55 protein-coding genes, 1 tRNA gene and 1 pseudogene (2 of these 57 running past the window's edge) are annotated in these 55,154 nt (G+C 62.5%); 24 read left to right on the top strand and 33 right to left on the bottom strand.

The annotated features are described in order from the left end of the window. On the top strand, window positions 1–183 hold the 3' portion of the coding sequence (locus NKJ93_RS23210) for a MarR family winged helix-turn-helix transcriptional regulator (RefSeq protein ID WP_352591278.1). Its footprint begins 318 nt before the window's first position; only the last 183 of its 501 coding nucleotides appear in the window; the start codon falls outside the window, past its left edge; it ends in the stop codon at window positions 181–183. On the opposite strand, the gene phhA is transcribed toward NKJ93_RS23210, so the two are convergent. Further along, window positions 178–1,011 (bottom strand): phenylalanine 4-monooxygenase, encoded by an 834-nt coding sequence (gene phhA / locus NKJ93_RS23205; protein ID WP_352591275.1) that lies wholly within the window; start codon window positions 1,009–1,011, stop codon window positions 178–180. The two genes, NKJ93_RS23210 and phhA, sit on opposite strands and share 6 nt — an antisense overlap. A 140-nt stretch (window positions 1,012–1,151) precedes the next feature. Between phhA and NKJ93_RS23200 the strand changes: the two genes are divergently transcribed. From NKJ93_RS23200 to NKJ93_RS23190, 3 genes are all read left to right on the top strand, one after another. Beyond that, a complete protein-coding gene (locus NKJ93_RS23200) occupies window positions 1,152–1,628 on the top strand; it encodes an Lrp/AsnC family transcriptional regulator (protein WP_023718203.1) in 477 nt (158 codons plus the stop codon). A 102-nt stretch (window positions 1,629–1,730) separates the two neighbouring features. Further along, window positions 1,731–3,278 (top strand): magnesium-protoporphyrin IX monomethyl ester anaerobic oxidative cyclase, encoded by a 1,548-nt coding sequence (gene bchE, locus NKJ93_RS23195; protein ID WP_352591273.1) that lies wholly within the window; start codon window positions 1,731–1,733, stop codon window positions 3,276–3,278. A 221-nt stretch (window positions 3,279–3,499) separates the two neighbouring features. After that, entirely contained in the window at window positions 3,500–3,898 is a 399-nt protein-coding gene (locus NKJ93_RS23190; protein WP_352495032.1) for a RidA family protein, read from the top strand. A gap of 132 nt (window positions 3,899–4,030) precedes the next feature. Here NKJ93_RS23190 and argB read toward each other — a convergent pair whose 3' ends face one another. Both argB and NKJ93_RS23180 read right to left on the bottom strand, forming a co-directional pair. Beyond that, entirely contained in the window at window positions 4,031–4,924 is an 894-nt protein-coding gene (gene argB / locus NKJ93_RS23185) for an acetylglutamate kinase (RefSeq protein ID WP_023677482.1), read from the bottom strand. A 96-nt stretch (window positions 4,925–5,020) separates the two neighbouring features. Then, window positions 5,021–6,517: an amidase gene (locus tag NKJ93_RS23180; protein WP_023718206.1), complete on the bottom strand. Its 1,497-nt coding sequence runs from the start codon at window positions 6,515–6,517 to the stop codon at window positions 5,021–5,023. Between the two features lie 126 nt (window positions 6,518–6,643). Here NKJ93_RS23180 and NKJ93_RS23175 point away from each other — a divergent pair, with 126 nt between their 5' ends. The 4 genes from NKJ93_RS23175 to msrB all read left to right on the top strand — a co-directional run bounded on the left by NKJ93_RS23175 (window position 6,644) and on the right by msrB (window position 9,316). Beyond that, window positions 6,644–7,183, top strand: coding sequence for a sigma-70 family RNA polymerase sigma factor (locus NKJ93_RS23175; protein WP_023718207.1), 540 nt, complete (start codon window positions 6,644–6,646; stop codon window positions 7,181–7,183). Continuing rightward, complete coding sequence (locus NKJ93_RS23170) at window positions 7,180–7,884, top strand: anti-sigma factor (RefSeq protein ID WP_352591304.1); 705 nt, start codon at window positions 7,180–7,182, stop codon at window positions 7,882–7,884. Before NKJ93_RS23175 ends, NKJ93_RS23170 begins: the two co-directional genes overlap by 4 nt. 202 nt (window positions 7,885–8,086) lie before the next feature. Further along, window positions 8,087–8,644, top strand: coding sequence for a fasciclin domain-containing protein (locus NKJ93_RS23165; RefSeq protein WP_352515757.1), 558 nt, complete (start codon window positions 8,087–8,089; stop codon window positions 8,642–8,644). Window positions 8,645–8,815: 171 nt separating this feature from the next. Next, window positions 8,816–9,316: a peptide-methionine (R)-S-oxide reductase MsrB gene (msrB, locus tag NKJ93_RS23160; RefSeq protein WP_292655897.1), complete on the top strand. Its 501-nt coding sequence runs from the start codon at window positions 8,816–8,818 to the stop codon at window positions 9,314–9,316. Window positions 9,317–9,528: 212 nt separating this feature from the next. Here the strand turns inward: msrB and NKJ93_RS23155 are convergent, their stop codons facing one another. Then, a complete protein-coding gene (locus tag NKJ93_RS23155) occupies window positions 9,529–11,082 on the bottom strand; it encodes a DHA2 family efflux MFS transporter permease subunit (protein WP_352591302.1) in 1,554 nt (517 codons plus the stop codon). Between the two features lie 67 nt (window positions 11,083–11,149). Beyond that, window positions 11,150–12,328 carry an HlyD family secretion protein gene (locus NKJ93_RS23150; RefSeq protein WP_352591270.1) on the bottom strand — a complete coding sequence of 393 codons (1,179 nt, stop codon included), beginning with the start codon at window positions 12,326–12,328 and terminating at the stop codon, window positions 11,150–11,152. Between the two features lie 142 nt (window positions 12,329–12,470). Here NKJ93_RS23150 and NKJ93_RS23145 point away from each other — a divergent pair, with 142 nt between their 5' ends. Then, a complete protein-coding gene (locus NKJ93_RS23145; protein ID WP_352484315.1) occupies window positions 12,471–13,220 on the top strand; it encodes a TetR/AcrR family transcriptional regulator in 750 nt (249 codons plus the stop codon). A 21-nt stretch (window positions 13,221–13,241) separates the two neighbouring features. On the opposite strand, the gene yihA is transcribed toward NKJ93_RS23145, so the two are convergent. The 5 genes from yihA to rpmH all read right to left on the bottom strand — a co-directional run bounded on the left by yihA (window position 13,242) and on the right by rpmH (window position 17,017). Next, the gene (gene yihA, locus NKJ93_RS23140; protein WP_031193748.1) at window positions 13,242–13,901 is read right to left on the bottom strand and encodes a ribosome biogenesis GTP-binding protein YihA/YsxC; all 660 of its coding nucleotides are present in this window, start codon (window positions 13,899–13,901) and stop codon (window positions 13,242–13,244) included. After that, window positions 13,898–14,536 (bottom strand): CatB-related O-acetyltransferase, encoded by a 639-nt coding sequence (locus NKJ93_RS23135; RefSeq protein WP_352591267.1) that lies wholly within the window; start codon window positions 14,534–14,536, stop codon window positions 13,898–13,900. The genes yihA and NKJ93_RS23135 overlap by 4 nt, the downstream gene beginning before the upstream one ends. A 144-nt stretch (window positions 14,537–14,680) precedes the next feature. Beyond that, window positions 14,681–16,492, bottom strand: coding sequence for a membrane protein insertase YidC (yidC, locus tag NKJ93_RS23130; protein ID WP_352591264.1), 1,812 nt, complete (start codon window positions 16,490–16,492; stop codon window positions 14,681–14,683). A gap of 13 nt (window positions 16,493–16,505) precedes the next feature. Next, window positions 16,506–16,859: a ribonuclease P protein component gene (rnpA, locus tag NKJ93_RS23125; protein WP_352591262.1), complete on the bottom strand. Its 354-nt coding sequence runs from the start codon at window positions 16,857–16,859 to the stop codon at window positions 16,506–16,508. A gap of 23 nt (window positions 16,860–16,882) precedes the next feature. Beyond that, complete coding sequence (gene rpmH / locus NKJ93_RS23120; protein ID WP_008833937.1) at window positions 16,883–17,017, bottom strand: 50S ribosomal protein L34; 135 nt, start codon at window positions 17,015–17,017, stop codon at window positions 16,883–16,885. A gap of 335 nt (window positions 17,018–17,352) precedes the next feature. On the opposite strand from rpmH, the gene NKJ93_RS23115 reads away from it, so the two are divergent. The 5 genes from NKJ93_RS23115 (at window position 17,353) to NKJ93_RS23095 (ending at window position 21,704) form a co-directional block, all read left to right on the top strand. After that, window positions 17,353–18,840, top strand: a complete 1,488-nt coding sequence (locus NKJ93_RS23115) for an ATP-binding protein (protein WP_352591259.1) — start codon at window positions 17,353–17,355, stop codon at window positions 18,838–18,840. 325 nt (window positions 18,841–19,165) lie between these two features. Next, a tRNA-Arg gene (locus tag NKJ93_RS23110) sits at window positions 19,166–19,242 on the top strand. A 320-nt stretch (window positions 19,243–19,562) separates the two neighbouring features. Next, window positions 19,563–19,994 carry an ankyrin repeat domain-containing protein gene (locus NKJ93_RS23105; RefSeq protein ID WP_352591256.1) on the top strand — a complete coding sequence of 144 codons (432 nt, stop codon included), beginning with the start codon at window positions 19,563–19,565 and terminating at the stop codon, window positions 19,992–19,994. After that, window positions 19,991–20,458: a c-type cytochrome gene (locus NKJ93_RS23100; RefSeq protein ID WP_352591253.1), complete on the top strand. Its 468-nt coding sequence runs from the start codon at window positions 19,991–19,993 to the stop codon at window positions 20,456–20,458. Before NKJ93_RS23105 ends, NKJ93_RS23100 begins: the two co-directional genes overlap by 4 nt. 931 nt (window positions 20,459–21,389) lie before the next feature. After that, window positions 21,390–21,704 carry an antibiotic biosynthesis monooxygenase family protein gene (locus NKJ93_RS23095; protein ID WP_352484312.1) on the top strand — a complete coding sequence of 105 codons (315 nt, stop codon included), beginning with the start codon at window positions 21,390–21,392 and terminating at the stop codon, window positions 21,702–21,704. A gap of 46 nt (window positions 21,705–21,750) precedes the next feature. Here NKJ93_RS23095 and NKJ93_RS23090 read toward each other — a convergent pair. Both NKJ93_RS23090 and NKJ93_RS23085 read right to left on the bottom strand, forming a co-directional pair. Beyond that, window positions 21,751–22,878: pseudogene (locus NKJ93_RS23090) on the bottom strand (alpha-hydroxy acid oxidase). Window positions 22,879–22,956: 78 nt separating this feature from the next. After that, window positions 22,957–24,063, bottom strand: a complete 1,107-nt coding sequence (locus tag NKJ93_RS23085; protein WP_031193752.1) for a LacI family DNA-binding transcriptional regulator — start codon at window positions 24,061–24,063, stop codon at window positions 22,957–22,959. A 453-nt stretch (window positions 24,064–24,516) separates the two neighbouring features. Between NKJ93_RS23085 and NKJ93_RS23080 the strand changes: the two genes are divergently transcribed. The 4 genes from NKJ93_RS23080 (at window position 24,517) to NKJ93_RS23065 (ending at window position 28,838) form a co-directional block, all read left to right on the top strand. Beyond that, window positions 24,517–25,479 carry a sugar-binding protein gene (locus NKJ93_RS23080; protein ID WP_352591250.1) on the top strand — a complete coding sequence of 321 codons (963 nt, stop codon included), beginning with the start codon at window positions 24,517–24,519 and terminating at the stop codon, window positions 25,477–25,479. Between the two features lie 113 nt (window positions 25,480–25,592). Further along, on the top strand, window positions 25,593–27,137 hold the full coding sequence (locus NKJ93_RS23075) for a sugar ABC transporter ATP-binding protein (RefSeq protein WP_023718225.1): 1,545 nt from the start codon (window positions 25,593–25,595) through the stop codon (window positions 27,135–27,137). Window positions 27,138–27,160: 23 nt separating this feature from the next. Continuing rightward, entirely contained in the window at window positions 27,161–28,156 is a 996-nt protein-coding gene (locus NKJ93_RS23070; protein WP_023718226.1) for an ABC transporter permease, read from the top strand. A gap of 151 nt (window positions 28,157–28,307) precedes the next feature. Continuing rightward, on the top strand, window positions 28,308–28,838 hold the full coding sequence (locus NKJ93_RS23065; protein WP_023718227.1) for a DUF2231 domain-containing protein: 531 nt from the start codon (window positions 28,308–28,310) through the stop codon (window positions 28,836–28,838). A 90-nt stretch (window positions 28,839–28,928) separates the two neighbouring features. Here the strand turns inward: NKJ93_RS23065 and phnN are convergent, their stop codons facing one another. The 9 genes from phnN to NKJ93_RS23020 form a co-directional block, all read right to left on the bottom strand. Next, entirely contained in the window at window positions 28,929–29,558 is a 630-nt protein-coding gene (gene phnN, locus NKJ93_RS23060) for a phosphonate metabolism protein/1,5-bisphosphokinase (PRPP-forming) PhnN (RefSeq protein ID WP_023718228.1), read from the bottom strand. Further along, the gene (locus NKJ93_RS23055) at window positions 29,555–30,694 is read right to left on the bottom strand and encodes an alpha-D-ribose 1-methylphosphonate 5-triphosphate diphosphatase (protein WP_023718229.1); all 1,140 of its coding nucleotides are present in this window, start codon (window positions 30,692–30,694) and stop codon (window positions 29,555–29,557) included. Before NKJ93_RS23055 ends, phnN begins: the two co-directional genes overlap by 4 nt. Before the next feature lie 80 nt (window positions 30,695–30,774). After that, the gene (locus tag NKJ93_RS23050) at window positions 30,775–31,482 is read right to left on the bottom strand and encodes a DUF1045 domain-containing protein (RefSeq protein WP_023718230.1); all 708 of its coding nucleotides are present in this window, start codon (window positions 31,480–31,482) and stop codon (window positions 30,775–30,777) included. A gap of 152 nt (window positions 31,483–31,634) precedes the next feature. Continuing rightward, window positions 31,635–32,444: a 5-deoxy-glucuronate isomerase gene (gene iolB / locus NKJ93_RS23045; RefSeq protein WP_352484309.1), complete on the bottom strand. Its 810-nt coding sequence runs from the start codon at window positions 32,442–32,444 to the stop codon at window positions 31,635–31,637. A 2-nt stretch (window positions 32,445–32,446) separates the two neighbouring features. Next, window positions 32,447–32,665 (bottom strand): DUF3329 domain-containing protein, encoded by a 219-nt coding sequence (locus NKJ93_RS23040; protein ID WP_023718232.1) that lies wholly within the window; start codon window positions 32,663–32,665, stop codon window positions 32,447–32,449. Window positions 32,666–32,707: 42 nt separating this feature from the next. After that, window positions 32,708–33,625: a myo-inosose-2 dehydratase gene (iolE, locus tag NKJ93_RS23035; RefSeq protein ID WP_023718233.1), complete on the bottom strand. Its 918-nt coding sequence runs from the start codon at window positions 33,623–33,625 to the stop codon at window positions 32,708–32,710. Between the two features lie 46 nt (window positions 33,626–33,671). Next, the gene (gene iolD, locus NKJ93_RS23030) at window positions 33,672–35,516 is read right to left on the bottom strand and encodes a 3D-(3,5/4)-trihydroxycyclohexane-1,2-dione acylhydrolase (decyclizing) (protein WP_352591247.1); all 1,845 of its coding nucleotides are present in this window, start codon (window positions 35,514–35,516) and stop codon (window positions 33,672–33,674) included. Window positions 35,517–35,551: 35 nt separating this feature from the next. Next, window positions 35,552–37,486, bottom strand: coding sequence for a bifunctional 5-dehydro-2-deoxygluconokinase/5-dehydro-2-deoxyphosphogluconate aldolase (locus NKJ93_RS23025; RefSeq protein WP_352591244.1), 1,935 nt, complete (start codon window positions 37,484–37,486; stop codon window positions 35,552–35,554). A gap of 201 nt (window positions 37,487–37,687) precedes the next feature. Then, a complete protein-coding gene (locus tag NKJ93_RS23020) occupies window positions 37,688–38,416 on the bottom strand; it encodes an SDR family NAD(P)-dependent oxidoreductase (protein ID WP_023718236.1) in 729 nt (242 codons plus the stop codon). Window positions 38,417–38,553: 137 nt separating this feature from the next. On the opposite strand from NKJ93_RS23020, the gene NKJ93_RS23015 reads away from it, so the two are divergent. Beyond that, window positions 38,554–39,447 (top strand): AraC family transcriptional regulator, encoded by an 894-nt coding sequence (locus NKJ93_RS23015; RefSeq protein ID WP_023718237.1) that lies wholly within the window; start codon window positions 38,554–38,556, stop codon window positions 39,445–39,447. Here the strand turns inward: NKJ93_RS23015 and NKJ93_RS23010 are convergent. Beyond that, a complete protein-coding gene (locus NKJ93_RS23010; protein ID WP_352484502.1) occupies window positions 39,444–40,289 on the bottom strand; it encodes a MurR/RpiR family transcriptional regulator in 846 nt (281 codons plus the stop codon). The two genes, NKJ93_RS23015 and NKJ93_RS23010, sit on opposite strands and share 4 nt — an antisense overlap. A 153-nt stretch (window positions 40,290–40,442) precedes the next feature. On the opposite strand from NKJ93_RS23010, the gene NKJ93_RS23005 reads away from it, so the two are divergent. Then, entirely contained in the window at window positions 40,443–41,552 is a 1,110-nt protein-coding gene (locus NKJ93_RS23005) for a Gfo/Idh/MocA family protein (RefSeq protein WP_023718239.1), read from the top strand. Window positions 41,553–41,761: 209 nt separating this feature from the next. Here NKJ93_RS23005 and NKJ93_RS23000 read toward each other — a convergent pair whose 3' ends face one another. From NKJ93_RS23000 to NKJ93_RS22960, 9 genes are all read right to left on the bottom strand, one after another. Continuing rightward, window positions 41,762–42,853, bottom strand: a complete 1,092-nt coding sequence (locus tag NKJ93_RS23000) for a 3-deoxy-7-phosphoheptulonate synthase (protein ID WP_352591241.1) — start codon at window positions 42,851–42,853, stop codon at window positions 41,762–41,764. A 247-nt stretch (window positions 42,854–43,100) separates the two neighbouring features. Next, complete coding sequence (locus NKJ93_RS22995) at window positions 43,101–43,523, bottom strand: type II toxin-antitoxin system VapC family toxin (RefSeq protein WP_352591239.1); 423 nt, start codon at window positions 43,521–43,523, stop codon at window positions 43,101–43,103. Next, entirely contained in the window at window positions 43,520–43,786 is a 267-nt protein-coding gene (locus NKJ93_RS22990) for a type II toxin-antitoxin system Phd/YefM family antitoxin (protein WP_023718242.1), read from the bottom strand. The genes NKJ93_RS22995 and NKJ93_RS22990 overlap by 4 nt, the downstream gene beginning before the upstream one ends. A gap of 203 nt (window positions 43,787–43,989) precedes the next feature. Further along, entirely contained in the window at window positions 43,990–44,784 is a 795-nt protein-coding gene (locus NKJ93_RS22985) for an SDR family oxidoreductase (RefSeq protein WP_023718243.1), read from the bottom strand. A gap of 23 nt (window positions 44,785–44,807) precedes the next feature. Then, complete coding sequence (gene iolG, locus NKJ93_RS22980; protein WP_023718244.1) at window positions 44,808–45,806, bottom strand: inositol 2-dehydrogenase; 999 nt, start codon at window positions 45,804–45,806, stop codon at window positions 44,808–44,810. A 66-nt stretch (window positions 45,807–45,872) separates the two neighbouring features. Beyond that, window positions 45,873–46,640: an ATP-binding cassette domain-containing protein gene (locus NKJ93_RS22975; protein WP_254815918.1), complete on the bottom strand. Its 768-nt coding sequence runs from the start codon at window positions 46,638–46,640 to the stop codon at window positions 45,873–45,875. A gap of 2 nt (window positions 46,641–46,642) precedes the next feature. Continuing rightward, window positions 46,643–47,719, bottom strand: coding sequence for an ABC transporter permease (locus tag NKJ93_RS22970; RefSeq protein ID WP_352495260.1), 1,077 nt, complete (start codon window positions 47,717–47,719; stop codon window positions 46,643–46,645). 114 nt (window positions 47,720–47,833) lie between these two features. Then, window positions 47,834–48,775 (bottom strand): sugar ABC transporter substrate-binding protein, encoded by a 942-nt coding sequence (locus NKJ93_RS22965; RefSeq protein WP_352591236.1) that lies wholly within the window; start codon window positions 48,773–48,775, stop codon window positions 47,834–47,836. A 309-nt stretch (window positions 48,776–49,084) separates the two neighbouring features. After that, a complete protein-coding gene (locus tag NKJ93_RS22960; RefSeq protein WP_023718248.1) occupies window positions 49,085–50,116 on the bottom strand; it encodes a LacI family DNA-binding transcriptional regulator in 1,032 nt (343 codons plus the stop codon). 135 nt (window positions 50,117–50,251) lie between these two features. On the opposite strand from NKJ93_RS22960, the gene NKJ93_RS22955 reads away from it, so the two are divergent. The 4 genes from NKJ93_RS22955 to NKJ93_RS22940 all read left to right on the top strand — a co-directional run bounded on the left by NKJ93_RS22955 (window position 50,252) and on the right by NKJ93_RS22940 (window position 53,567). Then, entirely contained in the window at window positions 50,252–51,382 is a 1,131-nt protein-coding gene (locus tag NKJ93_RS22955) for a fatty acid desaturase family protein (RefSeq protein WP_051409640.1), read from the top strand. Between the two features lie 40 nt (window positions 51,383–51,422). Further along, entirely contained in the window at window positions 51,423–51,737 is a 315-nt protein-coding gene (locus tag NKJ93_RS22950) for a MocE family 2Fe-2S type ferredoxin (RefSeq protein ID WP_023718250.1), read from the top strand. 2 nt (window positions 51,738–51,739) lie between these two features. Continuing rightward, complete coding sequence (locus NKJ93_RS22945; RefSeq protein WP_352591299.1) at window positions 51,740–52,969, top strand: NAD(P)/FAD-dependent oxidoreductase; 1,230 nt, start codon at window positions 51,740–51,742, stop codon at window positions 52,967–52,969. 388 nt (window positions 52,970–53,357) lie between these two features. Beyond that, the gene (locus NKJ93_RS22940) at window positions 53,358–53,567 is read left to right on the top strand and encodes a YjiS-like domain-containing protein (RefSeq protein WP_352495259.1); all 210 of its coding nucleotides are present in this window, start codon (window positions 53,358–53,360) and stop codon (window positions 53,565–53,567) included. A gap of 313 nt (window positions 53,568–53,880) precedes the next feature. Here the strand turns inward: NKJ93_RS22940 and NKJ93_RS22935 are convergent, their stop codons facing one another. Further along, complete coding sequence (locus NKJ93_RS22935; protein ID WP_352495258.1) at window positions 53,881–54,528, bottom strand: DUF1579 family protein; 648 nt, start codon at window positions 54,526–54,528, stop codon at window positions 53,881–53,883. A 112-nt stretch (window positions 54,529–54,640) separates the two neighbouring features. After that, window positions 54,641–55,154, bottom strand: partial view of an SDR family oxidoreductase gene (locus NKJ93_RS22930; RefSeq protein ID WP_352495257.1) — the 3' portion only. The gene runs 230 nt beyond the window's last position; the window shows 514 of its 744 coding nt (coding positions 231–744); its start codon lies beyond the right edge, outside the window; the stop codon is at window positions 54,641–54,643.

Here is a 55,154-nt window from a genome sequence, read left to right as displayed (position 1 = left end):
ACGCGAGAACTATCGGCGCGCTATTACGGTGCGATCGCGCAGGAGGGAGAAAAGGTGATCGCCACATTTAGCGACACCGAGCTGGCCACGATCCTGCGCTTCGTCACCGCGTCGCTCGACCTTCAGCGCGACCAGCTTGCCCGGCTGAAATCCGAGGCCCTGGAAACAGCCGACAGCCTATAGGCTCGCCGGGTCGAGCGCCGGCTCGCCTTTGCGGCGCGCCACGATCGCCGCAAGATCGGCGGTCTCGAAAGCATCACGCAGCACGTCGAACGACGGCAGCACGAAATAGGCACGCTGGAACTTGTCGATCTCGTAGCCGGTGCGCATTACGGTTTCCAGGTCGAAGGCGACATGGTGCGCCTCGCCGCCTTCGACCGCGAACTGAAGCTCGGTGAAGGATGACATCAGCCCGGCGCCGAAAGCCTTCAGCGGCTGGCCCGGCTCGCGTATCAGCCCGTATTCGACGGTGTACCAGTAAAGCCTGGTGATCATCTCGTCGCCGCCGACCGCAATCACGCTGTCGGCCTTCTTGCCATACATCTGCATGAAGTCGGCAAAGACCGGCTGCGTCAGGATCGGCACGTGACCGAAGAAATCGTGGAACATGTCGGGCTCGACAATGTAGTCGAGCTCCTTTTGGGTTCGCAGCCAGTTGGTGACCGGGAAGCGACGGTTGGCGAGGTGGTCGAAGAACGGCTGGGCGGGAATGAGCCCCGGCACGGCGACGATCTCCCAGCCGGTGAGCTTGCGCAGCTTCTCGCTGACCTCACCGAAATCCGGGATCTTGTCGAGAAGGCCGAGCGCCGCAACGCCATCGAGATAGGAATGGTGGGCGAGCTTCCTGGTCAGCTTCGTCTGGCGGTCGCACAGCGTGCGCCACACCGCCTGTTCTTCGTCGCTATAATTGTAGCCCTGCGCCACGGTGAAATCGGCACGGCAGACCGAATAATCGCCGCGAAGGCCTCGCGCCGCGCATTCGCGGGCGTAGTCGGCAACGTTCATCGTCATGGCTTGCTCTCCCTGGAAATCATGATCAGCGGATCGTCGGAAATTCTAGCCGGATGGCGCGAGGCAAATCAGCTTTGATGGTGGCTCAAATGCGGGGTTGGAGGTAAAAGACTCCACGATCGAGCTTTGGGAGAGTGAAAATGCCTCAGTTTGACGAATTCGAGATCAAGATGCTCGACAGCCTGCAGCGCGACGGGCGCAAGCCGGTATCCGAACTGGCGCAGGAGATCGGCCTGTCGACGACACCTTGCGCGCGGCGCTTCGAGGCGCTTCAGCAGGCGGGCATCATCAAGGGCTTCGCCGCGGTGCTCAGCCGTCGCGCCGTCGGGCTGATGGTCGAGGTGTTCATCCAGGTGCGCCTGACCAGCCACAGCGACGGCTCGCCCGAAAGCTTCATCGCCGCCGTCCAGCGGATGGACGAGGTGTCCTCATGCTGGACCATGACCGGCGATCATGATTTCCTGTTGCATGTGATGGTGCCGTCGGTCGACGAGCTCAATGCCTTCGTCATGCACCGGCTGATGCGGCTCGAAGGCGTGCGCGACGTCCACACCCAGCTTGTGCTGCAGAACATCAAGGGGCCGGGCCATGTCCCGCTTGCACATCTCAGACGGTAGGCATTTCTGCGGAAAAGCTGCACACAAACTGCTGAAGCGAGCCAATCTCCAGCGCTAGATCGCCGACTACGACATGCGGACCGCCATTGCATAAGGTCCGCCATGAAAATCGTCCTGATCAACCCGCCACATACGGCCATCGGCAGCCGTGTGCCGGACGACCATCTGCCGCCGCTCGGTTTGCTGGCACTGGGCGGTCCGCTGATCGACGCGGGACATCAAGTGCGACTTGTGGACGCCGAATTCGGGCCGATGCCGCTTGCCACGCTGGTCCGGGACGCCTTGAGCGATCATCCCGACTGTATTCTGATCGGCCATTCCGGCTCGACCTCTGCGCATCCGACAGCCCTACTGATCGCCGGCATGGTCAAACACATCGACCCGGCGACAATCCTGATTTATGGCGGCGTGTTTCCGACCTATCACTGGCGCGACATACTGGCCGAAACGGAGGCCTTCGACTTCATCGTTCGTGGCGAGGGGGAGGCGACCATCGTCGCGCTGGTCGAAGCGCTTGAAAAACGCAAGCCGCTGTCGGATGTGGCGGGCATCGCCTTTCGCGACGATTTGCGCCGGCCTTTTGCCACCAAGCCGGCAAGGACGATCGCCAATCTCGACGACTACCGCATCGGCTGGGAACTGATCGATATCACTCGCTATAGCTATTGGGGAGGCAAGCGTGCGGTGGTCATGCAGTTCTCGCGAGGCTGTCCGCATCTGTGCAACTATTGCGGCCAGCGGGGGTTCTGGACGCGCTGGCGGCACCGCGACCCCGTGAAGTTCGCGCGGGAGATTGCCTGGCTATACCGCGAGCACCGCGTCGAGCTGATCAACCTTGCCGACGAGAACCCGACCTCGTCCAAAAAAGCCTGGCGCGCCTTTCTCGATGCGATGATCGCCGAGAATGTGCCGGTGCTGATCGTCGGCTCCACCCGCGCCGACGACATCGTCCGCGACGCCGACAGCCTGCATCTCTATCGCAAGGCCGGCGTCATCCGCTGGCTGCTTGGCATGGAAAATACCGACGAGCAGACGCTCCAGTTGATCCGCAAGGGCGGCAGCACCTCATCCGACCGCGAGGCGATACGGCTGCTGCGCCTCAACGGCATCTTGTCGATGGCGACCTGGGTGGCCGGTTTCGAGGACGAAAGTTTCCGCGACCTCTGGCGCGGCTTCCGCCAGCTGATCGCTTATGACCCCGACCAGATCCAGGCGCTCTATGTGACGCCGCACCGCTGGACGCCGTTCTTCAGGATTGCCAGGGATCGCAAGGTGATCCAGCTGGACGCCCGCCTGTGGGACTACAAGCACCAGGTGCTGCAGATGACCCGCCTCAAGCCGTGGATGTTGTTCTTCGCCGTCAAGCTGATCGAACTGGCCGTGCAGTCGCGGCCCAAGGCCTTGGCGCGCATCCTGTTCCACAAGGATCCGGAGCAACGGCATTCGATGCGCTGGTACACCAAAATGGGCCGCCGCGTCTGGTTCCGCGAAGTCTGGGGCTTTCTGGTTCGCGACCGCCGCCTGAAGAATGGCCCGACGCTGGCCGAATTCTGGGGCGCGCCGCAGGACGAGGAAGAGGAATCGATGGTGGTCGCGCACCCGGCGCGCAGGCTGACACCGCCTGCGACCACGATTTCGTCGCGCGCCTGACCGGCTCGGGCAATCTTTTAACAAGCATACGCAACGTATGTATATTGACATACGGAATGTATGTACCCACTTCGGGATACGGGACGGATATCAGCGACCGCCCCGGAAAATGGAACGCAGCGATCCAAAACCCCGAAGTCTTGCGGGCGGCTCTCACCTTCTCGGAGAAGCCACATCGCGATGGTCGGGACCGGCCTGCCTTGTCTGATTGGAGTGAAACAATGACCAAACGCGATGCGATCTTCCCTGCCGGTCGGCAGGCCCTCTACGAAGTCAATCGCTATTCGGCGGCGATCCGCTCAGGCGGCTTTCTGTTCGTCTCGGGCCAAGTCGGCAGCCGCGAGGACGGATCGCCGGAGCCAGCCTTCGAAAAGCAGGTCCAGCTTGCCTTTGACAATCTCGCGGCGGTGCTGAAGGCCGCCGGTTGCACGTTTGACGACATTGTTGACGTGACCACGTTCCACACCGACCCGGCCAAACAGTGGGAGGCGATTGACGCCGTTCGACTTAGGGCGATCGGTGAACCGCCCTACCCGAACTGGACCGCGGTGGGGGTGAATTGGCTGGCGGGCTTCGATTTTGAGATAAAGGTCATCGCGCGCCTTCCTCAGCCCGGATGATCGATTGGCGGCGAGCGACGAAGGCGGAGACTACCTAGTCGACCGTTCGCCCGCCCGCCTGTCTCGACAAGCGCTGCGATGGTGATCGGATGGTCTTCCGGTCTGTCGCGGCGTTGAACAGACTGAGGCCACTCACGGCACGATCAGCGTGCCGGCGCCGTGTTCGGTGAACAGCTCGAGCAGCACCGCATGCGGCGTCTTGCCGTTGAGGATGACGACGCCAGCGACGCCGCGCTCGATTGCCTCGATGCAGGTTTCAACCTTGGGGATCATGCCGCCCGAGACCGTTCCGTCCTTGATCAGGGCCTTGGCCTCGGCCACGGTCAACTCGTCGATCAGCTTCTTATCCTTGTCGAGCACGCCGGGCACGTCGGTGAGAAACAGCAGGCGCGTCGCCTGGCAGGCGCCGGCGATGGCGCCGGCAAAAGTGTCGGCGTTGATGTTGTAGGTATGGCCGTCGCGGCCGGGCGCCACCGGCGCCAGCACCGGGATCATTTCGGACCGCGCCAGGAGGTCGAGCAATGTGCGGTCGACCTCGACCGGTTCACCGACGAAGCCCAGGTCGAGCACCCGCTCGATGTTGGAATCAGGATCGATCATGGTCTTGCGCGCCTTTTCGGCAAACACCATGTTGCCGTCCTTGCCGCACAGGCCGATCGCCCACTCGCCCTCGGCATTGATCAGCGCGACGATTTCCTTGTTGATCGACCCGGCCAGCACCATCTCGACAATCTCGACGGTCTTCTGGTCGGTGACACGCAAGCCGCCCTCGAATTTGGATTCGATGCCCATCTTGCTGAGCATGGCGCCGATCTGCGGCCCACCGCCATGCACGACGATCGGGTTGACGCCGGATTGCTTGAGCAGTGCGATGTCGCGGGCGAAGGCTTTGCCGAGCGCGATGTCGCCCATCGCGTGGCCGCCATATTTCACCACGACTGTCTTGTTCTCGTAGCGCTGCATATAGGGCAGCGCCCTTGAAAGCAGCGCGGCCTGCATTTCGGCGGTGGCGGCGACATCCGTCATCGGCGTGGTTCCCAGCTTGGCATGAACGGCGGCGTCTTAGCGGGAATTGGACGAGGGGGCAAACGGCTTTGCTGTCACGATCGATCAAATCACCGCCTATGCCGGCACCTGCAGCGGCGCCCGCCGGCCCAGCCATCCCGAGATCTTTTCCATCTGCGCGGCGAACGACAAAAGCGTCTCCTCGTCACCGGGGCGGCCGGCGGCCTGGACGCCTAGCGGCAGGCCGGCATCGGTCACGTAAACCGGAAGCGTGATCGACGGTTGCCCGCTGACGTTCTGGATCGCCGGCCAGTGGGTGAACCAAAGGCTCTTGTCCATCAGCTGGCCGAATAGCGGCTTGAACTTCAGCAGGCCGGCGAGGCGCAGTCTGTCCAGGACATTCTCGATGAATTCGTCGGCGCCTTTCGGGTCCATGGTGCCGCAGGCGAGCGGCGGGTGCGCGATGACAGGCATCAGCACTGCATCATAGTGCGCGGTTTCGGTGATAAGGCGGCGCGAGGTTGCGTGCAGCCGCTGCAGGCCGGCATAGATTTCGCCGGCCGAGAGGATTTCACCGAACCGGCTCATCACGCGCGTGGCGCGTTCGATATCGCCTGAGATGGAGCGGCCGACGCGCAAGGCCTCGCCACGCATCGTGCCGGCCACCGCCGCGGCGACGGTTCTGGCGAAATCGGCGATGAAATCGCGGTCGATATAGGGCAGGTCGATCTCCTCGACGCTGTGCCCGCCTTCGCGCGCCAGCCCAATTGCCGCATCCAGAGCTTTCAAGGTTTCTTCCGAAATCGGCAGGCCGAGCGGCGATTTTCGGTAGAAGGCGAGCTTGAGCTTGCCCGGATCGCGCCCGGCGGCCGCAGTGAAACTGCCGTTCGGCGAGGGTGCCGCGTAGGGCGACAGCGGTTCGGGCCCGTGGGTCAGGTCGAGCAGCAGGGCCGTATCGCGCACCGAGCGGGCCAACGCATGGTCGACGACAAAGCCGTACCAGCTTTCAGTGACGAGCGGCGTCAAGGGCACGCGGCCGCGCGAGGTTTTCAACCCGACCAGCCCGGTACAGGCCGCAGGCACCCTGATCGAGCCGCCGCCATCCGAGGCGTGCGCCACCGGCACGACGCCGGCCGCGACCAGCGCAGCCGCGCCGCCCGAGGAACCGCCGGTCGTGTGAGCGGTGTCCCATGGATTGCGGGTGACGCCGTAAGCCACCGACTCGGTCACCAGCCTCAGCCCGTGTTCGGGTGCGGTGCTGGTGGCGATCGGGACCAGGCCGGCGGCCAGATAGCGTTCCGTCATGACCGAGTTAAAATCGGGGGTGTAGGCTGGGATGCGGCTGCCGCCATGCGTCGGCACGCCCTTCATGGCAATGCCGAGGTCCTTCAGCGCAAAGGGCACTCCGGCAAGCGGCAGCTTGTGGTCGACGGTTTTCGCTCGCGCCCGCGCCGCCTCAAAAAGCGGTTCGGCGATGGCGTTGATCTCCGGCTGGGTGGCCTCGGCCCGGGCGATCGCCGCATCGACGAGATCTTGCGGTGTGATCTCTCCCTTGTGCACGAGTGCGGCCTGGCCGGTTGCGTCATGCTCCCACAGAACCCGCTCGATCGACATGGTCGCCCTCCCGCTCATGGCAAGCTAGCGGGCGGCGATTTCCTTGGCAATCGACGCTGGCGCTGCCAGTGCGCAAGACCATTTCAGTCGTTGCAAATACATTGCAATCGCCTAATTTGGCGGCCGATGACGCCGCAGGACATCAGCAACCTGATTGTCCGGACCTCGATGAAGGACCGGGCTGCGTTCGATCTGCTGTACCGGCAGACCAGCGCGAAACTTTTCGGCGTCTGCCTTCGTGTATTGAAGGATCGGGGAGATGCAGAAGAGGCGCTTCAAGAGGTCTTCGTCAAGATATGGACGAAGGCGGACCGTTTCGCCGTTTCGGATCTGAGCCCGATCTCCTGGCTGGTGGCCATTGCGCGCAATCATGCGATCGATCGGATCAGGGCGCGGCGAGAGCCTGCCGCCTATATCGATGCCGCGCTCGACGTGGCCGATCCGGCGCCGGGGCCGGAGGCCATGGCCGTGGCGGGCGGTGAGTCCGGACGCATCTACCATTGTCTCGAGGAATTGGAGAAGGACCGGGCGGCGGCCGTCCGGGGCGCCTATCTGGATGGCAAAAGCTATGCGGAGCTGGCGGAGCGCTATGGCGTACCGCTGAACACGATGCGGACCTGGCTGCGGCGCAGCCTGTTGAAACTGAGAGAATGCCTGGAAAGATGACGCTGGCTGACGACAATGGAGCGGAACGTGGGGGCGACGACCTGTTCGCCGCCGAATACGTTCTTGGCGTTCTGGCCGCCGATGAACGCGAGATCGCGTCGCGCCGCATCGATGCGGACGCCGCCTTCGCGCGCCTTGTGGATGCCTGGGAGGCGCATCTTTCGCCGATGGCCGCCGCCTATCCGGAGACAGAGCCTCCGATCAGGGTCAAGGAAGCATTGGACCGCTGGCTGTTCGCTGCAGAGCCGCGCGCCGGCCTCTGGTCGAGCCTTGGCTTCTGGCGCGGTCTTGCCGCCGCCGCCATTGCGGCGCTGGCAATCTATATTGCCTTGCCTTACGTCAATCCACCGGTCGTCGAGCCGCAAACCCGGCTTGTCGCCTCGTTGGCAGCCGAAGGCAGCGATGTCAAATATCTCGTCGTCTACGACGCCGTCCGTCACGATGTCGGCCTTTCCCACGTCTCCGGCGAGCGGACCGCCGGCAAGGACTTCGAGCTGTGGATGATCGAAGGCAAGAACGCGCCGGTGTCGATGGGCGTCATCCCGGCCGGTGCGACCGCGCATCTGGCCATCCCGCCCGCCGTCCGGGAGAAATTGGCGCAAGGCGCCGTGCTTGCGGTCAGCGTCGAGCCTGCCGGCGGTTCGCCGACCGGCCAGCCGACTGGACCGGTGGTCGCAGCGGGCGATCTGAAGAGCATCTGACCGATTCTTGCTTCGGAAGAAGACCTGAAATCTATCTCTCACGAACCAAAATCATGCAAAGCTTGTCGGCGGTGACCGATTAGCACATGGAAAATTGAAGCGACACAATATTTCTTACGTGAGGACGAAACTCCGGCATTTCTGTTGCGTATCTTCTTGCGTTCCCGAACGAGGGGAACGATAACCCAAGGAGATTGAAATCATGCCTAAATTCGCCACCCTTTTGCTTGCCGGCAAGGTTGCGATTTCTGCGATCGCCACCATTGCCTATGCCCAAAATCCGATGGTCGGCGGCGCCGCCATGTATGCCCAGAAAAACATCGTCGAAAATGCTGTCAACTCGAAGGACCACACGACGCTGGTCGCTGCCGTCAAGGCAGGCGGCCTGGTCGATACGCTGCAAAGCGCTGGCCCCTTCACCGTGTTCGCGCCGACCAACGAGGCCTTTGCGGCACTTCCAGCCGGCACGGTGGAGACGCTGCTCAAGCCTGAAAACAAGGACAAGCTCGTCAAGATCCTGACTTGCCATGTCATCGGCGCCAAGGCGATGGCCGCCGACGTCGCCAAGATGGTCAAGGATGACGGTGGCACCCACAAGGTCAAGACGGTCGGTGGTTGCGAACTGTCGCTCAAGACCGACGGCGGCAAGGTCACCGTGACCGACGAGAACGGCAATGTCGCTAATGTGACGATCGCCGATGTCGAGCAGTCCAACGGCGTCATCCACGTCGTCGACAAGGTTCTCCTGCCGAAGATGTAACAAACGCACGCTGCCGGCGAAGATATCGCTAAGGGCCTCCCTGCGCACACTCCGCGCCGTTCACGCAAGTGGATAGGCGCGGAGTCCCGCTTTGAGGACAGCGATTGTCACCGGCTTTTGATTTCCGTCTGGCGGTCGAATTTGGCACAAGCAGTAACAGGAGGAATGGGCATGAACCGTCGCGAGCTTCTTTTGAGTGGTGCGGCAGCCATTGGCGTTGTCGCAGGCGCCACCGCGCTGCGCATGGGCGGAGCCCAGGATGCACGCGCGGCCGAGACTTTCGAGGTTACCAAGACCGAGGCCGAGTGGCGCGCCATCCTGTCCGACGCGGCCTTCAATGTGCTGCGCAAGGAGGGCACGGAATACCCGGGCACCAGTCCGCTGCTCAACGAGCACCGCAAAGGCATCTTCGCTTGCGCCGGCTGCGACCTGCCGGTCTATTCGTCAGAGACCAAGTTCGATTCCGGCACCGGCTGGCCGAGCTTCTGGCAGGAAATCCCCAACGCGATCGGCAAGACCGTGGACAGGTCGTTGGGCATGACCCGCACCGAGGTCCATTGTCGCCGCTGCGGTGGCCATCTCGGCCACGTCTTCGACGACGGTCCGCCGCCGACCGGGTTGCGGCATTGCATCAACGGTGTCGCCTTGACCTTCAAGCCGGCGACGGCCTGAGGATGGCTGCGCCCCTGACTTTGTCGGAGAGCGCTAGAGCATCGGACCCAAAAGTGCGAAGCGGTTTTGGGAAAATCCGATGCTCAAACAAAAAGTTGGAGCGGTGGAGTGTCCGCCGCTCCAAGACTTCGTAATGGTTGATTTTGCGCATGACCCCGAAATCGCTTTTCGGGGTCATGCGCGAGGGCGCCAGGCGGGGGATCCAGCGCGCCTCAATGGCCTCCGCCACCGCCGCCCTGAGCGGCTGGCTTGCGGATCACCAGGGTGAAGAGCCCAAGCGTCGCGAACAAAACCGTCAGCATGAAGAATACGTCCATGAACGACAGCAGCGACGCCTGCTGCTGGACCATGCCTGACAGTTTGGAGATGGCCGCCTTGGAGGCGTCGAGCCCGGCGGTCTGCTCGAAGTTGAGCGTCATGTTCTGCAGCTTCTGCTGCGCAGCGGCACTTCCCCATTGCACGTGCTCGGAGAGCCTGGCGTAATGGAAGGCATTGCGGTCGATCAGCACGGTGTTGATGACTGCCAGGCCGACGGCGCCGCCGAGATTGCGGGTCAGGTTGAACAGGCCAGACGCATTCTTCAGCCGCTCCGGCGGCAAGGTTCCGAGCGCAATGTTGTTGATCGGCACCATGCAAAGCATCATCGAGCAGCCGCGCAGGATCTGCGGGATCAGCAGTTCATAGAAATCCCAGTCGGCGGTGAGATGCGTCATCCACCAGGTCCCCGTGGCGAAGCCGAAGAAGCCGATCATCATCATGATGCGCGGGTCCATCTTGTTCGACAGGATGCCGGAGATCGGCGCAGTGAAGAACATGGCCAGGCCGCTGACGAACAGCGCCTCGCCGATCATCATCGAATCGTAGCCGCGGATCCGCCCCAGGAACACCGGATAAAGATAGGTCAGACCGTAGAGGCCGATGCCGACGACGAAGGAGAACAGCGAGCCGAAGGCAAAATTGATATTGCTGAAAGCCCTCAGATCGACAATCGGCTCCTCGGCGGTCAACACGCGCCAGAAGAACAGCACCGCGCCGAAGGTCATGATGACGGCGCAGATGAACACCGCCTGATCCTGCAGCCAGTCGTTGTTGGGACCTTCCTCCAGCACATATTCCATGCAGCCCAGGAAGGCGGCCATGCCGGCAAGCCCCCACCAGTCGAACTTGCTGAACAGCTTGAGATTGGGTTTGTCGAAGTCGATCAGCGACCAGGCGGCCGTCGTCACCAGAATGCCGGGCACGACGTTGACCAGGAACAGCCAGTGCCAGGACATGGCATGGCTGATATAGCCGCCGACGGTCGGGCCGATGGTTGGCGCCAGCGTCGCCACCAGGCCGATCATCGGCGAGACGATGGCGCGACGCGACGGTGGGAAGATGGTGAAGGCGGCTGCAAAGACGCTCGGGATCATGCCGCCGCCGATGAAGCCCTGCACGGCGCGGTAGACGATCATCTGGTCGATATTGGTTGCGGTCGCCGCCAGCGCGCTGGCCGCGGTGAAACCTGCCGCCGAGATTGTGAACAGCACCCGCGTCGACAGCATCCGGCTGAGGAAGCCCGACAGCGGGATCATCACCACCTCGGCAATCAGATACGCCGTCTGCACCCACGGAATCTCGTCCGAACTGGCGCTCAGGCCCGCCTGGATCTCGGCCAGCGAGGCCGAGACGATCTGGATGTCCAGGATGGCCATGAACATGCCGAACACCATTGCCAGGAAGGCGATGACGCGGCGTGTCGAGATGTGGTCAACCGGCGCCGGCATGGCTGGCGTCGGCGCCGATCCTGCAGTTAGGGTTGCGGTCGCCATGACCTTTGCTCCCGGTTCCGCTTTACTTCGATGCCGAAGGCGCCGTGCGGCTGTCGACGGCGACGACGACGCTCAGGCCGGCGCGCAGCTTGCCCGTCTTCAGCACATCCGCGGGCACGTCGATGCGAACCGGAACGCGCTGCACCACCTTGGTGAAATTGCCTGTGGCGTTTTCCGGCGGCAGCAGCGAGAACACTGCTCCCGAAGCCGGGGCCAGCGACGACACGGTACCCTCGATGTCCTGACCGTCGATCGCGTCGACCGACACTCTGACCTTTTCACCAGGCACCAGCCGGGCAAGCTGGGTCTCCTTGAAGTTGGCGACGATGTAGAGCTTGTCCATTGGCACGATGACGGCGAGCTTCTGTCCGGGGCTGATCAGGTCGCCCTGCTCGACCGAGCGGTTGCCGACCACGCCGTCATAGGGTGCGCGCAGCACGGTGAAGGACAGATCCCGCACCGCCTTGTCGTGGGCAAGCTGCAGCGAGCCCAGCGTACTTGCCGATTCCGCCCGCTGCGCCTGGAGCACGCCGATATTCGCCTGAGCCGCCGCGATCTGCGCGTCGGCGCCGGCTAGTGCGGCATTGGCTTGCTCGACCGCCGTCTGGGCATCGTCCAACTGGGCCTGGGTACCGACGCGGGTCTTGAGCAACTGGGCGGCACGAACCTGAGCTCGCTTGGCATTATCGGCCGCGGCCTGGTCGGCGGTCTTCTGCGCCTGCGCCTGCTTGAGCGAGGCGCGCGCCGCCTCGGTCTGGGCATCGATGCGGTCGAGCGTCTTGCTCAACGTGGCGATCTGCGCCTCGGCCTGGGCAACGGCTATCTTGTAGTCACCGTCATCGACGATCAGCAGCGGGTCGCCGGCCTTCACCTGCTGGTTCTCGGTCACTTTGACCTGATCGACATAACCCGAGATTTTTGGCGAGATGAACGCGGTGTCGGCCTGGACATAGGCGTCGTCGGTCGTGATCATAAAGCGCCCGTCGGTCCAGTAATCATAGCCATACCAGGCGCCGGCGCCCAGCAGGGCCAGGCCGATGATGGGCAACAACATCGAGCGCATCGAGCGCTTCTTTTTGGCGGGAGCCAGCGGGGTGACGTCGGCGGGTTTGACAGGGGCTTCCGGCGCTTCGATCGCAGGCTGGACCTTGGCACTGGGGAAAGGGCGGACTTGGGCACTGGTGGGCGCGTTCGAGGACATGATATCTCTCTAAATTAACTGGCGCTGAATTTGTCAGACTGAACCGTTCGGTTCGATCTCGACATTGACTTAGCGCTTAAAGAGGCCCATATCAAGAGCAATCGAACCGGATGGTTCGAATTATTTTACGAGGTGTGACATTATGGCCGAAGCCCCCAAGGCCGCTCCTTTGCCTGAGTCAGGCCCATTGCCCGGCGCTGGCAAGGACCAGTGCGATCTGCTGGACAGTCTGCCGCGCGGCCGCCCGGCCGCGGGGCAAGACCCAGTCAAGCGCAGCCAGATCATCGACGGTGCGCGCCGTGTCTTCATCGACAAGGGCTTCGAAGCCGCGTCGATGAACGACATCACCCGCGAGGCCGGCGTGTCCAAGGGCACCATCTATGTCTACTTCGCCAACAAGGAAGAGCTGTTCGAAGCGCTGATCGAGGAAGAACGCGGCACGATCTTCAAGAACATGTACGAAGTGCTGGACCAGATCGGCGACCTTCGCCAGACGCTGGTGAAGTTCGGCATCGTGCTGTCCATGAAGATCACCTCGGCGAGGGTCATCCTAGCGCAGCGGACGGTGATCGGCGCGTCGGAACGCATTCCGGAGCTTGGCGCGCGATTTTACGAACGCGGCCCGAAGCGCGGCCATGACAGGGTTGTCGTTTTCCTCAACATGGCTATCGAACGCGGCCTGCTGAAGATCGACGATGTCGAGCTTGCCGCCTATCAGTTCACCGAGCTGTGCCTGGCCGGTCTTTTCCGCCAGTGCATATTCGCCTATCGCACCAAAGCGCCAAGTGCGGCCGAGATCGAACATATCGTCAGGTCGGGCGTCGATGTGTTCCTGAAGGCCTACGGCACCGAACAGCTTGCAGAGCAGGAACGGACCTCCAGCCCCGCCTGACCAGCCGTCGGATTCCGTTGCCTATCCGCCGTTGGCGGCGAGCACGATCGCCGCACGCAATTCTTCGAGGCCTTCGCTCTTTTCCGACGACGTGGCGAGCACGAAGGGAAAGGCCGCCGGGCGTTTCTTGATCTTCTGCAGCGTTTCCTCGATCAGCCGTGGTACCCCCGCCGCCTTGATCTTGTCGGTCTTGGTCAGTACGATCTGATACGACACCGCCGCCTTGTCGAGCAGCGACAGCACCTCGTCGTCCTTGGCCTTGATGCCATGGCGGGCGTCGATCAGCACGTAGACGCGCTTCAGCGTCACCCGGCCCTTCAGGTAGTCGAACACGAGCTTCGTCCACTCGTCGACCTTTTCCTTCGGCGCCGTGGCGTAGCCATAGCCCGGCATATCGACCAATGCCATCGGCGGCAGATCGGCGCCTTCTCCCGAAAATCCGCCCGGCACGAAATAGTTGAGCTCTTGCGTCCGGCCCGGCGTGTTGGAGGTGCGCGCCAGCCCCTTCTGGTTGACCAGCGCGTTGATCAGCGACGATTTGCCGACATTGGAGCGGCCGGCAAAGGCGATCTCGGGTGGACCCTCCGGCGGCAGGAATTTCATCGCCGGCACGCCGCGGATGAAGATCCAGGCTCGCGTGAACAATTCGATGCCGATCGTGGTCTTGTTCAACGCGTTCAAACCGCTGCCTCCAGAAGAAAAATGTTGCTGCCACGAATGGCATCGAGATTGCGGCTGATCTTTTCCACCGGCCAGTGCCACCACGCCAGCGCCAGCAGCCGCCGGATGGTCCTGTCGTCGAAGCGCATCTTCACCACCTTGGCCGGATTGCCGGCGACGATCGCATAGGCCGGCACATCGTGCGTCACCACCGACTTTGCCGCCACAATGGCGCCGTCGCCGATCTTGACGCCCGGCAGCATCACCGCTTCCATGCCGATCCAGACGTCGTTGCCGACGATTGTGTCGCCACGCACCTCCTTCGACCATGTCGCCGGGTCGAAGCCTTCTTCCCAGCCGTGGCCAAAGATATTGAACGGATAGGTCGAAAAGCCGGACATGGCGTGATTGGCGCCGTTCATGATGAAACGCGCGCCCTCGGCGAGGGCGCAGAACTTGCCGATGACCAGCCTGTCGCCGATGAACGGATAATGATGCAGCACGCATTTTTCGGCGAATTTGTCAGGTCCGTCAGGGTCGTCATAATAGGTGAAGTCGCCGATCTCGATATTAGGCGCCGTCACCAGCGGTTTCAGAAAGCCGACGCGTGTGTGCAACGGGATCGGATGCTTGATCGATGGATTGGGTCCGGTCATATCGAGCTCCGTCGAGCACCTGCCAGGCAGGTCAAAATAGCGCGATCCGTCCCGCAGTACCAATCGCTTAATCCAGGCCGGCAGCTTGTGCAAAAAGCCCCGGACGAACCGGGGCTTTCTGGTTTCGCATTATCGGAGCGCCGGCTATTCCGCCGGCGACGGTTTCTTGCGGAACAGCGCGACCAGATTGTCCCACAATTCGATCTTGGCGCCCTGCCGCTTCATGATCACGCCCTGCTGCAGGATCGACAACGTGTTGTTCCAGGCCCAGTAGATGACGAGGCCGGCCGGAAAACCCGCCATCATGAAGGTGAAGATCACGGGCATCCAGGTGAAGATCGCCGCCTGCGTCGGGTCCGGCGGCGTCGGGTTCATGCGCATCTGCAGGAACATCGTCACGCCCATGATCAGCGGCCAGACGCCGATCATCAGCATGTGCGGCAAGGTGATCGGGATCAGCCCGAACAGGTTGAAAATCGATGTCGGGTCCGGCGCCGCCAGATCCTGGATCCAGCCGAAGAACGGTGCGTGTCGCATCTCGATGGTGATGTAGAGCACCTTGTAGAGCGCGAAGAAGACCGGGATCTGCAGCGCCACCGGCCAGCAGCCGGCGATCGGGTTGATCTTCTCGGTCTTGTAGAGCTCCATCATCGCCTGCTGCTGCTTCATCTTGTCGTCCGCGTATTTCTCGCGGATTTCGAGCATCTTGGGCTGCACCTTCTTCATGTTCGCCATCGACGCGTAGGACTTGTTGGCGAGCGGGAAGAAGAGGGCCTTGACGATGACGGTGGTGGCGAGGATCGCCAGGCCGAAATTGCCGAAGAATTTGTAGAGCGTGTCGATCAGCCAGAACATCGGCTTGGTGATGAAATGGAACCAGCCCCAGTCGATCAACAGGTCGAACCGCTTGATGTGGCGATCCTCGGCATAGGCATTGATCTTGCCGACCTCCTTGGCGCCGGCGAAGACCTCGGTCTCAACCGTCGCCGATTGGCCGGCGTCGACATTGATGTGGTCGGTCAGGAAGTCGGACTGATAGCGGTGCCGGCCATCCTCGAAATAGGCATAGCGCGGCTGGAACGGCTGCTTCTCTGTCGGCGCCAGCGTCACCGCCCAATATTTGTCGGTGATGCCCAGCCAGCCGTCGGTCGACTTGCCTGGCTTGAATTCCCTGTCCTTTTCGATGGACGCGTATTTGTGTTCCTGCAGGCCTTCCTCGCCGGTGAAGCCGATCAGGCCTTCGAACAGCACATAGATGCTGGCAACGGCCGGCTTGTCGAAACGGGTGACGCGGCCATAGTTGAACAATGAGACGGCGGCGGCACCCGAATTCTGCACCGTATCGGAAACCGTGAACATATAGTCCCTGTCGACCGAGAATGTGCGCTTGAAGGTCAGGCCCTTGTCGTTACTGAAGGCGAGCGTCACTGGTGTGTCCGGCGTCAGCGTCGGATTGCCGTCGACGTTCCAAACGGTCTTCGGTCCCGGCAGTGTTCCCGCCTTGTCGTCCCCAACAAAGCCGATCTCGGCGAAATAACCGTTGGGCAGCGACTCAGGATTGAGCAGCGCAATCTCGGGCGAGGTCTTGTCGACCGTCTCCCTGTAATGCTTGAGCCGGAGATCATCGAGGCGCGCGCCGGTGAGGTTGATCGAGCCTTCGAGGCTCGGCGTGTCGATCTTGACGCGCTTGGTCGAGGCAATCGCCTGCTCGCGGCCGGCCGGCGTCACCGCGTCGCCGCCAGGCGCGTTCGGAATGGCGCCCGGCTGCACCGGTGTTTCGCTGGCGCCCGGACTGGTGCCTTGGGCGGCCTTCTTCTGCTCCGCCACGCGCTGTTCTTCGATGCGGGCGGCCTCACGCTGCATCTCGCTGCGCGGCATCACATAGAAATATTGCCAAAGCGCCAGGATCAGCACCGACAGTGCGATGGTGATAAAGAAGTTGCGGTTGTTTTCCATCGAAGCCCTTGGCCTATCGTGTTCCACGCAATCTGCGGGAGAGTTCGGCCTTCAACTGGCCGAACGGAGTCGTAAGCACGTCTTCGCGCCCGACGATGACATAATCATTGCCGGGCGCCATGTCATCCGCGGCATGCGTGCGCACGGCCTCTCTCAGCCGCCGCCGGATGCGGTTGCGAACGACGGCGTTGCCGACCTTCTTGGTGACGGTATAGCCGACGCGCGGCGCTTCGCAGTCGCCGCGGCCCAGAACCTCGACGAGGAAAAGCCGTCCGCGGCGCTTTTCGCCGCGGCGGACAGCCAGGAATTCCGCGCGCTTCAGAAGCCGCTTGGGATGGGGACCCGTTGGCTTGCCGGTTGCGGGCAACGATCTTGTCTCTCGCTTGGTGCTCAGGCGCTGAGACGCTTGCGGCCGCGGTTGCGGCGGGCTGCGACGACGCCGCGGCCACCCTTGGTGGCCATGCGGGCGCGGAAACCGTGCCTGCGTTTGCGGACGAGTTTGGACGGCTGGTAAGTACGCTTCATTTGTTTAAATACCGCGGGGTGCGGCCCTTCTTGATTCTGTCACTTTGTAACAGGAGCTTTGCCGGGCCGGTTTTGGCGCGATCGAAACCGCGCCGGGACGAATGGCCCGAGCGTGAGCGGGCTTATAGAAAGAAGGGTTTTGGAAGTCAATCCAGCCTGTCGGGCCGGCGTTGTCGGACTGGCAGGGAAGTCCTTGCGGCCCTTTGTCCGGCTTCGATCAAGGATGAATTTGGCAAAAAAGCCGCAATCGCCTAATCTTGCCCGATCAAGCGATCGTGAAGACGAGCAGTCCTTAAGACAAGCAGCCGTGATGACAGGCAGCCGTGACGACGAGCATGAGTGAAGTCCCAGCAACCGACGAAAGCATCGCCCGGGCGAAGGCGGCCACCCGCAGGGTGCCGCTAGCGCGCGGCCTGTCGACGAAGCTGCTGCTGCTCACCATCGTCTTCGTGCTCTTGGCCGAAATCCTCATCTTCGTGCCCTGGATCGCCAGCTACAGGCTGAGTTGGCTGAAGGAGAGGCTGAGTACTGCCGCTGCTGTTTCCATCGTCCTGGTGCAGGGCGAACCTGCCTCGCTGTCGCGTGCCGCCCAGAACGACGTGCTGATGGCGATCGGCGCCAAGGCGATCGCCGTGCGCGACGGCGGCGTCTCGCGGCTGCTGGTCGTGGCCGAAATGCCGCCGCAGGTGGACGAGCATATCGATATCGCCAATGTCGGCATGATCAAGGGCATGACCGGCGCGCTGGACACGCTGTTTTTCGGCGGCAAGAGGATGCTGCGCGTTTTCGGACCGGTCGGCGACAGCGACAAGGAGTTCGAGCTGATCATGCCCGACCACCGCCTGCGCAATGCCATGCTGATCTATTCGCGCAACGTCGCCTTCGTCTCGCTGCTGATTTCGCTGTTCACCGCCATGCTGGTCTACGCCGCGATAGACCTGATCATGATCGGCCCGATCAGGACGATGACGCGCTCGATGCTGTCCTTTTCCGAGGCGCCCGACGATCCCGGTCGCATCATTCACCCCGCCGCCCGGGCCGACGAGATCGGCGTCGCCGAACGCGAGCTGTCGCAGATGCAGGAGCGGCTGCAAAAGATGCTGACCGAGCAGAAGCACCTGGCCGATCTCGGCCTGGCCGTGTCGAAGATCAACCACGACATGCGCAACATCCTTGCCTCGGCGCAGCTGATGTCGGACCGCCTGCGCCAGGTAAAGGACCCGACTGTTCAGGCCTTCGCGCCAAAACTGCTGCGCGCGCTCGATCGCGCCGTGTCCTATTCGGAAGGCGTGCTGTCCTATGGCCGCACCCAGGAGCCGCCGCCGTCGCGTCGCAGGCTGCGGCTGCGCCAGTTGGTCGAGGACGTCCAGGGCCTGCTCGACATCGAATGCGGCATCGAATTCGTCAACGCCGTCGATCCGGTGCTCGAGGTCGACGCCGATTCCGATCAGCTGTTCCGCGTGCTCACCAATCTTAGCCGCAACGCCGTGCAGGCGATGGCGGCGGACACCGAGAGCGCCGTAGTGCGCCGCCTGACCATATCGGCCGAGCGCATCGGCAGCGTCAGCCGCATCGTCGTCACCGACACCGGCCCCGGCCTGCCGCCGAAGGCGCGCGAAAACCTGTTCGCGGCGTTTCGCGGCTCGGCCCGCAGCGGCGGCACCGGCCTTGGCCTGGCGATCGCCCATGAATTGATCCGCGCCCATGGCGGCACGGTGGAGCTGGTCGAAAGCATCGGCGGCCGCACCACATTCGCCGTCACCATTCCCGACCAGCCGGTCCGGCTCGACCAAGCCCGCAACGGCCTGCGCCGCCCGGCGTAACGAACCGTTTCGTTACGGACCGTTTCAATTCGCAAATGGTTGGTCCGGGACTAAGAGTCATCGGCTCGGCCGCCGTGCAACGGCTTGTTTCGTTACGGACCGTTCCGATTGGCAAATGACCGATCCAAGACGACGACCTATCGGCTCGGCCGCCGCGTGACGCGATCTTACCTTCGCCGGCCGGCGCATGACGGCAAAACGTGACGGCAAAACTTTTGGCCAGGATCGGCTTGCTTTTCGCAAATTCAGTCGCTAGGGAACAGCTCACATTCGCGGCCGGTCGCCAGGATCGGATCGCGGGGCTATGCAAAGCATGGCCTGTTGCGCGCCCGTAGCTCAGCTGGATAGAGCACCAGACTACGAATCTGGGGGTCAGGAGTTCGAATCTCTTCGGGCGCGCCATTTGTAATGTACATCCCAATCCACCGGCATCGATGGACCGCTTAGCCGCTCATCATTGCCATCGTGGTGGCGCTTTAGCAGTTACCGGCAAATCTGCGGGATTCCCGGCGCTGAGAAACGACTTCTCCTTGGGGGATGAGCCACGGCTGGTCGGCTGATGTTTAGGACCGCCTTGCATGCAGGCGACTGCATGCGCTGCCGCCGCCCGCCACGGCGGCGGCGAACTCGATCACACGTGCGTTGCCGCTATCGAGCATTCGTACTAACCTCGCCCTTCTTGAAATCGTGCCGGGTCCTCAGGCTTGCCTTGGGAGATGCTAATGCGCGGGTTCTTGCCTTTCATTCTGTTGGTGCTTCTACACATTCCGATTGTATCGCATGCCGCCTCCATCCACGACGCCGCCATGAAGGGCGATGTCGCCGGGATCACGGCAGCGCTCGACGCTGGTGCCGGCGTCGATGAGAGCGACGGGGGCGCGACACCACTCTATCTTGCGGTTAGGGGCGGGCATTTTGCGGCGGCAAAACTGCTCATGGAACGCGGTGCCGACGTTAACGCCGCCCCGACGCCGCTTTTGGGGCCTGCGCTCATGCCGGCTTTGGCAAAACGCAGGATCGACCTGATCAATCTGTTGCTGGATGGGGGCGCAAATCCAAATTCGAAGCGCAGCCGCGAAAACGCTATCCACATCGCGGTGAATCTCGGTTGTTTCGACTGCGTGAAGCACTCGTCGAGGCCGGCGCGGACGTGAATGCGAAGACAAAGGACGGCAAGACGCCGCTCCATCTGGCAAAATTCAAGAGGCAACGCGAAGTCGCTGACTATCTCATGTCGCACGGCGTCGTCTTGCCAACACCAGCTCCGATCTCGATGAAGTTGGCTACTGCCGATGTCGAGAAAGGCCGAACCTACTTCACCCGCCTGTGTGCCGGTTGCCACAATGCCGAGCCACAGGGAGCGACCAAGACGGGACCCAACTTGTGGAGCGTCGTCGGCCGCGACAAGGCGTCTGTGGCAAAAATGCGTTACTCCGACGCTTTGCTCGACTGGGAGGGTGTATGGACGTACGAGGATCTGAACAGATATCTCTTCGGACCCATGCTCACCACGCCGGGCGTTTACATGGAGACGCCTGGTGTTCCGGACGAGACCGAACGGGTCGACCTGATCGCCTACTTGCGCACACTCAGCGACAAGCCGATCCCGCTGCCCTGAACGTTAGCCCCAGGAGGGCCGCGGCCGGATTGCGCCCAACGCCGATGAGCGCTCGAATTCTGCATGGAGGTCACTTCGCTTCCCCTTGACGAATGACCGGTTGGATCCGATTTTGGCTGTTCAGGGGTGGCAAGGGACAGTTTATGGCGCGCAAGGCGGACCTTCGGCTCCGAGCGGTGATCTGAGAAATCGATAGGCGCAGCAATAACATACGAGTTCCCAGTTTCATCCTCTTCGGGCGCGCCATCAATCCAATGCACGGCCCGCCTCATGGGGCCTCTCGGGCGCGGTGAGCTCATAGCCGCCCGACTATGACCGTGACCGGCGCCGGTGGTCGGAGGGTCGCGAGGGCTGAGCGCCATCCCTGCCAAAAGAGGGGATGGTCTGCTGATGCCGACTCAGTCGGCCTGCTTGATCTCCGGACCCGGTTCAGTCGGCGGCGCTGGCGTGCAATCCTGGCCGGTGCATTCCTGCACGGGATCTTTCGCCGGCGGGAGACAGTTTTGGCCTTCACAATGAACGGGCGGCTGCACTGTTGCGGCTTTGTTGTTCGGCGGCACAGGCCGATCCTCAGCGCGAACGGTAGGCATTCCAAGGTCGATCATGGCCGTGCACAAGAGCGCAATCCGAAGCACGTTCATTTTCGCCTCCGCAACTGACAGCGAGACGCAGATTATACCTTCGAACTGCGGCCAACATCCTGTCACCCGCGAACGGCGTTAACAGCGCGTTTCATTGCCGGTCGGAAGGGCGTACCGATTGAGATCGAGCGTCGTCCTCTACCTGGCAAAATAGCGCCAGAAACGGGGCATTCGGCAGGAGGTGACTGAAGCCAACCTTCCGATTTTCCTGTACACGTGTTCGAAGGGTTTGAGTGCCTTAGGGCTTTCGCATATTCGAGCTTCTTCAGGTCTTTCACGGGGGAACGTACATGACGGCGTTCAACAGCGTCCGCTTCCAGGTCAAGCCGGGTAGTGAAGACGAATTCGTCGAACTGTTCAGCAGCGCTCCGCGCAACTTCGAGGGATTGCGAAAAATGGCTCTCATCAAATCGGGAGATGGCGCCTTCTTCTCGATTGGAGAGTGGGACACTTTCCAGCACATGGTCGATGCCAGGCCCACAATGCTCGGCAATCTTGATCGGTTCCGGCATACGTTGCAGCAGCTTGAAGGCGGATATACGGATGCTGTTTCCGGCGAGGCCGTCTTCGACACGGACGGCAGGAGCGGCGGCCGGTCGGTATAGTGTTCGCACTTCGAAAAGCTTATGCCGTGCGCCACTTCCGGCTGCCTCACCTAAACCGCACATTCCCCCTGGAAAGCTCTGCCACCGACCTGCATCCCATCAGCCGCATGTCGCGTTCGATCTCGGTTCGCATCAGGCCGAGCGCCCGTTCGACGCCGGCCTGTCCGGCCGCTGCGAGCGGGAAGAGGTAGTAGCGCCCGAGGCCGACGGCCTTGGCGCCCAGCGACAGAGCTTTCAGGACATGCGTGCCGCGCTGGACGCCGCTGTCGATGATCACGTCGATCCTGTCGCCCACCGCGTCGACGATCTCTGACAGCTGGTCGAAGGGACTGCGCGAGCCGTCCAACTGCCTGCCGCCATGATTTGACAGAACGATGCCGGTGCAGCCGATGTCGACGGCCTTTCTGGCATCGGCAACGCTCATGATTCCCTTCAGGCAAAACTGGCCGTTCCAGAAGCGGACCATGTCTTCGACGTCCTTCCAATCCAGCGACGGGTCGAGGATCTCCGTGAAATAGCGGCTGATGGAAAGCGCTCCGCCACCGAGATCGATATGGCCGTCCAACTGCGGCAGGCTGAACTTTTCGTGCGTCAAATAGTCGATGGCCCATCTCGGCTTGTCGCAAACTGCATCATGCCGCCGAGCGTAAGCCGAAAGGGGATGGAAAAGCCGGTCCGCAGGTCACGCTCGCGGTTTGTCGACCGTCAGCATCATCACCTCGACGCCGGACGCCTTGGCGCGCTCCATCATGGCGCGGTTCAGGCCGCGATCCCTGTGGAAATAGAACTGATAGACCTGCGGCGTCCTGTGCTTGCGGACTTCCTCCAGGCTGACCGTGCCGAGCGACGAGACGCCGAACATCGTCCCGAACTTCTCCGCCGCCGCGGCGACGGCGCGCTCGCCGCTATGGTGAAACAGCCGCTGGAGAGCCGTCGGCGAACAATAGACCGGCATCGCCAGTTTCTGGCCCATGACGGTGACCGACATGTCGATCTGCCCGACACCGGCAAGCACGTTTGGGACGAGGTCGCAGTCCTCGAACGCAGCCGTGTTGCGCCGCAGCGTCGTCTCGTCGTCCGCGCCGCCATCGATATAGTCGAAGATCGGTCCTGGCAGGCGCTGTCTGGCCAGCCTGCGAAAGTCCTGAAAATTATAGCAGCTTTGCAACCTCATAGGGCTCAATCGGATCTATGCGGGGCGCGATGTCAAGCCTATGCAATTGTCGATCGCCGACTATTCCGCCGCCTCGCGTCAGCCCGCCACCGCGCCAACCGACTCCCGCTCCACCAGCGGGCATTCGAGCTTGGTGATGGGATGGCGGCCACGACCGGGAGGGGCGGGGACTTCCAGCTGCTCGATCGCCCATTGCCCCATCGCCATATGCGGCAGGATCGACGTCGTCAGCGGCGGGAACAGATGGCGCGCGATCTCCTCGTCGTCATAGCCGACCACCGAAATATCCTGGGGGATGTGCAGGCTGGCCTCCTTCAGCGCCTCGTAGCAGCCGATCGCGGTGCGGTCGTTCTGGCAGAAGATGGCGGTCGGCCGGTCTTTCAGCGCCAGTAGCTTGATGGTCGCGGCATAGCCGGCGCTCGCCGACCAATCGCCTTCGACGACCAAGGCCGGGTCGAACGGGATGTCGGCTGTCGCCAGCGCCCGGCGGTAGCCCTTCAGCCGGTCCTGCGCCGCCTGCATCCATGGCTCGCCGGTGATGGTGGCGATACGGCGATGGCCATGGCTGATCAGGTGCCGGGTCGAGCTCTGGCCGCCGGCGATCTCGCTCGGCACCACGGCGGGGAAGGCATAGTCGGCGGTGTAGCAGTTGAGCAGGATGACCGGAATGTCGAGGCCGTATAGATACTCCGGCGCGACGATCTCGCGGGTGAAGATGGTCATGTAGATCAGCGCCGAAATGCCCTGCTTGGTCAGCGCCGCGATGGCCCGGGGCTCCATCACCTCGTCGCCCATGGTCTGCGCCACCAAAAGTACATTGCCAGCGTTCCACGAGGCTTGCCGCGCCCCTTCAATGGCGACGACCGCCTCCGGGCTGGTCGCCAATTGGTCGACGGCGAAGCCGATCACGCCATCCAGCCCGTCAAAAGCGGCAACCGGGGCTCGCAGGGCGGAAAACACCGGCGGCGCATAACTGAGGGCCCGCGCCGCCTCTATCACCCGCTCACGAGTTTGCTGCGATAGCCTGATGCCCGGCGTGTTGTTGAGGACGAACGAAACCGTCGCCTGCGAACAACCGGCGGCCCTGGCGATGTCGGTCATGGTAACGCGGCCTCTGGGGTTTTTCCCGGACGGCTTGCGCCGCCTTGTACCCTCAAGGACGGGATCGCGCAGTGGTTCGTTCATGTCATTCGTCCCTCAAATCTCGCATTTGTAAGGTAAAGCGATGCTAATAGATATAAGTGCCGTCTTAAGTGATTTAGTCGCGAATCCGACGTGACAGCGCATTGGGAGGCTCCTTTCTTGTGAGAATCCCGATTAAACTAATACTCTTTACTAATATCCGGCGGCCCTATAACGTCAATCCATCATGCTCGGACGAACATCGGACCCGCGCATGTTCGGAACGTAAGCCAGCCTAGTGGCGGACAGTTCCCGTCAACCGAAGCTCGCCTGCCGTTTCGAGGAAATGTCAGACAAATCGGACTATTTACGAACGACGAATGAGTCTCTAAAGTCGACGATCGCGGCTGGAATGGCGTCGTTCTTCGCTGCCGGAACCCTGAGGAGGAGGGCGTCCAAGCCGCGCCGGCACGTTCATCATCAGCGAAAATTACTGAGTCAAATGGGAGGTTGAATATGAAATCTGCGATACGAAATGCGTCCGTCGCCGCTGCGGCCCTGCTGCTCGGCCTGTCCGTCAGCGCAATTGCGCGGGCCGACGACAAGCCGACACTGGCCTTCGTCGTCAACGGCGCTTCCGATTTCTGGAAGGCTGCCGAAGCCGGGGTCAAGAAGGCTCAAGGCGAATTGCCCAATTACAATCTAGAACTCAAATATCCGGAGCAGTCCTCGGTCGCCATCCAGCAGCGCCTGATGGACGATCTGGTGACGGCCGGTGTTAAGGCGATCATGGTCTCGGCCGTCGATCCCAAGACGTCGACCGACGGGCTGAACAAGATCGCCTCGGAAACGGCGTTGTTCACCACCGACAGCGATGCACCGCAGACCAAGCGTGTCGCCTATATCGGCTCGTCCAATGTCGATGCCGGCAAGCAGGCGGCAGAGATTGCCAAGAAGGCGATGCCAGATGGCGGCAAATGCCTCGGCTTCGTCGGCCTGCTCGGCGCCGACAATGCCAAGGAACGCATCCAGGGCATGAAGGACGGCCTCGCCGGCAGCAAGATCGAACTGGTCGACGTGCGTGGCGACGATATCGACCAGGCCCGCGCTAAGAAGAACGTCGAGGACGCGCTGGTCGCCAGCCCCGACGTCACCTGCATGGTCGGCTTCTATTCCTACAACACGCCGCGTATCTATGAGGCGCTGCGCGATGCCGGCAAGCTCGGCCAGATCACCGTCGTTGGCTTCGACGACGATCCGATCACGCTGGGCGGCGTCAAGGAAGGCACCGTCGCCGCCACCGTCGTGCAGCAGCCCTTCGAATGGGCCTATCAGGGCATGAAGCTGATGGCCGCCTATCTCGAAGGCAACAAGTCGGGCGTTCCCGCCGATGGACTGATCATCATCCCGACCAAGATCATCGGCAAGGACGATGTCGACGCCTACGCCGCCAGCCTCAAGGCGATGTCTGGAAACTGAGCAAACTAGGTTGCGCCGGCTCAAGGTTCGCCTTGAGCCGGCGTTCTATTGACGGGCCTCGCGAGGCCCGTCAGTCTGAGTCCAAAACGGCTCACCGGCTGCTGTCAGGCGTGATGAATTATTCCGACCCATCCATCGTTGCATCCACGGACGCTCCGTTCCTGAGCCTCAACGGTGTGCGCAAGACCTATCCCGGCGTTGTCGCGCTGGACGGGTTCTCGATCGAGGTCAGGCCCGGCGAGGTCATCGGCCTGGTCGGCGAAAACGGCGCCGGCAAATCGACGCTGATGAAGATCCTCGGCGGCGTCACCAGGCCGGACACCGGCACCATCATTGTCGATGGCGCCGCCCATGACGGGCTGACTGTCGAGGCCAGCATCGGTTCGGGCATCGCCTTCGTCCACCAGGAACTCAACCTGTTCGAAAACCTCGACGTTGCCGCCAATATCTTCTTCGGCCGCGAACCGCTGCGCGCCGGCCCGCTCAAGCTGGTCGACCGCGCCAGGCTGCGAGCGCTGGCGGCGCCGCTGCTCAAACGCGTGGGCGCCAATTTCTCGGCCGATACGCCGGTATCGGCGCTGTCGCTGGCCCAGCAGCAAATGGTCGAGATCGCCAAGGCGCTGTCGATCAAGGCAAGGCTGGTTATCCTCGACGAGCCGACCTCGAGCCTGCCGATCGCCGAAACCGACAAGCTGCTTGGTGTCATCAAGGCGCTGAAGGCAGACGGCATCAGCGTCATTTTCATCTCACACCGCCTGCACGAGGTCGAGCGCGTCGCCGACCGCGTCGTCGTGCTCAGGGACGGCATGCTCGCCGGAACTTTGCCGAAGAGCGCCATCAATCACGACCAGATGGTCAAGCTGATGATCGGCCGCATGCTCAAGGAGAGGGAGAAGGCCGCAGAATCGGCGCGCCCGCCGGGCTCTGTCGCGCTGTCGGTCAAGGCCATTCGCACCGCCGCCTATCCCGACCGGCCCGTCGACCTCGACGTCAGGCATGGCGAGATCCTCGGCCTTGCCGGTCTCGTCGGCTCCGGTCGGACGGAGCTGGCGCGCGTGCTGTTCGGCATCGACAAGAGCTTTGGCGGCTCGTTCCAACTTGACGGAAAAGATCTGGTTCTTGGTTCGGCCGCGGACGCAGTGGCCAACGGTATTTTCCTCGTCCCGGAAGACCGCAAGCTGACCGGCATCCTGCTCGATCTGTCGATTGCCCAGAACATCTCGCTGCCCAATCTGCCGGCGCATTCGCGGCGCTCGCTGGTCTCGGCCAGCGCCGAGGCCGCCACCGCCGAGAAACAGAAGACCGATCTGGGCATCAGGGCGCCCTCCGTGCAGACGCGTACCGGCACGCTGTCGGGCGGCAACCAGCAAAAGGTCGTGCTGGCCAAATGGCTGGCGATGAAGCCGAAGGTGATGATCCTCGACGAGCCGACACGCGGCATCGACATTGGCGCCAAGGCCGAGATCTACGGGCTGATGCGGGCGCTGGCCGATGCCGGCGTCGCCGTGCTGATGATCTCCAGCGACATGGAGGAGGTGATCGGTGTTTCCGACCGCATCGCCGTCATGCATGAAGGCCAGATCTCCGGCATTCTCGACAAGGAACGGTTCAGCCAGGAAAACGTGCTGCTGCTGGCGGTCGGCAAGCAGCCGAAATAGTTCGCCGGCATTGGGAGACGACGATGAGCAAGAAAGATCTCGGCCTGCTGATCCTGATCCTGGCGGTCGGCGCGGTGGTAGCGATCATCAACCCGCGCTTCCTGCTGCCGATCAATCTCGCCAACACCTCGAACCTGATCGGGTTGTTCGGCATCCTGTCGATCGGCCAGGCTTTCGTCATCATCACCGGCGGCATCGAATTGTCGGTCGGCTCGGTGGTTGCGCTGCTCGGCGTGCTGTTCATCGACTTCATCGCCACGCGCGGCATGGCCTGGCCGGTCGCCCTGCCGCTGATCCTGGTGCTCGGCGGCATCATCGGGCTGGCGCATGGCTGGCTGATCACCCGGCTCAAATTGCAGCCTTTCGTGGTGACCTTGTGCGGCCTGCTGATCTATCGCGGCGTGGCGCGCTTCTATACCGCCGACGGCACCGCCGGCTTTGCCTTCGGACAGAACTTCCCGGAACTCGAGTTCCTGACGGCGGGGCGGTCCTGGGGCGTGCCGAACAGTTTCATCGCGCTGATCGTCATCGCCGTCGTCATGTGGGTGGTGCTGCACCGTTCGGTGTTCGGGCGATATCTCTACGCCATCGGCAAGAACGAGGAAGCGGCGAAATATTCCGGCATCCGCACCGGCCGCATCGTCATGGCCGCCTATGTCATCTGCGGCGTGCTGACGGCGCTGTCGGCTATCTATTTCGCCATGTACACACGCTCGATCTCGCCGGCGAGCCACGGCCAGTTCTACGAGCTCTACGCCATCGCGGCAGCGGTGCTCGGCGGCTTCTCGCTGCGCGGCGGCGAAGGCTCGCTGATCGGCGTCCTGCTCGGCACGGTGCTGCTGCAGGAGTTGCAGAACCTCGTCAACCTGCTCGGTATCCCGTCCTCGCTCAACTTCGCCGTGATGGGCGGGGTGATCCTCATCGGCGTTCTGGTCGACCAGCAATGGGGCGTGTTCAGGGCGCGGCGGCGGATGCTGGAAGCCACCCGCAAGGGCGTGGCGGGTGCTGCCGCGGAATGACGCAAAAATAGCTGGATGAAATACGCCGACTGCCATTGGCAGGCATGAAAAGGTCAGCCTGAGCTTCGCGACAGCAGTTCAGGTTAATCTCTATTTGGAACGAAACCCGTATCTGAGCGTTTATTTAAGCTTTGCTACGCGGAGGCGTCCCATGCCCATGAATCCAGTAAGTACCGCAAAGATAGGAACTCACCCCCTCCACCCGATGCTGATACCTTTTCCTGTCGCGTTTCTTGTCGGTGCCTTTGTCACCGACCTGGTTTTCTGGGGGACTGCCGACGCCTTCTGGGCACGGGCATCGATGTGGCTGATCGGGGCAGCTATCGTAATGGCGCTTCTCGCTGCGACAGCCGGTTTTATCGACTTCCTCAACGAGCCGCGCATTCGCGCCTTGTCCGACGCCTGGTACCACATGCTGGGCAACTTGACCGCGGTCGTTGTGGCTCTGATCAATTTCTACCTTCGCTATGCTCAAGGCGCCGAGGCCGCGGTCCGACCGTGGGGCGCGCTGTTGTCGTTCATAGTGGTCTGCATACTGCTGTTCACCGGCTGGAAGGGCTGGGAGATGGTCTATCGGCATCACGTTGCAGTTCTGGATACACCGGCGGATGCACCAGCGAAGCCTTCGACAACCACTAGCACGGATACTCATCACGCTGGTCGGGATCGGCACGCCGCATGAGGCCATGATCCCGAACAGTGGATACCGGTTTCCAAAAAGATATGGGTTAGACAAGTAGCGCCCATCCCGAATGCATCGGATGGGCGCGCCTTAGATGAGGCCCGACATGTCGGAGAAGGCCATGGCCTTGCGCAGCACCTCGGTGAAGCGCTCGCCGGCGGCTTCACGAGGGCCGCTATTGTCGATGGAGGTGACGCCCGGTCCGGACAGCGCCACATTGGCGCTGCGCGCCAGCCGTGCCAGCACTTCGCCGCGCGACTCGCGCCCGCGCAAGGCCAGCCGCTCGGCCAGGATCTCCGGTGCAGCCGTGATCTCGACGATAGCCAGATTGGCGTAGCGGTCCCGCAGCGTCGGGATGATCGCGCGCGAGACGTTGGCGATCGCGACACGGCCGTTGGAGACTGACCAGTCGACTTCGGCCGGGATGCCATAGCGCAGGCCATGCGCCTCCCAGGAAATCGCGAAGGCGCCATCCGCTTCGGCCTCGACGAAGGCAGCGTCGGCTAGCGTATCGTGATCCTCGGTGGCCGCATCGCTCGGCCGGGTGATCACCCGGCGAACGAACTCCAGTCGGCTCTCGTCGGCAAACATGGCGCGCGCATAGCCGATCACCGTGTCCTTGCCGGCACCGCTCGGTCCGACGACGGCGACGAAGACGCCGTCGCGGATTGGAAATCCCGCGGCGGACAATTCACGCTCGACCGATGCCGACACCATCATGCGACCCGCCGTCCCTGCCGCCACACCGTGCGGACAACCGGGACGTGATCGTCGACGCGCACGCGAACCAGATCGGCGCGCCGGCCGGGCTCGATGACACCGCGATCGGTGAGGCCGACAGCCTCGGCCGGGTTCTTCGACACCATCGCCACTGCCTGAGGCAACGAGATGCCCTCGACCACGTCGCCGAGGAAAAAGGCCGACTGGATCAGGCTGAACGGAATGTAGTCCGATGACAGGATATCGAGCAGGCCGTCGCCGGCCAGTGTGCGGGCCGAGACATTGCCCGAATGCGAAGCGCCGCGCATGACGTTCGGCGCGCCCATCAAAACGCCGAGCCCTGCCTCTTTCGAAGCCCGAGCCGCCTCCTCGGTGGTCGGGAACTCGGCGACACGGACGCCTTGCTCGATCGCTTCATCGACATGGCTGACGGTTGCGTCGTCATGGCTGGCGAGCACGATACCGCGCTCTTTGCACGCAGCGGCGATGAAGCTGCGGTTCGGGCTCGAGTTCTTCGCCGATTCCGCCATCCGCTTTTCGCAGAATTTCTGGAAATCGCGATCGGTCAGCTTCAGCTTGCGCTGGTAGTAATACGCATAGGTTTCGAGATCGACGAATTGCCGCTGTCCCGGCGCGTGGTCCATCAGCGACGCCAGCCTGACCCGCTCGTCGCCGTCGAAATTGGCGAAGGCTGTGAGGCAGTCCGGCGCCGAAACCTCGCAGCGCAGATGGATGAAATGGTCGGCCCTGAGCCGGTCCTGCTGGACGCTGTCCTCAATCGCCTCGGCCAGCTTGCGTATGTCGGCGGCCGTCAGGTCGGCGTCCTCGTCCATACCGACGCGCAAGGCGTCGAGCACGGTGGTGATGCCGGCGGTCGCCACCTGCGCGTCGTGGGCGAGCACCGCGGCGATCGGGTTCCAACGCACTTTCGGCCGTGGCGCGTAGTGGCCTTCGAGATGGTCGGTGTGGAGCTCGACCAGGCCAGGGATGATGAAGTCGCCGCCCATGTCCTCGCCGCTGCGGCCAGCGCGGGGAGCAATGTCGGCGATCACGCCGTCGCGCAGCACGATCGACCCTTCGACGATCTGGTCGGCAAGCACGATGCGGGCGTTGTCAAGAACGGTCTCGGCGGTCATTTCAGGCAGTCCTCGGAGCATTTTGCAGCCAACTGAAAATGGATTGGCGTCGCACAATGCGGTTAAAGGAAATAGTCATCTCAGGCAGTTCTTCTGGCCGGGCGGCGCCCGAGCGCGTGATGGGACAGCACCATGAACGGCGCACCCGGCTCAGTTTCGACAAACAGCGTCAGCGCGTCCACCGGCACCGGCCGTTGCAGCACGTCCGCAAACAGGCTGTCGATTGCTAGGCGAAGACGAGGGCTTTCCTGTGACGACACCCGGCCGGACAGGGTCATATGGAAACGAAACGTCTCGAAGACATAGGGGTAGCCCCATTGGCAGAGATTGCGGAACTCATCGGGCTTCAGCGAGTCGGGGCTGCGGCGTTCAATCTCCGCGTCTGTCAGCGGCGCGCGAAAGCGGTCGAAGCCGCGCACCACATCATCGGCGAAACGGTTGAGCCCCGGCAGCGGTGCTTCCGGCACGAGCGCGAAAAAGCTGTCGATCTGGCTGACGACGAGACGCGGGACCGTCACCACCGGCGTCGCCTCGGCAAAATCGTCGAGTGCGGCGCGAAGCGAGGCCTCCGTCTCGTTTGAAGCCAGCCGGAAGGGCGCCTTCAGCGTCGCATGAAAGCCGTAGCGGCGCGCCGAGGCGGTATGGAAGGCAACTTCCGCTGCCGACAACTCGCCCACCGCCTCGACCGGCCTCGTGGCGGCACCGAAGGGATCACGGCCGAGCCAATTGGCGGCGATCCGCGCCAGCGGTTCGTCCTGCAGGGGGGTGAAATAGATCGCGTAGCGCATCGAAGTTCCTCGTCAGCCCCGCTGCCATAGGCGATTTGCATGACGAAATGACGAAGCTTTGCAGCGTTTTCGGTAACAAAACGACACAGCCTGGTCATTAGCCGACGATTTTTTCGGCTTGGACCAGCGGTTGAGAAGCGAAGGGGAAACGGTCAGGCCATCAGCCATTCGTGCTCGGGCGCGTTGTGGAATTTCCACGTCCGCTTCGGTCCGGCCATGACGTTGAGATAATAGAGATCATAGCCGTGGCAGGCGGCGCAGGGGTGATAACCCTTGGGTACCAGCACGACGTCGCCGTCCTCGATCGCCATCGCCTCGTCGAGCGAACGAGAGCCGTTCTGGTCGGCATCGGTGTAGACGCGCTGGAAAGCAAAGCCCTGCGGCGGGTTGAGGCGGTGGTAATAGGTCTCTTCGAGATAGGATTCGGCCGGCAGATTGTCCTGGTCGTGCTTGTGCGGCGGATAGCTCGATGTGTGGCCGCCGGGCGTGATGACCTCGACCACCAGCAGGGAATCGGCCGGCTCGCCCTCCGGCAGGACGTTGGTGACGTAGCGCGTGTTGGTGCCTTTGCCGCGGGTCTCCTGGCCGAGATCCTTCGGCGCAATGATGCGGACCGGCAGACCGCCGCCAAGCCCCGGCGCCGAGCACACGGCGAGTTCGAGATCGGTATCGGCGCTCACCGACCACTCCGAGCCCTGCGGCACATAGACCGACCACGGCTTGCCCTCGAACGGCGACATGCGTTCGCCCAGGAGCCCGAGATCCTTGCCGCCGGCCTTGACCTTGCCCTTGCCGGTGACGAATACCAGACAGACCTCACGATCCGCGGTTTGCCCGGAAGCGGTGTCGCCGGGCCTCAGCCGATGCAGATCGAAGCCGACATAGGTCCAGCCGGCGTTTTGCGGCGTCACATGGGCTATGCGGCCGTGGCCCTTATTGGCTTTGACGAGCAGCTTCGACATGGTCATTCCTTCGGTTTGGCGTTTGCCGATGGCTTGTCTTCGTCGGCCGGTTTGTAGAGGTAGAAAAACTGCCAGACCGCATAGCCGGCGAAGCCGAGCGCGATCACGCCCCAGAACGGCGTGCCGGTAGCGAATTCGATCACCGACCAGACCAGGCAGACCGCGACAATGGCGACGCGCCGCCACAAAGGCCGGAAAAACGGGTGCTCGGAGTCTTTCATCGGATAAACGCCGGCATCGGGTCAGCCCTTCCTCGCGAACTCTCAAGCATTGGGAAAGCCCAGTGTCTCAACCGTATAGCCGGCCGCCGTCATCACCCGCATCAATTCCTTGTAGCCGACCTGTGCCATCTTGAGTGGCGGGTTCTTCTTCGGATCCTGCTCGGCCTCGACCACGAACCAGCCTTCATAGCCGTGGTTGGCGAGCCTCTGGACGATGGCGCCAAAATCCAGCGATCCATCTCCCGGCACGGTGAAGGCACCAAGTGCTACCGCGTCGAGGAAGGATTGCTTGTTGCGATCCAGCTTTTGGATCACCTGCATGCGTACGTCCTTGACATGCACGTGGTTGATGCGCCGGTGGTGGTTGTCTATCGCGCGCAGCACATCGCCGCCGGCAAAGGCCAGGTGACCGGCATCGAGCAGCAGCGGAATGCCCTCTCCCGAATAGCGCATGAAAGCGTCGAGCTCCGGCTCGGTCTCGATCACCGCCGCCATATGATGATGGTAGGAGAGCGGCATGCCTTGCCCGGCACACCATTCGCCGAACTCGGTTAGCCGCCTAGCGTAGGCTTTCATCTCATCGTCCGACAGCCTCGGCTTGATGGCAAGCGGTTTCGAGCGGTCGCCCTGGATGGAACGGCCGACTTCACCATAGACGATGCAGGGCGCATTCACCGCCTTGAACAGGTCGATCATCGGCTGGATACGAACCTTGTTCTTCGCCATGTCTTCGTCGACCAGCGTCCCGGAGAACCAGCCGCCGCACAGCGTCACGTCGGCCTCTTTCAGGATCGGCAGCATGATCTCCGGATCGTTGGGAAAGCGGCGGCCCATTTCCATGCCGGTAAAGCCAGCCGAGCGCGACTGGCGCAGGCACTCCTCCAGCGACACATCATCGCTGAGTTCGGCAAGATCGTCGTTCCACCATGCAATCGGGGACATGCCCAGTTTGGCTTTCAAGTCGTCACTCCAATTTCTGACATTCGAGGCGGCGTTGGCGGGCGCGTTAAAACCGCCGCCCGCTCAGCGCTTCCTCATATTTCTTGCGCGCCGCGTTCACTTGCGGCCGTGCCGAGACTTCCGGCACTGCGACATCCCACCAGCTTCCACCGGCCTCGGTCGAAGCCAGCGGGTCGGTGTCGATGACCAGCACGGTCGTTCGCGTATTCTTCTTCGCTTGCGCCAGGGCCGTTTCCAGCCCGGCGATCGACGCCACTTTTTCGGCAATCGCACCCATGCTTGCAGCATGCGCGGCGAAGTCGATCTCGGGCAAGGTCTCGTGACGAGCGTCCTTCAGCAAATTGTTGAAGTTGGCGCCGCCGGTCGCCATCTGCAGCCGGTTGATGCAGCCATAGCCGCGGTTGTCGAGCAGCACGATGGTCAGCTTGAGGCCGAGCATCACCGACGTAGCGACCTCGGAATTGAGCATCAGGTAGGAGCCGTCGCCGATCATCACCACAACCTCCTCGTCGGGCTTGGCCTTCTTCACGCCAAGCCCGCCGGCGATTTCGTAGCCCATGGTCGAGAAGCCGTATTCGGCATGATAGGAGCCGGGCGCGCCCGCCTGCCATAGCTTGTGCAATTCGCCGGGCAAGCCGCCGGCGGCATGGAGCAGTACCACGCCGGAGCCCATGGCGCGCTGTACGGCGCCGATCACCTGCGCGTCGGACGGATAGGCGGCATTGGTCGACGCCGTCACCTTGCCGGCATCCGCCTGCCAGTCCTTCTTGCCGCTGATCGCATTGTCGGTCCAGCCAGAAGGAGCTTTCCAGCCTTTCAGCGCCGCACCGAGTTCGGCGAGCCCTTCAGCCGCATCGGCGACCAGCGGCAGCGCCTGGTGCTTTCCGGCATCGAAAGGCTGGACGTTGAGCCCGATCATGGTCTTGCCGGAATTCTTGAACAACGCCCAGGAGCCAGTGGTGAAATCCTGCAGCCTGGTGCCGACGGCAAGCACGACGTCGGCCTCTTCGGCCAGCCTGTTGGCAGCCGAAGTGCCGGTAACGCCGACCGCCGCCATGTTCAGCGGATGATCGTCGGGCAGCGAGGATTTGCCGCCTTGCGTCTCGCACACCGGAATGCCAGCGTCTTGCGCCAGCTTCGCCAATTCATCCGACGCTTGCGAATAGAGCACGCCACCGCCGGCAATCACCAATGGCTTCTTCGCGCTCTTCAGCGCCGCCACTGCAGCTGCTAACTCTTGGCGGTCCGGGCGCGCTCGCCGCTGGGTCCAGAGCCGCTCGGCAAAGAAACTCTCGGGATAATCATAGGCCTCGGCCTGCACGTCCTGGCACAGCGCCAGCGTTACCGGGCCACACTCAGCCGGATCGGTCAGCACCTGCATGGCGCGGTTGAGCGCCGGCATGATCTGCTCCGGCCGGGTGATGCGGTCGAAATAGCGCGACACCGGCCTGAGGCAGTCATTGACCGTCGCCGTACCGTCGGAAAAATCCTCGGCTTGCTGCAGGACGGGATCGGGAATGCGATTGGCGAAGACGTCGCCGGGCAGAAACAGGACAGGCAACCTGTTTACATGCGCAAGTGCTGCCGCCGTCACCATATTCAGCGCGCCAGGGCCGATCGAACTGGTCGCCGCCATGAAGCGGCGGCGGAAATTGGACTTGGCATAGGCGATCGCCGCATGCGCCATCGCTTGCTCGTTATGGGCACGGAACGTCGGCAATTCGTCGCGGACCTGGTAGAGCGCCTCGCCGACGCCGGCGACATTGCCGTGGCCGAAGATTGCCCAGACGCCGCCGAAGATCGGCACTTTCTTGCCGTCGATCTCGGCCATCTGTTGGGCAAGAAAGCGGGTCAGCGCCTGCGCCATCGTCAGGCGGATTGTCTTGGTCATGTCGTTTTCCTCCGCAGTCCTTATGCCGCGCCTTCTTATGCTGCTTTGCGGCCGCGCACGGCAAGCCATGCCTCGGTCAGCCTCTCGAAGCGCGACGCCATGTCGGCAACCGCCTCATCGTCCGACATCTTGCCGGCAAGCCATTGTTCGGCCGCGTTGATGAAGATGGTACGGCCGACAGCGAAACCCTTGACGATGGGCGCCTTGGCGGTGGCGGCGAAGGCCGCTTCCAATTCGTCCTGCGGTGCTTCCAAACCCAGCAGTACAATCCCGCGGCACCACGGATCGTTCTTCAGGATCACCGCCTCGATCTTTGCCCATGCGCCGGTCGATGCCTGCGGTTCGAGCTTCCACCAGTCGGGCTTGATGCCGAGTGCGTAGAGTTCCTCAAGCGCCCGCGGGATGGTCATGTCGTCGAGCTTGCCGTGCTTGCCGGCTATGATCTCGACCAGAAGTTCTCTCCCCACTTTCCGCGCGGCCTCGAACAAAGCGCGCAGTTTCTGCTGCTGTTCGCTCTTCAGCGCCGCGGGATCGTCGGGATGATAGAAGCACAGGCATTTGATGCAGTGGTCGACCGGCCATTCGGTCAGTTGCGAGCCTATGTCTTGCGAGAACTCGAAGCGAAGCGGCCGCGAACCCGGCAACTCGACCGGCCGGCCGAGCCAGGCGAAGGAATGGTGGGCGAATTCGAACATCGCCTCGCGCCCGTATTTTTCGTCGAGCAGCATGCCATAGCCGCCGCGGCCAGCCGCGACCTTTGCCGCAGCCTTGACCGTCAGCACCTTGAAAGCCGGGATTCGCGACGGATCGGCGCCGGCCTTTGCCGCGACGTCCTCCAGCTGGACGCGGTGGTCGCAGGCGAACGCCATCAGAGAGGGGATGTCGCGCCGGCGCGTGGTCGCCCAATGGATGTGGTTGATCGCCTCGTCCTTGCGCAGCGCCAGATGCTTGCTGCCGTTTTTCAGGAAGAACTGCAATTCCTCGAAAGTCGGGTATTCAGGTGCGCAGAGCAGCCGCGATACGGCAAAGGCGCCGCAGGCATTGGCCCAGGTCGCGGCCGTCGCCAGGCTTTCCTCGCCGAGCCAGCCGCGCAGGAAGCCCGACATGAAAGCGTCGCCGGCGCCGAGCACATTGTAGACCTCGATCGGAAACCCCTTGCCGACGATACCGTCCTCGAGATCGTCGCTGATCGGCCCGTCATAGACGATGCAGCCCATGGCACCGCGCTTCAGCACTATGGTCGCCGTCGACAGCGAGCGGATGGTTTTCAGCGCGCTCAGGCAATCGTCTGCGCCGGAGGCGATCATGATCTCCTCTTCGGTGCCGACGATGAGATCGCAGTCGGGCAGCACCGTCTTCAACTGCGCCGAGACGCGGTCGGATTTCACATAGCGCTCGAAGCCTTCGGCATGGCCGGCGAGGCCCCACAGGTTAGGGCGGTAGTCGATGTCGAACACCACCTTGCCGCCCTTGGCCTTCATGACAAGGATCGCCTTGCGTTGCGCGGCGTCGCTGTTGGGCCGTGAAAAATGCGTGCCGGTGACGACGACCGCGCGTGCTGAAGCAATGAAGGCCTCATCGATATCGTCTTCCGAAAGCGCCATGTCGGCGCAATCGCTGCGATAGAAGATCATCGGCGAGACGCCCTCATCCTCGACCGACAGCAGCACCAGGGCGGTCAGCCGCTCCGGATCGGTCTTGAGGCCTTGGACCGAAACGCCCTCGCGGGTCAGCTGCTCGCGGATGAAGCGGCCCATCTGCTCATTGCCGACGCGGGTGAGCAACGCCGAGCGCAGGCCGAGCCTGGCAGTGCCGACCGCGATATTGGCTGGACAGCCGCCGACCGACTTGGCAAGCGAAGTAATGTCCTCGAGGCGCGAGCCGATCTGCTGGCCATAGAGATCGACGGAAGCGCGGCCGATCGTGATGATGTCGAGCGGCGCATGTCTCGCTTCCACGGCTTCGCCCATTCGAACCTCCCATCGGCTTTGTTGTCTTGGGTAACACGCGCGAGCGGCAGCGTGGCGCCGGTAATATGAAATAATAATTCCAATCCATAGTCAATATGGAACGAGCATTCCCAAGGCCGAAAAGTGCTCTGCAAAGGCCGGCGCGGTGAGAAACTTTGAAGTCAGACGAACGTCAAGCGTCTGCCGCTGAAACCAGCTGATTTACCAAGGAAGCGGGCCGTCATCGTTGAAGTACCCGGCGGTCGGGCCATTGGCGTCCAGGGTCGCCAGGTGAATGACGATCTCGGCTGCCTGCTGCACCGTGCGCTGACCTTTATACCCGTTGAGATCGGTGGCGGTATAGCCGGGCGCCGCGGCGTTGACCTTGATGCCCTGGAGCGCGAGCTCCCTGGCGAAGCCCACGGTGATGGCGTTCAAGGCTGTCTTGGAGCTGCCGTAGCCCATCATATTGACGGCGTGATTCGCGGTGGCGGGATCGAGCGCCCGGCCGATGGACCCGGTGGAGCTGCTCACCATCACGATACGGGCAGCAGGTGCTGCCAGCAGCAGCGGCAGGAATGCCTGTGTCACGCGGATCGGGCCGAAGACATTGACGTCGTAGGTGGCCTGGATGTCGGCGATCCGCTGCTGGCTCGGCGGCAGGTCGTAATTGATGGCGACGCCGGCGTTGTTCACCAGCACGTCGAGGCAGGGGCTGGCCTGCCCGAGCGCCTTGGCTGCCGCCTTCACACTGTCATCCCTCGTGACGTCCAGCTCAAGCCACTCTGCGTCGAGGCCTTCCGCGCACAATGCCTGCGCCGCCGCCATGCCGCGTTCGGCGCTCCTGGCGCCGAGCCAGACCTTGAAGCCCATGGTCGCCAGTCGCCGGGCGATTTCGCGGCCTATACCCTTGTTGGCGCCGGTCACCAGCGCGGTCTTCGAAGTCGTCATTTCGGTGTCTCCATTTTTCTTGTGGAAGACCCACAAATGGCGCGAGGCAGCGGGCGCCGCGCGCCGGAAATTCTCAGGCTCTTGCCTAATCCTCTCACGCTGTTGCGCGGCCAGCGTGAATGCGCGATGCTGGCGCAATGAACGAGGCGCTGCAGGAGTTGATCGAGATCGCCGGCCGCCATGCGCGCGGGCGACGAACAAGAACGGCGGTTCCCCGCGTTTCGATCGGCTGCAGCGAAGTCGCCACGGCACCATTGCCGGGTGTGTGGGGGTCGGGGATCTTATTCGTATTGCAGGGCGCAAAGACGGTCCTGATCGGCTCCCGGGCTCTTCGTTACAAGCCGGCCAGCTATTTCATCTACACTGTCGAGACGCCCACTATCAGCCAGATAGTCGAAGCGAGCGCGGCGCGTCCTTATCTGGCCATTGGCTTGACCCTTGACCTGCAAGCCGTCGCCGCGCTCCTCGTCGAGCACGCGCCAGCCCTCGGTGGCGACAGTTTCTTCTCCACCACTCCCGTTGATGACGATCTGCTCGACGCGTTGCGTCGAATGATGCGGTTGCTTGACCGGCCAGCGGAGATTCCCGTGCTCGCGACCATGCTCGAGCGGGAGATGCTGTTTCGGCTCCTGCAAGGCCCCCAGGGCGGAAAGCTTCGTGAACTTGCGCGCGCCGATGGCCATCTGTCCCGGATCGGCAGGGCGATCGCCTGGATCCGTTCGCACCCCCATCAGCCGGTCCGGGTCGGCGATCTGGCCGAGATCGCCCATATGAGCAGTGCTGCGTTTTATCGTCACTTCAAGGCGGCGACGGCCATGAGCCCAATCCAGTATCAAAAGCAAATCCGCTTGCTGGAAGCCCGCCATCTGCTGATTGCTCAGCCGGGCAACGTGGCGCGTGTCGCCTTCGCTGTCGGCTATGAGAGTGCTTCCCAGTTCAGCCGGGAGTATGCCCGCCAGTTCGGGTCGCCGCCTGCCCGCGACGCAGCGCGGCTTTTGGCAGAAGGCGAAACGGCAATAGAGGTGATCTAGGCCTTGCGCTTGCGGCCGCTATCGCGCCGCTTCTCGCCGACGGCAACGGTCAGCGCCATGGCCAAAGCCATCGTCGCCGACAGCGAGCGGAAGCCGGCGAAATCGGCCTCGGCGACCTCGAACCAGACCCTGGCGAATTGGGCGAGCGGCGAAAAAGAGCTGTCGGTGATCGCCACGATCGGCACGCCTTGCTCCGAAATGACGCGCGCCTCCTCGATGGTGGCAGGGGCATAGGGCGAAAAGCTGATGGCGATGACGGCATCCCTTGGAGAGGCAAAGCCGATCATCTCCGCGTTCAGGCCGGCGGCCGATTCGATCAGCTGGTTGCGGATCTTGAGCTTGCCCAACGCATAGGCGATATAGGAGGCGACCGGGTAGGAGCGCCGCTTGGCCAGCACATAAATGGTTTCCGCCTTGGCCAGAACGGCGATTGCGTCTTCGAAATGGTCTTCATTCAGCGTGCGCGAAATGTCGTTGAGCGAGGTGCTGGCTGCGGCGACGAAACCGTCGAAAATCGCCCGGTGGCCGGCGCCTTCCTCGGCCTTGGCGCGCAATGCCGCCAGCCTTTCATCGTAGGACGAGTTGCGCTCGCGCAGGCGCTCGCGAAACACCAGCTGCAGGCTGGTGAAACCGTCAAAGCCAAGCTGCTGGGCAAAGCGGATCAGGGTCGAAGGCTGAACACCGGCGGAGGCGGCGATGCTGGCAGCGGTGCCGAAGGCGATATCGTCGGGGTTGTCGAGCGCATAGGCGGCGATCTGGGCGATACGTTTCGGCAGGCTCTGACGCCGCTCCAGGATCGTCGCCCGCAGCGTTTCGAAATCGCGCGGCACCCGTTCGTCCATCGTCGCTCCGCCCAGGCTCATCGTCGGTTCCCTCTGTGCCCCATCATAGCGGACCTGTGCAAGAACACCATAAAAAATGAGACAAGCGTTCCATTTGCAAACAAAATGGACTAATTCATCCACACAAAATTTTGCACACAGGGAGGCAAGCGGATGGTCGGCGTAGGTCTTATCGGCACGGGCTTCATGGGCAAGTGCCACGCCATTGCCTGGAACGCGGTCGGCACCGTCTTTCCCGATGTCGACAAGCCAAGGCTGGTCCATCTGGGCGAGGTCAACGAGGACCTTGCCAAACGCCGTGCCAGCGAATTCGGCTTCGCCAAGGCCTCCGGCGACTGGCGCGCAGTCGTCGACGATCCCGACGTCGATGTTATCTCGTTGACTACGCCGAACCAGTTCCACCCGGAAATGGCCATCGCCATCCTCGAAGCCGGCAAGCATCTGTGGTGTGAAAAACCGATGGCGCCAAGTTTTGCGGAGGCGCAAGCGATGGCTGCGGCCGCGCGGAAATCCGGCAAGGTTGCCGCGCTGGGCTATAACTATATTCAGAACCCGGCGATCCGCCATATCGGCGCGCTGCTCGACGAGAAGATCATCGGCGAGGTCAACCATCTGCGTATCGAGATGGACGAGGACTTCATGGCCGATCCGGAGGCGCTGTTCTTCTGGAAGCACGAGGCGGCGTCCGGTTACGGCGCGCTCGACGATTTCGCCGTGCATCCGCTGTCGCTCATAGCGGTACTGTTCGGCCGCGTCGCCCGAGTCATGTGCGACATGGCCAGGCCCTATGCCGAACGCCGCGTCGCCTCGGGCGGGCGCCGCGCCGTCGAGACCTATGACATCGCCAGCATCCTGATGCATCTCGAAAACGGCATTGCCGGCACGTTGCTGGTCAACCGTTCGGCCTGGGGCCGCAAGGGCCGGATCGCCATCCAGATTTTTGGTTCGAAGGGCTCGATCCTGTACGACCAGGAGCGGATGAACGAGTTCCAGCTCTATCTGACAGCCGACCGACCGACGGAGCAAGGCTATCGGACAGTCCTGGTTGCCCCGCACCACAGGCCTTACGACGCCTTCCTGCCGGCGCCCGGCCACGGCCTTGGCTTTAATGACCTCAAGATCATCGAATGCCGGGAACTGTTGACGCGGCTTGCCGGCAAGCCGGCGCGGATCATCGACTTCGACGAAGGCCTGGAGATCGAGCGCACGGTGCACGCGATGGCGCGCTCGTTCGCGGAACAGCGCTGGATCGCTGTGCGGTAGTAAGCCCGGCGCTGGCTTCCCCTTCTCCCCTTGAGGGTGAAGGTGGCCGAGCGAAGCTCGGTCGGATGAGGGGTGTTGGAGTCGCTACAGCGAAGAAATAAGCGCTTAAAATCCCTCAATATTTTACGCCGAGTTTCTTCCAGCACCCTCATCCGGCTCGGCGCTGCGTGCCGATCCACCTTCTCCCACAAGGGGAGAAGGAGAAGTGCTCAGGCGGCGCCTGAACGGCTTGATATCATGCTTCGGCGCACCGACCGGCGCCGCTCGACGGCGTCGGCAAGGCCGTGAAGCACCGTCTCGGTGGCTGCCCAGTCGATGCAGCCATCGGTGATGCTCTGGCCATAGACGAGCGGCTTGCCCGGCACGACGTCCTGCCGGCCGGCGACGAGGTTGCTCTCGATCATGACGCCGATGATGCGCTCGTCGCCTGCCGCGACCTGGCCAGCCACGTCAGCCGCCACCCCTGGCTGGTTTTCCGGCTTCTTGCTGCTGTTGGCGTGGCTGACATCGATCATCAGCCGCGGCGCCACGCCGATCCGGCCGAGTTCCGCGCAGGCAGCCGCGACGCTTGTTGCGTCATAATTGGGCTGAATGCCGCCGCGCAGGATGACGTGGCAGTCCTCGTTGCCGGTGGTCGTCGCGATGGCGCTGCGTCCGCCCTTCGTCACCGCCATGAAATGATGCGGTTGGGCGGCCGATTTCACCGCCTCGGCGGCGATCCGCAGATTGCCGTCAGTGCCGTTCTTGAAGCCGACCGGGCAGGACAGGCCCGATGCCAGTTCGCGATGGATCTGGCTCTCGGTCGTGCGCGCGCCGATCGCGCCCCAGGCGACGAGGTCGGCGATATATTGCGGGGTGGCCATGTCGAGGAATTCGATCGCCGCCGGCAGGCCGAGATTGTTGACGGCGGCGAGCACGTTGCGGGCCATCCGCAGCCCCTTGTCGATGTTGAAGCTGCCGTCCAGGTCGGGATCGTTGATCAGGCCCTTCCAGCCGACCGTCGTGCGCGGCTTCTCGAAATACACCCGCATCACGATCTCCAGCCGGTCCGACAGGCTCTCTCGCAGCGATGCCAAGCGGCTGGCATAGTCTACGGCAGCGGCCGGGTCGTGGATCGAACAGGGGCCGACGACGACCACCAGCCGGTCGTCGGTGCCGGTCAGCACGGCATGGATAGCATTGCGTGACGCGGCAACGGTCCGCGTCGCCGTCAGTGTGCGCGGTATCTCCCGCATCACCTCGTCCGGCGTACTCAATTCCCTTATTTCCTTGACCCGAAGATCGTCTGTGGTGGTCAACACGGCTTTCTGCTCCTGATTGGGAGACCTGCCGGCTGAAACAAAAAAGCCGCCAGGTCTGGCGGCTGTTCGGATCTTGCTGCTGCAATCTTCAGATCGAGCGCAATCCTCCCGCCGCCAGCGAGCTGCTAAAGTACCAATAGGTGGCGGTCAGGTTGATCATGAGGCTCATATAGTCGAAGCCGAGGCGATTGTCACGTGTCTGATGATGCTACTGACGTAGTGGCCCAGCATGCAGCGCCGAGCGGGTTCATGCAGTCCAGGGATCGACGAGTTCAATTCCGAAGTCTTCGAAATCCTTCGTGTTACGCGTTGCCAAGGTGAGTTCCTGCGCAATCGCCGTGGCTGCAATCAGGCCGTCCATCGACGACAGACCGCGACCGCGGCGCTTCGCAAGGCCCATCAGGTCGCCCCACGCCAAGGCAACCGGTTCGTCCACCGGAAGAACTCTCTGCTCGAAGCGCTGCGGCAGGTCCCGTGCGAGCCATTCGGCCAGTGCCTCGCGTTTCCGGCCCTCGTCCATGAGGGCGACGCCGCGCCGGATCTCCGCGATCGACACGACGCTAATGAATGAGCGGTCCTCATCAAGCCCGCCCAGCCAGTCCAGAACGCGCACATCCGGCGCCGGCCTTGTCACCTCGGACAGGACATTCGTATCGAGCAGAAGCCTCACAGCGGCAGATCACGCGGTTCGTCGCGCTGGCGCTCAAGGTTGAGATCGGCGCCGCGCAGCGGCGACTCCAGCAGGAACTCCGCAAGCGTACCCTTGCGCGCGGTCTTCCGCTGCCATTCCTCGGCCGAGACGACAACCACGCTTGGCTTACCGTTTCTGGTGATCGTCTGCGGCGAAGATTGCGCGCGCTCGATAACCTCCGAGAGCCGGGCCTTTGCCCCAGCGACCGTCCAGTTAGTATCCTCTCTGGGCGCAGACGGCATTTCGACCTCCCATGACCATTCTGACTATCTTGACTATCTTGACTATATGGGAATGGCGATACGGCGGCAACAGGGAAGGAGAGGGTTTCAGAGCCCGTGTGCCTGAGTGAGGTCGATCGGAACCGATTATGCCGGCTTTGATATTTTGGGCATCTCGGCCACTTATGGCAAACTGCTTCTGACGCAAGGCTACACGGCTGATCCTATTCCGGTGACGCCCCCGCGATGCTCTGGTCGTAGTCGACCAGCGACCCAGTCATGACGCCGGACTGCGGGCTGATCATATAGCTGATCAATCGGGCAAGTTGCGCCGGCTTCACCAATTGGCCCATCGGCTGCGCGGCCTCGGCTTTTTCAAGCCAGTCGTCCGGCGCGTCATGCCATTTCTTCTGCACGATTGCCTCGCCCTCGGTGTCCATCCAGCCGGGCAGCACCGCGTTGCAGCGGATGCGATTGCCGCGATGGGCATTGGCGACATTCTTGGTCAGCGTCGCCAGCGCTCCCTTGCTCGATGAATAGGGCGCCAGGAACGACTGGCCGCAATGCGCCGACATCGACAGTACGTTGACGATCGAGCCCGGTGCCTGGCGCGCCAGCAGATGCGCCACCACGCCCTGCATCAGAAAAAACGGGCCGCGCACATTGGTCTGGAATATCTGGTCGAATAGATCCTCAGAGGTCTCGACCAGTGAGCCGCGAGCCGAGGTGGCGGCGGCGTTGACCAGCGCGTTGACGGTGCCGCAATGGCCAATCGCCGTTTCGACCGCACGCTTGCAGTCGGCGACTTTGGCGACATCGGCGCTGATGAAGATGGCATCGACGCCTGCCCCCTTGAGGATGGCGACAGCCTTGTCGCCCTTCTCCTTCGAGCGGCCGATCAGCGCTAGCGCCCGGCAGCCCTCATCGGCCAGCGCTTCGGCGACGGCAAAGCCGATGCCTTGTGCGCCGCCGGTGACGATGGCGCGTGTTTCGGAATTGCGACCGGCTGAACCGTTCATCGCCTTGCTCCTGTGCTTGATAGTCAGATTGTTTTGTCGAGGCGGACGGTCTTGCCTTCCTTGGCCGATTTCAGCGCCGCATCTGCCAGCCTGAGCGCCACCAGCCCGTCCTTGCCGCTCGGCGCCGCCTTCTTGCCTGACGTCGCTGCCGCGATGAAGGCAGCGATCTCGTTGGCATAAGCGTCGAGATAACGAGTCATGAAGAAATCGTGCAGCGGCGGCCGCGTATAGCCTTTCTCATTGGCGAGTTCGATCGACACCGGCCGCTGGTTCTCGGCCGCAATCATGCCTTTCGAGCCATGCACCTCGATGCGTTGGTCGTAGCCATAGGTGGCTCGGCGCGAGTTGGAGATGACGCATTGCTTGCCGGAGGCAGTTTCGAGGATGACGCTGACGCTGTCGAAGTCGCCGGCCTCGCCGATCTTTTTGTCGACCAGCACCGAAGCGTGCGCGCTGACCGCCACCGGCTCCTCGCCGAGCAGGAAGCGCGCCATGTCGAAATCATGGATGGTCATGTCGCGGAAGATGCCGCCCGAGCGGCCGATATAGTCGAGCGGCGGTGGACCGGGATCGCGCGAGGTGATGGTCACCATTTCGACTGTGCCAATCGCACCGTCGTCGATCGCCTTGCGCACGGCGGCAAAATGCGGATCGAAGCGGCGGTTGAAGCCGACCATCAGGGTGGCGCCGGCCTTGTCGACGACGGCCAGGCATTGTTCCACCCTGCCGGCGTCGAGATCGATCGGCTTCTCGCAGAAGATCGCCTTGCCCGCCCTGGCGAAGCGTTCGATCAGATCGGCATGGGTGTCGGTCGGCGTGCAGATGACGACCGCATCGATATCGCTGGCAGTTTCGATGGCATCGATGCTGCGCACTTCGGCGCCATAGGCAGAGGCCAAATCGGTCGCCGCCTTCTCGAAGGCGTCGGCAACCGCAACCAGCCTGGCCTGCGGGTTGGAGCCCACCGCACGGGCGTGGACCTTGCCGATACGGCCGGCACCGAGAAGAGCAAAGCGAAGCATGAAGAATTTCCTTTGAGAATGGTTGGAAAGAGAAGGCGTGTCAGCCCCCGTAACACGACGTTGGCCTTACGCCGCAAGTTCCGCCTGCCCGGTCTTGGCGCCGGTGATGTAGGAGACGATATCGTTGCCATCGGTATCTTGCTTGCGCAAATTGGCGACGATGCGGCCGCGCCGGAAAACGACGATGCGGTCGACCAGATCGAACACCTGACGCATGTTGTGAGAGATCAGGATCAGCGGCTCGCCATTTTCCTTCAGCGTGCGGATGATGTTTTCGACCTGCATCGTCTCCTGCACGCCGAGCGCCGCCGTCGGCTCATCCATGATGATGAGCTTGGAAGCAAAGGTCGCGGTTCTGGCAATCGCCACGCACTGGCGCTGGCCGCCCGACATGTGGCGGATGGTGTTGGAAAGGTTGGGGATCTTGACCGCTGTGCGGACCAGGGCTGCTTCGGTCGCCTTGCGCATGAACTTGCGGTCGAGGATCGAGAAGGGCCCAAGATTGAACAGCACTCTTTCACGGCCGAGGAACAGGTTCGACGGCACGTCGAGGTCGTCGGCGAGCGCCAGGTTCTGGAACACCGTCTCGATGCCCGCCTCGCGGGCTTCGATCGGCCCGGCGAAATTCACTTCCTTGCCGTCGAACCACATCCTGCCGCTGGTTCGCTGCTCGACGCCGGTGATCTGGCGCACGAAGGTCGATTTGCCGGCACCGTTGTCGCCCATGATGGCGACATGCTCGCCCTTGCGCAGCTCGAAGTTGGCACCCTCCAGCGCATGGACGCCGCCATAATACTTGGTCAGGTTTTCGGTTTTCAGGACGATGTCCGACATGATCAAGCCCTCATTGCCCGCAGGCGTTGGCGCCACTGGTCGAGAACGACTGCGCCGACGATGATCACGCCCTTGACCATCTCCTGATAATAGGCGTCGAGGCGCAAAAAGGTGAAGCCGGAGATGATGACGCCGAAGATCAGCGAGCCGATCACCGTCCCGATAATCGAGCCGCGGCCGCCCGACAGCGACACGCCACCGATGACCGCCATGGCGATCGCATCGAGCTCGTACATCACACCCATGCCGGCCTGGGCAGTGAGATTCTTCGAGCTCAACACCACGGCGGCGAGCGCGGCAAGGATGCCGGCAATGACGTAGACGAGGATCTTGTGGTTGGCGATGTTGATGCCGGACATGCGCGCGGCATCCTCATTGGAGCCGATTGCATAACAGTGCTTGCCATATTTGGTGTAGCTCAGGATCAGCTGGAACAGCACCGCCAGCGAAATGAAAATGATGACCGGCATCAGCCCCTTGCCGATGGCGGCGAAACTCTCGGTCGGAAACGAGATCGGCTGCCCCTTCGACCACCATTTGGCGATGCCGCGCGCGGTGACCATCATGCCAAGCGTGGCGATGAACGGCGGGATGCGCGTGTAGGCGATCAAGGCACCGTTGACCAGGCCGGCCAGCAGGCCGCAGCCGATTGCGACGAGCACCGGCACGATCACCGGCAGGTCGGTCCAGCCCTGGGCAATGAACATCGCCTTGGGGTTCGGGTTGCCGTTGACCGTCGCCACTTGGGCGAAGCTCATGGCTATCATCGCCGTGGCGCCGACGATCGAACCCGAGGACAGGTCGATGCCGCCGGTAATGATCACCTGCGTCACGCCGATGGCAATGATACCGACGATCGACACCTGCAGGATGATGATCTGCAGGCGCGCTTCGTTGAAGATCGCATCGATATTGTCGCGGGTATTGAACAGGAAGCTGTCGCCCAGGAAAACCCGGCCGATCAGCTCGAAAGCGCCGACCAGGATGACGAGCGCCAGGAAGACGTTGAATTCGGCCGGCCATGCGCGCCGCTTCGCATCATAGCTGAGCCCGCCGACGCCGTGAGATGTCTGTGCCAATCGTGCTTCCTCCGTCAGCCACGGTCTCCACCCGGCGCTGTTCAGGCCGAGGGGGAAAAAGCGGAGCGGCGCTGTCTTACTTTGGCGCGCCGCTCCGTATCGGACAGGTCCGCCTCAGTTCTTCTTCAGGAACTTGTCGATATTTGCCGGCGTGACCAGCTGGAACGGGATGTAGACCTTGTGCTCGACCTTCTCGCCCTTCGCTAGCTTGAGCGCAGCATCAAGCGCGCCAGCGCCCTGGCCGGCTGCGTCCTGGAACACCGTCGCATCGAGGTCGCCCGCCTGCATCGCCGCTAGCGCGTCCTGGGTAGCGTCGACGCCGCCGACGACAACCGACTTCATGTCGATATTGGCGGCCTTCATCGCCTGGATAGCGCCGATGGCGCTCTCGTCATTGTTGGCGATGACGCCGTCGACCGGCTTGCCGGTCGACAGCCAGTTGGTCATCAGGTTCTGCGCTTCTTCGCGCTTCCAGTTCGACGTCTGCTTGTCGATGATCTTGATGAAGCTGCAATCCGGCGTGGCAATCACATCATCGATGTCCTTGGTGCGCTGCACCGCGGCCTGGTTCGACAGCTCGCCCATGATCACATAGACATTGGCCTCTTTCTTGCCGGCTTCCTTGAACAGGCGGCAGACCTCCTTGGTCTCGAGCGTGCCAGAATCGGCTTCGTTCGAGGCGACGAAAGCCTGGTTTTCCGGCAGCGTGTCGACGTTGACCGGCTCGCGATTGACATAGACCAGCGGAATTTTGGCAGCGGCGGCTGCGTCCGACATCGCTTGGGTGGCCGAGGTGTCGACCGGGTTGACGATGATTGCGTCGACGCCCGAGGCGGCGAAGTTCTTGATCTGGTCGAGCTGCTTGGCGACGTCGTTCTGCGCGTCTTCCACCTGCAGCTCGACGCCGTCCATGCCCTTGGCCTGCTCGATCATGCCGTTGCGCAGCACGGTGAGAAAATTGTCGTCGAACAACGCCATCGACACGCCGATCTTGGCAGCAAAGGCGGACGAACTCATTAGCGCCGCGAACGCGACGCCCAAAAGCAGTTTTTTCATTTTATTTCTCCTCCACATTGGTGTCCGGCTGCACCGATCTACCCGGAATCCCCGATCTCGCAGGGAATTCTCTCCCGATTGCCATTTTAGTTCCGGAAGGCATTTGCCTGAAACAGATCTTCCGGAACGAAAGAACCAAAATGCTCAGTTGGTGAAATATTTATTCCATTTCGCGTGGGCGTCAAGCGAGATTTCGCCATGAGGAATGGATTTTCGGCATTTCGAGCTCTTTTAGACGAACGCTCAGGCAAGCCGGGCCTGAAAGCGTTCTGATAGATTACATCATGTCTGCCGCCAATGACCGCGACGTCAGATGTTTTCCGGCAGATAAATGTCGAAGGGCAGAAAGGTCTGACCCGGCGCATTCGCGGCGCCGGTCTCGATGGCATGCGCCATCAGCCCGACAAGCTCGCGGCAAAGCGCTGCCAGAGGCGTCGAGATCACCATCGTCAGGAAATTATCCGCCAGCGCCGCGCGGGAGTCAGGCGTGATCTCGTTGCAGACGACCGCTGGCATCTCTGCCGGCTTTGCCTCCCTCAGCGCCGAGATCGCGCCTTCCATGCCGCCACCGGCGACATAGCAGCCGGCAAGATCGGGGTGGCGGGCCAGAAGCTCGATCATTGCATCATGCGTGATCTGGTTCGCTTCCAGATTGACCAACGTCTCAAGGAGAGTGAATTCCGGCGCTTGCTCGCGAAAAAAGGAGCGAAAACCGATCTCGCGAAGCTCGTGGCCGTGGAAGCGATGGCTGCCGACGAAGAGGGCGACCTTGCCAGGTCTCTTCGCGGCCTTCGAGATCATCCAGGCAGCGGTGCGGCCAACCTTGCGATTGTCGAGGCCGACATAGCCCTCGCGAATGCCGGACGCAAAGTCGGAAAGCAGGGAGAACACCGGTACGCCGTTGGCTTTGAGCGCCTCGACGGCCACCGTCAGCGTCGGGTGATCAGGCCCGACCAAGGCGACGGCCCTGGATTTGGCTGCCAGCTTGCGCATCCGCTCGACGATCTCATCCGGCGCCAGCGAATCGGCGAAGTCGATGGTCGCCACGCCTCGAAAGCGCGGCGACTGCGATACTGCCAGTTCAAGTTCGCGGGCAAATTCGCTGTAGAAGACGTCTTCCCGCCGCAACAGCAGAAATCCGAGGCGATACTCCGGCAATTCATGGCGCATCCGCTGCTTGATCAATCCGGCCGCGTGATAGCCGATGCTGGTCGCGGCGTCATAGACGCGGCGCGCGGTTTCCTCGCGCACCGGCAAGCGGTTGTTCAGCACCCGGTCGACGGTGGCAACGCTGACCCCCGAAATGCGTGCCAGGTCGGTGATCGTCGGCCGTTTCGCCATCGCTGCCTCGCTCTAACTATCCGACTCTTTTAAACCATTCTGATGGAAAATGATAGAAACTATCTTTGTGATATTGTGTCTATCAGCGCTCGGCGTTATTTTGAACACTGACCGAATATGATCGAGGCCTCCGCCATGGTGGATATTGGACTCCAAACCGGGAACACAACCTCAGCAGCAGCGTCCCAACGCGACTACAGCCTGGTCGGCCGCGACGCGAAGCTTGCCGTCGAGAGCGGGCTGGCGGCGGCCGAGTGGTATCACACCGACGTGCCGCGCAAGCAGATGAAGGAGCTGATGCAGCGCTCCGACGGCCCGGCGATCCGCGATACCATCATCTGGCTCGGCGCCATGATCCTCAGCGGCGCGGGCGCCGCCTTGTTCTGGGGCAGCTGGTGGTGCGTGCCGTTCTTCTTCGTCTATGGCGTCCTCTACGGTTCCTCCACCGATTCACGCTGGCACGAATGCGGCCACGGCACCGCCTTCAGGACGCAGTGGATGAACGACGTGGTCTATCAGATCGCCTGCTTCATGATCATGCGCAACCCGGTGACCTGGCGCTGGAGCCACACGCGCCACCATACCGATACCATCATCGTCGGCCGCGATCCGGAGATCTCGGTCATGCGCCCGCCCGATCTGCTGCGCGTCGTGCTCAATTTCGTCGGCATTCTCGATGCCTGGCATGCGATGAGCGACATGCTGCGCAATGCGGCCGGCATCATCAGTCCGGCCGAAAGAACCTTCATTCCCGACCAGGAGCAGCCGAAGGCAATCCGCATTGCTCGCATCTGGACGGCGATCTATGCCGCGACGGTCGCGCTGGCGCTTCTTACCGGCTCGTTCCTGCCGCTGATGCTGGTCGGGCTGCCCAGGCTTTACGGTGCCTGGCATCATGTCATGGTCGGCCTGCTGCAGCATGGCGGCCTGGCTGAAAACGTCACCGATCACCGGCTGAACAGCCGCACCGTCTACATGAACCCGATAAGCCGTTTCATCTACTGGAACATGAACTACCACGTCGAGCATCACATGTTCCCCATGGTGCCCTACCATGCGCTGCCCAGGCTGCATGAGCTGATCAAGCACGATCTGCCGGCGCCGACACCGTCCATCCTGGCCGGCTATCGCGAGATGATACCGGCTTTCCTGCGCCAGCTGCGCAATGAGGATTATTTCATCAAGCGCGAACTGCCGCCGACGGCGAGGCCCTATCGCGAGGATTTCCACAACGATAACGCTGCTGTTGCGGTGGCTGCTGAATGACAAGCCTACGCCGGGGCACCAAGAATCGGGGAAGGCGCAAATGAGCGACTGGGTCGAGGCTTGTGACGCCGAGGACATCGACGAGGAGGATGTGATGCGGTTCGACCATGGCGGTCGCACCTTCGCCATCTACCGCAGCCCCGAGGACGGGTATTTCGCCACCGACGGGCTTTGCACGCATGAGAAGGTGCATCTGGCCGACGGGCTGGTGATGGACGATATCATCGAATGCCCGAAGCATAATGGCCGCTTCAATTACAAGACTGGGGCTGCCAGGGGCGCGCCGGTCTGCGTCGATCTCAGGACCTATCCGGTCAAAGTCGACGCCGGCAAAGTCCTTGTCCGGATCGGTTGATGATGACGAAGGGAATGGTCATCATTGGCGCCGGCGAATGCGGCGGGCGCGCCGCCCTTGCGCTGCGCGAGCTCGGCTATGATGGCCCGGTGACGTTGGTCGGCGACGAGCCGCATCTGCCCTATGAGCGGCCACCGCTGTCGAAAGACGCGATGGTCGCCGACGCGCCCCTGATCAAGGCGATCGCCAGTGAGGCGGTCCTGGCCGAAAGATCGATCAGGCATATCCATTCGGTTCAGGCGATGGCGATCGACCGCGTGGCGCATGTCGTGCGCCTGTCGGACGGCTCGGTCCTGGCCTACGACAAGCTCCTGCTGGCGACAGGGTCGCTGCCGCGCAAGCTGCCGATTCCGGACCTTGGCGGGCGCTGCGTCTATCTGCGGACCTTCAACGACGCACTGGCCATTCGCGCTCATCTCAGCGCCGGAAATCGCGTCGCCATCATCGGCGGCGGCTTCATCGGTCTCGAGCTCGCCACGGCGGCACGCAGGCTCGGCGCCACTGTTGCCGTTATCGAGGCGCAGCCGCGCATTCTGATGCGCGGAGTGCCGGCCGAGATCGCGCAGGTTATCCATCAGGCGCATGAAGCCGAAGGCGTAAAAATCCTGTGCGGCGAGGGCATCGACGCCATTGCCGATGACGGCGCCGAAGTGCGCATCGTGCTTGCCGGTGGACACGACATTGTCGCCGATCTTGCCGTGATCGGCATCGGCGCCGTGCCGGTGACCGGACTTGCCGCGGAGGCAGGGCTGACGATTGACAATGGTATCGCCGTCGACGCCGAGCTTCGCACCAGCGACCCCGACATCTTTGCCGCCGGCGATTGCTGCTCGTTTCCGCTCGCCATCTATGGCGGCCGGCGAGTGCGGCTGGAAGCCTGGCGCAATGCGCAGGAGCAGGGCGCGCTTGCGGCCAGGAACATGCTTGGCGCCGGCGAGGCCCACGCGGCGGTGCCATGGTTCTGGTCGGATCAGTACGGCCTGACCTTGCAGATCGCCGGCCTGTCGGACGAAGGCCGCAGCATTGTGCGTCGCGAGCTCGGCGACGGCGCCTTCATCCTGTTCCATCTCGCCGAGGACGGCAGGCTGGTTGCGGCAAGTGGCATCGGCCCCGGCAACGCGGTCGCCCGCGACATAAGGCTGGCCGAGATGCTGATCGCGAAAAGGGCAAAGCCGGCGCCGGAAGCGCTAGGCTCGCAAACGATCAAGCTGAAGTCGCTGCTGGCGACATGAGCCAGCGCGGGTTCCAGAGCCATTTGAAAGAACTTGCGGAGCGCTTGCCGTTCTGGTGGTGACAATCCTGCACCTGATGGCGGGAGACGACCCTGAGCGGTCGTTCCTGCCCGCGATGGAAACGTCTCATGAGGGTTGGAACGGGGTCGTTCGCGCGACTTTGCGCCGAAAGGTTGCCATGAGGCGAATGATCCGATCTCGATCCCAGATGTCAGCTAAGCGCTTGCCGTCACGGCCGAGACGACCCCTTCCAGCCAACCGAGTTTCAGATGTAACCGAATTTCCTCCTTCTGAAATCGCAGCGCGACCCTCTCTCCTCAGTAGACGGGCTGACCACAGCCCGCCGCCCTGCCCGTATACGGCCGGGGCTCTGTGAAAAGAGGCTATCATGACGCCTCCAGTCCAGTGTGTTCTCCGTGTTATGCACCTGGTCATCGCCCGATCCCTTAGGGCCGCAGCGCAACGGCGTGAGCTGGCTCAACTTAGCGACCGCCAGCTACGCGATGCCGGAATCGATCCCGCATTGGCAGGCCGTGGCAAGGCGGCCGCCGTCGATAGAACCAGCCTGCTTCGACTGCCGACCCTGTCGTCCGGCTGAGCGAGTTGATAGAGGAGCTAGCGATGGCCGGTCTCTCCACCGCGATCGGCGCAGAAGTCGGAGAGGTGTGCCTGCTCGGGGCAATGTTCGCTGGACTGATCCTCATCTCAGCTCCGAGAACGCGCTTCGTTCAGAGTCCGATCTCTGACTTGCCGGGCGCTCAGCGTCCGGTCGTCTTTCAAAGCAGTTCCAGGCGCCGAACTGGACGCTTTGAGATCGTCGGAACTGAACTCGACCTTCCCGGCATATCCCGGCCGAGCGATGGAACCCGCGCAAGCTACTTACAACGTCCGAGCCACCCTTGAGCGATCGCTCACGCCTTCAGTCGCGTATAGACGGCGCGCGTTGCCAGTGTTTCTTGCTGTCCGGGACGCGTGAAATAGAGCTCAATGATGTGGCGATCGTTGTTCTCGATTTTGATTACAGTGCGCATGCCGACCTGCTTGCCGACTGTTTCTTCGCCCGCCACGCCCTGGTCGGTAAAGGTGCCGGACATGCTGATCGGCCTTTGATCCCCCGAATTAGGGACGCCTTTAAAATACATCATGGTTGTGTTGACAGGATCGATCGTGACCCACTCGTAACGTCCGTCCATGATGCTGTAGCCGAGCCATCCTTTGCGCCAGACCGGCGCTCCATCCAGCGTTCCCTCCATTATGTCTTCGATGTAACGGCCGCCCGCCAACCACTGACGATGGCTAATGAGATCGTCCGTCACGAGCGGCGGCTGATCGGGGCTACGGCCGAGTGTGCCGTAGAAGCTCATCTGGACGCGCCAGGTGCCGATCATTGGCGCCAGGACCTCATGCCCCGGGCCCGGCAATCCACGGCGAAGCCAATTCGGCAACTCCGACTGGGTCGGGGGCTCGGCTGCAGCCGAGCTGCCTTGAGCCAATGCGCCGAAAGGAATGGGGAGGACGAACGCAACGACGAATAGGGCAACGTGTAGTGTCTTGATCATACTTTATCTCCAGCTCATCGCTCGCCCGGGAATTGCTATGACGCGCTCAGTTGGGGCAATCGTTGCGAATTTTGTCGTGTGAACTCGTGGATACTCATCTCATACCTCTCCGTCATTCGATGCTGACCAGCGTTTCACCACCGGAAACTTCGATAACGGCGCCGGTCACGAAGTCATTGGCCATCAGGAAAAGTGCGGCCTTGCCGATATCGTCGATTTTTCCGACGCGTCCTGCCGGGAAGCGCTGACGCACCAGCGCGAAAAACGCCGCGCGCTTCGCCTGCGGCATGCCGGCCCACATTTCGCTGTCTATGACGCCTGGTCGGATTGTGTTGACGCGGATCGGACCGAGTTCGAGCGCAAGGGCTCGCGTCAGCGCCTCCAGACCAGCAAAGGCGACCATCATCATCGATGCGCCCATGCGAGGCTTGGTCACCAAGCCACCGGTCGTGAATGTGATCGAACCACCTTTCGGCATCCTAGGCGCTGCGTGCCGCGCGCAAGACCAACTGCCCAAGAGCTTGCCGTGCAGAACGGCCTGCGCGTTGGCCATCGTCTGGGAGAGGAAGGGACCTCCCGGACTCGGTGGGGTCGCGGTGATGAGAAGGTGGTCGAGCGTCCCTAGT

The sequence above is a fragment of the Mesorhizobium sp. M0028 genome (assembly GCF_040323855.1).
Taxonomy (GTDB): Bacteria; Pseudomonadota; Alphaproteobacteria; order Rhizobiales; family Rhizobiaceae; genus Mesorhizobium.
Note: the sequence above shows the minus strand (reverse complement) of the source record. Positions and strands in the feature narration are given on the sequence as shown.

What these genes read in the sequence shown, in the direction of transcription:
- NKJ93_RS23020 (WP_023718236.1), bottom strand. Translation starts at nt 38,416, where the DNA reads ATGACGACTTCGAAGACCGCGCTGGTGACCGGCGCCAACAAGGGTATA.
- NKJ93_RS23145 (WP_352484315.1), top strand. Translation starts at nt 12,471, where the DNA reads ATGGCCGAAGCCCCCAAGGCCGCTCCTTTGCCTGAGTCAGGCCCATTG.
- NKJ93_RS23010 (WP_352484502.1), bottom strand. Translation starts at nt 40,289, where the DNA reads ATGGACGAACGGGTGCCGCGCGATTTCGAAACGCTGCGGGCGACGATC.
- iolG (WP_023718244.1), bottom strand. Translation starts at nt 45,806, where the DNA reads ATGCTTCGCTTTGCTCTTCTCGGTGCCGGCCGTATCGGCAAGGTCCAC.
- NKJ93_RS22960 (WP_023718248.1), bottom strand. Translation starts at nt 50,116, where the DNA reads ATGGCGAAACGGCCGACGATCACCGACCTGGCACGCATTTCGGGGGTC.
- iolD (WP_352591247.1), bottom strand. Translation starts at nt 35,516, where the DNA reads ATGACCAAGACAATCCGCCTGACGATGGCGCAGGCGCTGACCCGCTTT.
- NKJ93_RS23015 (WP_023718237.1), top strand. Translation starts at nt 38,554, where the DNA reads ATGAACGAGGCGCTGCAGGAGTTGATCGAGATCGCCGGCCGCCATGCG.
- NKJ93_RS23040 (WP_023718232.1), bottom strand. Translation starts at nt 32,665, where the DNA reads ATGAAAGACTCCGAGCACCCGTTTTTCCGGCCTTTGTGGCGGCGCGTC.
- NKJ93_RS22940 (WP_352495259.1), top strand. Translation starts at nt 53,358, where the DNA reads ATGACGCCTCCAGTCCAGTGTGTTCTCCGTGTTATGCACCTGGTCATC.
- NKJ93_RS22945 (WP_352591299.1), top strand. Translation starts at nt 51,740, where the DNA reads ATGACGAAGGGAATGGTCATCATTGGCGCCGGCGAATGCGGCGGGCGC.
- argB (WP_023677482.1), bottom strand. Translation starts at nt 4,924, where the DNA reads ATGACGGATGTCGCCGCCACCGCCGAAATGCAGGCCGCGCTGCTTTCA.
- NKJ93_RS23170 (WP_352591304.1), top strand. Translation starts at nt 7,180, where the DNA reads ATGACGCTGGCTGACGACAATGGAGCGGAACGTGGGGGCGACGACCTG.
- NKJ93_RS23190 (WP_352495032.1), top strand. Translation starts at nt 3,500, where the DNA reads ATGACCAAACGCGATGCGATCTTCCCTGCCGGTCGGCAGGCCCTCTAC.
- phhA (WP_352591275.1), bottom strand. Translation starts at nt 1,011, where the DNA reads ATGACGATGAACGTTGCCGACTACGCCCGCGAATGCGCGGCGCGAGGC.
- NKJ93_RS23055 (WP_023718229.1), bottom strand. Translation starts at nt 30,694, where the DNA reads ATGACCGCCGAGACCGTTCTTGACAACGCCCGCATCGTGCTTGCCGAC.
- NKJ93_RS23175 (WP_023718207.1), top strand. Translation starts at nt 6,644, where the DNA reads ATGACGCCGCAGGACATCAGCAACCTGATTGTCCGGACCTCGATGAAG.
- NKJ93_RS22990 (WP_023718242.1), bottom strand. Translation starts at nt 43,786, where the DNA reads ATGCCGTCTGCGCCCAGAGAGGATACTAACTGGACGGTCGCTGGGGCA.
- NKJ93_RS23070 (WP_023718226.1), top strand. Translation starts at nt 27,161, where the DNA reads ATGAGCAAGAAAGATCTCGGCCTGCTGATCCTGATCCTGGCGGTCGGC.
- NKJ93_RS23180 (WP_023718206.1), bottom strand. Translation starts at nt 6,517, where the DNA reads ATGTCGATCGAGCGGGTTCTGTGGGAGCATGACGCAACCGGCCAGGCC.
- NKJ93_RS23200 (WP_023718203.1), top strand. Translation starts at nt 1,152, where the DNA reads ATGCCTCAGTTTGACGAATTCGAGATCAAGATGCTCGACAGCCTGCAG.
- NKJ93_RS23050 (WP_023718230.1), bottom strand. Translation starts at nt 31,482, where the DNA reads ATGCGCTACGCGATCTATTTCACCCCCCTGCAGGACGAACCGCTGGCG.
- NKJ93_RS23165 (WP_352515757.1), top strand. Translation starts at nt 8,087, where the DNA reads ATGCCTAAATTCGCCACCCTTTTGCTTGCCGGCAAGGTTGCGATTTCT.
- NKJ93_RS22975 (WP_254815918.1), bottom strand. Translation starts at nt 46,640, where the DNA reads ATGTCGGACATCGTCCTGAAAACCGAAAACCTGACCAAGTATTATGGC.
- NKJ93_RS22950 (WP_023718250.1), top strand. Translation starts at nt 51,423, where the DNA reads ATGAGCGACTGGGTCGAGGCTTGTGACGCCGAGGACATCGACGAGGAG.
- NKJ93_RS23155 (WP_352591302.1), bottom strand. Translation starts at nt 11,082, where the DNA reads ATGCCGGCGCCGGTTGACCACATCTCGACACGCCGCGTCATCGCCTTC.
- NKJ93_RS23150 (WP_352591270.1), bottom strand. Translation starts at nt 12,328, where the DNA reads ATGTCCTCGAACGCGCCCACCAGTGCCCAAGTCCGCCCTTTCCCCAGT.
- yidC (WP_352591264.1), bottom strand. Translation starts at nt 16,492, where the DNA reads ATGGAAAACAACCGCAACTTCTTTATCACCATCGCACTGTCGGTGCTG.
- NKJ93_RS23005 (WP_023718239.1), top strand. Translation starts at nt 40,443, where the DNA reads ATGGTCGGCGTAGGTCTTATCGGCACGGGCTTCATGGGCAAGTGCCAC.
- iolB (WP_352484309.1), bottom strand. Translation starts at nt 32,444, where the DNA reads ATGTCGAAGCTGCTCGTCAAAGCCAATAAGGGCCACGGCCGCATAGCC.
- phnN (WP_023718228.1), bottom strand. Translation starts at nt 29,558, where the DNA reads ATGATGGTGTCGGCATCGGTCGAGCGTGAATTGTCCGCCGCGGGATTT.
- NKJ93_RS23115 (WP_352591259.1), top strand. Translation starts at nt 17,353, where the DNA reads ATGAGTGAAGTCCCAGCAACCGACGAAAGCATCGCCCGGGCGAAGGCG.
- msrB (WP_292655897.1), top strand. Translation starts at nt 8,816, where the DNA reads ATGAACCGTCGCGAGCTTCTTTTGAGTGGTGCGGCAGCCATTGGCGTT.
- rpmH (WP_008833937.1), bottom strand. Translation starts at nt 17,017, where the DNA reads ATGAAGCGTACTTACCAGCCGTCCAAACTCGTCCGCAAACGCAGGCAC.
- NKJ93_RS22985 (WP_023718243.1), bottom strand. Translation starts at nt 44,784, where the DNA reads ATGAACGGTTCAGCCGGTCGCAATTCCGAAACACGCGCCATCGTCACC.
- NKJ93_RS23105 (WP_352591256.1), top strand. Translation starts at nt 19,563, where the DNA reads ATGCGCGGGTTCTTGCCTTTCATTCTGTTGGTGCTTCTACACATTCCG.
- NKJ93_RS22935 (WP_352495258.1), bottom strand. Translation starts at nt 54,528, where the DNA reads ATGATCAAGACACTACACGTTGCCCTATTCGTCGTTGCGTTCGTCCTC.
- NKJ93_RS22965 (WP_352591236.1), bottom strand. Translation starts at nt 48,775, where the DNA reads ATGAAAAAACTGCTTTTGGGCGTCGCGTTCGCGGCGCTAATGAGTTCG.
- NKJ93_RS23065 (WP_023718227.1), top strand. Translation starts at nt 28,308, where the DNA reads ATGCCCATGAATCCAGTAAGTACCGCAAAGATAGGAACTCACCCCCTC.
- NKJ93_RS22955 (WP_051409640.1), top strand. Translation starts at nt 50,252, where the DNA reads ATGGTGGATATTGGACTCCAAACCGGGAACACAACCTCAGCAGCAGCG.
- bchE (WP_352591273.1), top strand. Translation starts at nt 1,731, where the DNA reads ATGAAAATCGTCCTGATCAACCCGCCACATACGGCCATCGGCAGCCGT.
- NKJ93_RS23095 (WP_352484312.1), top strand. Translation starts at nt 21,390, where the DNA reads ATGACGGCGTTCAACAGCGTCCGCTTCCAGGTCAAGCCGGGTAGTGAA.
- NKJ93_RS23080 (WP_352591250.1), top strand. Translation starts at nt 24,517, where the DNA reads ATGAAATCTGCGATACGAAATGCGTCCGTCGCCGCTGCGGCCCTGCTG.
- NKJ93_RS23135 (WP_352591267.1), bottom strand. Translation starts at nt 14,536, where the DNA reads ATGACCGGACCCAATCCATCGATCAAGCATCCGATCCCGTTGCACACA.
- NKJ93_RS23025 (WP_352591244.1), bottom strand. Translation starts at nt 37,486, where the DNA reads ATGGGCGAAGCCGTGGAAGCGAGACATGCGCCGCTCGACATCATCACG.
- NKJ93_RS23075 (WP_023718225.1), top strand. Translation starts at nt 25,593, where the DNA reads ATGAATTATTCCGACCCATCCATCGTTGCATCCACGGACGCTCCGTTC.
- NKJ93_RS23085 (WP_031193752.1), bottom strand. Translation starts at nt 24,063, where the DNA reads ATGAACGAACCACTGCGCGATCCCGTCCTTGAGGGTACAAGGCGGCGC.